The following is a 57,671-nucleotide window of genomic DNA, read 5'->3' as shown; positions in this document are numbered from 1 at the left end:
ATTCAGACAACGACGGAATGCCCGATGATTGGGAAATCAAAAATAATCTTGATCCGAAAACGGCCAATGCCAACGGAAAAGATTTAGATAAAAACTATGATAATATTGAGGTGTATATGAATGACCTCGTGAAAAAAATAACCGAAAATCAACGGTAGTCACTGAACTTTCAGACTTTAAGGTTATCTAAAATAAAAAATATGTCAGTACAGATAAAATCAAACCTATTCAAAATACTATTAGGAGGAGCAATTTTCGCTGGCGGTTCATCGTTCGCACAGAAAAATGTGATTGAGAAAATCCGCAAAAGCCCGAAAGCTCCTTTTTCCTACGCAGAATTATCAATAAAAGACGGCGGAAAATGGCAGGGCAACGAGTACATCGGCGGAGCCTTTAAAAACATCAACGAACTGCAACTTCCAACCGAACATACCGACCATTCTTACTACATAAGATACGAAGGAATCGGTTTAGAAAACAATCAGATCGGTTACAGATTATACCTTGACTGGAGAAATGCCACAGATATTTTCGGAAAAAAAGTGAATACTCTGGTGTTGCCGGAAGTCGGACAGGACGGCTTTGAAACCTATCATCACGACGCACCTTGGGGACAGGATATTTTGAAATCAGGCCGTACCATCGGAGTCGGTTCTTACGGTAGATATGATGATCAGAATGATTTTGTCGAAACTTTTAAAACGGTAAAAACCACCACTGCAAAAGCTGTTAACGAAAGCGATAAATCCTTCGCAACCATAGATTACAAAGGCTGGAAAACATGGGGAAAAGCAGTTGACCTTCAGTCGAAGCTGACAATTTTCAACAGAGACCGTTTTGTGAAGGTTGATTTAAATTTAAATGAAACAATTTCAGGATTATGTACCGGAATTGTCGCTTTTAAAGATATTCCCATGAAAGAGGCGGTCAGTAAAAACAAAAAATGGGGCTACATTGCAACATACGGAACGCAGACTTTGGCTAAAAAAGAAGATAATCTGGGAATGGTGATCTTCTACCCTATCGGAAATTTAGATAAAATTGTAAAAACGAAATCGACCCACGTGGTGGTTTTCAAAAAGAACAAAAATGTTTCGTATTACTTTATGGGAGCCTGGTCTCAGGAACCAAACGGAATAAAAACGGAAGAAGAATTCTACAGAGATTTAGATAAAAAATTAGAAATTTTAGATAATAACAATCAACTTTAAAATTGACTTACAATGAGTTTTATTAATCAAAAATTAAAAATATACGCTGTTGCGGTTTTAGGTTCGGGAATGTTCCTTGCCTGTGCACAGACAAAAACGGCTACGGCTGCAAAAGCGACAACTCAAACTGCAAAATCAGGAAAAGTAGTTCCTACCAACCTGAAATGGTCTGAAAGAATGATGCTTTCTGAAATGCAGAGATTCCCTGAAGCTTGGATGCTCGATTTCAGCAAAAGCCCGAAATGGACGTATCCATCAGCAATTGTGTTGGATGGAGCTGAGCAGCTTTACATCAAAACAGGTAAAAAAGAATACTACGACTACATCAGCGGTTTCGGCGAAACTTTGATCAAGGACGACGGTACCATCGTAACCTACGACCTTGACAAGTACAACATCGACATGCTGAACAGTGGAAACGTATTGCTTTATCTTTACGAAAAAGAGAAAAAAGACAAATACCTGAAAGCGCTTCAAACCCTTCGTTTACAAATCGACGGACAGCCAAGAACAAATGAAGGTTCTTTCTGGCACAAAAAAATCTATCCTTATCAGGTTTGGTTAGATGGTTTGTACATGGGAATGCCTTTCTACACGCATTATACGAAAGATTTCACAAAAGGTGCAGATGCAGCAAAAGCATATGATGATATCGTAATGCAGTTCGACTCTGTTCAGAAAAATCTTTTAGACAAAAAAACTGGATTGCTGTATCACGCCTGGGATGAAAGTAAAGAACAGGCATGGGCAGACAAACAAACCGGACTTTCACCAAATTTCTGGGGAAGAGCAATGGGTTGGTACGGAATGGCAATGGTAGACGTTTTAGATTATTTACCGAAAGACCATCCGGGAAGAGAGAGAATTATTTCTTACATCAAATCTTATTCTGACGCTGTTATCAAATATCAGGATAAAAAATCCGGACTTTGGTATCAGGTTTTAGATAAGCCATTGGCAAACAAAAATTATGAAGAAGCGACTGCTTCAGCGATGTTTGTCTACACAATGATTAAATCTGTGAACAAAGGATACCTGCCAAAATCATACAAAGCTGCCGCTAAAAAAGGCTACGACGGAATTATCAAAAATCTGATTACAGTTGATGAAAATGGTGTTGTAAATTTAAATAAATGTTGTGCCGTTGCCGGTCTGGGAGGAAAACCTTACAGAGACGGTTCTTACGAATATTACGTCAATGAAGAGATCCGTTCAAATGACGGAAAAGGAACGGGACCATTTATTTTGGCGAGTTTGGAATTTGAAAAATAATTTTTAAAACCATTAAACCATTAAGGAGATTTAAGAAGTTAAGATTTATTAAGGCTTAAATCTGAGATTTTATTAAGCTACTTGCTTAAAGCGAAGCTCAGCTTAATTTTTCTAAACTTCTTAATAAAAACTTAATGGTTAAAATATTATTTTAAAAACATAAAGCCTTTGCTAAGCAGAACGCTTTTGCGAACTAAAAGTATGCAGAGCAACTTTAAAAAAATCTTTGTCCCAAAATTTCGGGATTAAAAATCTAAACAGATCAAAAATCTGATTTTATGACAAACAAAATTTTAAATATACTTTCAGTCACCGCATTTTCCATTGCATCAACATACTTAAATGCACAGGAAAAACCCTACGTTTCAGAAGTCTGGACTGCCGATCAGGGAAAAAATTTCAGAAACCCGATCTTATACGCAGATTATTCAGATCCAGACGTTACGCGCGTTGGCGATGATTATTATATGACCGCTTCAAGTTTCAACGAAGCTCCGGGATTGCCTATTCTTCATTCAAAAGATATGGTCAACTGGAAATTGGTGAACTATGCAATTCAGGATGTTTTACCGAAAGAACATTTCGCTGTTCCGAGAAGAGGTGATGCGGTTTGGGCACCAAGTATCCGTTTCCACAAAGGGGAATTCTACATTTACTGGGGCGACCCGGATTTCGGAATTTATATGGTAAAAACCAAAGATCCTCTTGGAAAATGGGACGAACCCGTTTTGGTCATGGAAGGAAAAGGTTTAATCGATTCCTGCCCGTTCTGGGATGAAGACGGACAGGCCTATTTGGTTCATGGTTGGGCAGGAAGCCGAGCCGGTGTAAAAAGTATTTTGTCTTTAAACAAAATGAATCCTGAAGGAACAAAAGTTTTGGATAAAGGCGTTCATATTTTCGACGGTCACGACGCTCATCCAACGGTTGAAGGTCCAAAAATGTATAAAAGAAACGGCTATTACTACGTTTTCGCTCCGGCGGGTGGTGTGGCTACAGGTTGGCAGTTGGTTTTAAGATCAAAAAATATATACGGCCCCTACGAAGAGAAAATTGTTCTCGAACAGGGCAAAACAAAAATAAACGGTCCGCATCAGGGAGCTTGGGTGGATACCCCTTCAGGTGAAGACTGGTTCTACCATTTTCAGGATGTCGATGCGGGAGGAAGAATAGTGCATTTGCAGCCGATGAAATGGGAAAAAGACTGGCCTGTAATTGGAATCGACAACGATAAAAACGGAATCGGTGAACCGGTTTTAACATATAAAAAACCAAACGTCGGGAAAACTTATCCTGTCGTAACTCCAGCGGAAACGGATGAGTTTGATGGTGAAAAATTAGGTCTGCAGTGGCAATGGAGCGCGAACGAAAACATCGTTTGGTCATCCAAACTGCCCGGACAGAAATTCCTGAGACTATTCTCCATGAAAATGGGCGAAAACGATAAAAACCTTTGGAATGTTCCGAATCTTTTAACTCAAAAATTTCCGGCTCCGAATTTTGTAGCGTCAACTAAAGTTAAGTTGACTCCCGAAGATGCCAAGGAAGGAAAAACTGCGGGACTTTTGGTCATGGGAATGGATCACGCATCGCTTGTAATCACCAATAAAACCGATGGATATTATGTTCAGTTGAGAAAAGCTGAAAAGGCTGAAAAAGGTGGCGAGGAAAAAGTTTTATTTGAAACCAAATTAAAAGGAAACGAAGCGTATTTCAAAGTATACGTCAGCGAACCAAACGGAATTTGCACCTTCAGTTACAGCGAAAACGGAAAGAATTTCATTAAAGTGGGCGAACCGTTTCAGGCAAAACCAGGAAAATGGATTGGTGCCAAAGTCGGGTTATATTCTGTAAGTACGCAGAAAGCAAACCGCGGTGGATACGCAGATTTTGAATATTTTAGAATTACAAAAGATTAAATTTCCCACAGATTTCAAGGATTTTAACAGATGAATATTAAAGAAAAATCTGTCTGATTTGCTGAGTCTGCAGAGAAAAAAAGGCTACTAAACCTAACGGGTTTTCAAAACCCGTTAGGTTTATGAAATCAAAAGTTTAGAAAATTCGTGCTTGATAATTTCAATAATGAACAAAACATTTAATCATATCATTTTATTTTTAGTTGCCGCATTTCTTCTGTCGTCATGTCAGTCGCGAAATGCCGTTGCTAAAACTAAATCTGATAAAAAAGTCACCCATATTTTCCTCATTGGCGATTCTACAATGGCTGATTACACAGGAAATTATGAGCCTGGCAAAGATTATATGAAGGTTCGTTATCCCGTTACAGGATGGGGACAGGTTTTTCAGCCGTTTTTTGTGAAAGACAGTTTGAAAGGTTTGATGTCATTAAAAGATTCGGTAAAAATCATTGATAGAGCGCACGGCGGAAGAAGCACAAGAACATTTTTTCAGGAAGGAAGATGGAGATATGTGTATGAAAATTTAAAACCCGGCGATTACGTGATGATGCAGTTCGGTCACAACGACGGTTCAGAAAAACATACAGAACGCTACGTAAATATCGAAGGGTACAAAGAATTTTTAAGATTATTCGTAACCCAAACCATTCAGAAAGGCGGCAAACCCATTATCATCACTCCGGTTGCAAGAAACTTCCCATGGAAAGATGGGAAACTGGAAAATGTACATGGTGAATATTGGCAGGCTCCAATCGATATTGCTAAGGAAATGAATGTTCCGCATATCGATTTAAACAAAATATCTATGGATTTTTTCACCAAAAAAGGTCAGGATTATGTGAGCAGTCATTACTTTATGAATCTTCCGGAAGGCGTTTATGAAGCATATCCGAAAGGCAATAAAGACAACACCCATTTTCAGCCGGAAGGAGCAAAAGTGGTGGCACAGATGGTGTTCACAGAATTTAAAAATATAATTAAAACTAAATAATAAAGAAATAATGAAGAAGTCATTCAAAATAATAGGTCTTGTCGCGGCAATGATGTTTTCGGGACAGTTCTACGCTCAGAATACAGATATTTATAAAGGAATTGAGTTTAAAATGCCTAAAGTGGCAGAAACATCTTTCTCAGCAAATACCGTATCGATCAAAGATTTCGGTGGTGTTGCAGGGGGAAGTGTGAAAAATACAGAAGCTTTCAAAAAGGCAATCGACGCTTTGGTGAAAAAAGGTGGCGGTAAACTGGTGGTTCCAAGAGGACTTTGGTTAACAGGACCCATCGTTTTGCAAAGCAACATCAATCTTCATATCGAAGACGGTGCATTTATTACGTTCAGCAAAGATAAAAGTGATTATCCTTTGGTTGATGTGAGTTTTGAAGGTCTGAATACCATCCGTTGCCAATCTCCAATTTCTGCAAGAAATGCTACAAATATTGCGATTACAGGAAAAGGCGTAATCGACGGAAATGGTGATGCATGGAGAGCTGTAAAAAAAGGAAAACTGTCTGAAACTGAATGGAAAAAATTTGTTTCTTCAGGTGGAATTGTTTCTGCTGATGGTAAAACATGGTATCCTTCAGAAAGTTATAAAAAAGGATTTGAAAGCAGCTCAAGTTTTAATGTTCCCGATAAAATCAACAAATCTGAACTGGAATCTGTAAAAGATTTCCTTCGTCCGGTAATGGTAAGTATCGTAGGTTGCGATAAAGTTCTTTTGGATGGACCAACCTTCCAGAACTCTCCAGCGTGGAACCTTCACCCATTGATGTCTTCAAATATTATCCTTAAAAATCTTACGGTTAGAAATCCTTGGTATTCTCAGAACGGTGACGGCGTAGATTTAGAATCATGTAAAAATGTTTTGATCTACGACAATACTTTTGACGTAGGTGATGACGCAATCTGTATTAAATCAGGTAAAGATGAAGATGGTAGAAAAAGAAACATGCCAACTGAAAATGTGATCATTAAAAACAATGTTGTATATCATGGTCACGGAGGTTTCGTTATTGGAAGTGAAATGTCGGGAGGTGCGAGAAATATTCACGTTTCAGACTGTACTTTTATTGGAACCGATATTGGTCTCCGTTTCAAAACAACCCGTGGAAGAGGTGGTGTTGTTGAAAATATTTATGTCAAAAACATTGATATGATCAACATTCCGACTCAAACTATTGGGTTTAATATGTTCTATGAAGGGGCTTCTCCGGTTTTGGAAGACGGGCAAAATGCAGAAGGAAATAAGGTTCCTGAAAAAGTATTTCCTGTAACAGAAAAAACGCCGATTTTCAGAAATATTTATTTTAAAAACATCAATGCGGTTAATTCTTATGAAGCAGTTGCCATCAATGGTTTAGCTGAAATGAATATTAAAAACATCGTGATTGAAGATTCTCAGTTTGACACCAAAAAAGCATTAACCATCGTAGATGCAGACGGAATTGTTTTGAAAAACGTAAAATTGAAATACAGCGAAGGAACAGGAGCAATTGTTTACAACAGTAAAAACGTAGACCTATCTACTCTTCAGTTGGAAGCTTCTCAAAAACCGACAATTAAAGTTTTAGGAAGCAAAACTTCAGCTGTTAAATTACCAAAAAATGTAACTGGAGAGCAATTGCAGGTTTCGAAAGAGATTGCAAAAAATGCAGTAAAGTAAATTTAGATATGAGTTTTGGATATAAGGTAAAAGAAAAATCTCTGATTTTTAAACTTATGTGTTCTTCATATTTTCAAACTTGTAGACTTAAAATTTTCTAATGTGTTAAAACTTTTGTGCCTTTTGTGGTCAAATTTTAAGTTTTAAAGTTAATTAGACACCAAATATTATTTTAAAAATGAGTTTTCACAAACTATATTTTCTTTTTGTTTTTTTTGTAGGAGTTACATCAGTATTCGGTCAGACAAAACCGAATACTGGTACTCCTTATACAAATGAAGCAACGTATGAAAAACTAAAAAAGAAACATCCGTTCATCACGCCTTTGAACAGACCGGTTCCTGTAAATATAGGAATTGATAAGGATGTAGAATATGCCAACATCAACGGACTTTCCCTGAAAGCAGACATCTACTACCCTCTCGACAAATCCACAAAACATCCGGGAATCGCTTTGATTCACGGTGGCGGCTGGATTTCGGGAAGCAAGGAAAATGAAAAATATATGGCTCAGGAATTGGCAGCCAAAGGTTATGTTGCCATTGCAGTTGGTTACCGTCTGAGCGAAGTCGCAAAATATCCCGCGGCGATTGATGATGTGAATAATGCTATTGAATATTTGAAGAAAAACAAAAAAAAGTATTATTTAAACACAAAAAAAATCGGAATTTTGGGAGAATCAGCCGGAGCACAGATTGCAACATTGGTTGGCGTAAAATCTAAAGGTAAAATAAAAACCATCGTTAATATTGACGGTGTTGTGTCATTTATTCATGAAGAATCCGGAAAAGAAGGAACTTACGACGCTTTTTGGCTTGGTTATGCTCAAAAAGACAATCCTGAAATCTGGAAAGATGCTTCACCTTTAGAATTTGTTGATAAAAATACACCTCCGACAATTTTCATCAACAGTTCTCAGCCTCGTTTTCATGCGGGAAGAGACGATATGATGAAAAAACTGAAAAGTTTTAATACTCCAACAGAGGTTCATGAAATTAAAGATACACCACATTCCTTTTGGTCTGCAGAACCTTGGTTTACAGAAACTTTGGATTTGACGCTTCAGTTTTTAGATAAATATTTGAAGTAAGTTTTAGGTTTAGGTTTAGGTTTAAGTTTAAGTTTAAGTTTAAGTTTAGGCAAAATTAAAACGCAAAGATTTAATTTGATTGAAAACGTTTAAAGAGCAAAGAATAATCAATAAATTGATTTTAAGCTCACGATTATTTTCAGGCTTAAGCGACTTTGTTCGCATCCTCTGCTCCTTAAAATATATAGCAAAAAAAAATCTTTGCGTTAAAAAATTAAGAATTAATAATGTTTAAACTTCAAGCAACTTGTTCAAATTCTTTAAGTATAAGATTTAAATATAACCTTTGCATTTAAAAAATTAAGAATCAATCATAAAATGTATTTATGAAAAAAATATTTTTGATACTTCTCTTTTCAGTAACCAATTCTGTACTTGCACAAAGCAATCCATACATTACTATTACGGTAGCACAAGACGGAAGCGGACAATTCACTTCTATTCAAAAAGCAATTACATCGATTCGAGATCTCGGTCCGGGTGAAGCTTTGGTTAAAATAAAAGCTGGAACGTACAATGAGAAGATCGTCATTCCATCTTCAAAACATAAAATCACTTTACAGGGCGACAGTAAGGAAAATACGATCATTTCCAACGATGATTATTCAGGAAAACTGGATGCTTTGAATGAAAAAATGACGACTTTCAATTCGTACACACTTTTAGTAATGTCGGATGATATTAAAATTTTAAATCTTACCATTCAGAATGCATCCTGCAACCAAGGACAGGCAGTTGCACTTCATGTAGAAGGTGACCGTTTTATCATCAAAGATTCTAAAATTTTAGGTTGTCAGGACACGGTTTATACAGGCGGAAATCACAGCAGACAATATTATGAAAACTGCTATATTGAAGGAACAACTGATTTTCTATTCGGTTCTGCAACGGTTATTTTTAAAAACTGTACGATAAAAAGTTTAGCCAATTCTTACATCACAGCGGCATCAACGGATCAGTCAAAAAGTTTTGGCTATGTTTTCTTCGACTGCAAATTGATTGCAAAAGAAGGAATCACAAAAGTTTTCCTCGGAAGACCTTGGAGATCTTATGCAAGAACCGTTTTCATCAATACCGAAATGGGCAACCACATCCTTCCTGAAGGCTGGAACCCTTGGAAAGGCGACAAAATGTTCCCGGACAAAGACAAAACCGCATACTACGCAGAATACAAAAGTAAAGGCGAAGGCGGAAAAACCGAAAACCGTGTACCATGGTCGCATCAACTGACAAAAAAAGAATCAAAAAAATACACCATCAAAAACATTTTCGGAGACTGGAATCCGGATATGCTTAATAAGTAATTGGTAATGAGCAATCTCAAAGCCATTTAAATATAACAGTTAGTATTAGCGATGTCATGCTGAGCCTGTCGAAGCATTTCACAATAATAAAACCATACAATGAAAAGATATTTTACCGCAAAAGAAACAAAAGACGGTCGAGAATGATAGATCATCAAAAGTTTGCAAAATGAAACTTTTACATTTTGCAAACTTTTGACAGTCTTATTTTTAATCATTTCTTTTGATTCTTTTGCGGTTTAAAATTTTACACATTAAATAAAAATTAAAATGAAAAAAATACTTTTAATTCTAAGCATCGTAATTTCAGTAATCACATTTGCACAGAAAAAACCAACCTTATTTTTAATCGGCGACTCAACCATGTCAAACAAAGACAATCCCGATAAAAATCCGGAACACGGATGGGGACAGGTTTTGCCACAATTTTTGACAACAGGAATTGAATTACAAAACCACGCAATGAACGGACGAAGCTCAAAAAGTTTCCGAAGTGAAGGAAGATGGGATAAAGTGGAAAAACAATTGAAAAAAGGAGATTTTGTAGTGATTCAGTTCGGCCATAATGATCAGAAACTGAAAGATTCTACCAAATTTACCAATCCTCATACGCAGTACAGAGCGAATCTTGAAAGATATGTGAACGAGACTCGTGCTAAAGGTGCTACACCAATTTTGATGACTTCTATAACCAGAAGAAATTTTAACGAAAACGGTGTTTTAATCGACACGCACACGGATTATCCTTTGGTGGTAAGAATGGTTGCTGATGACATGAAAGTTGCTTTTGTAGACATGCAATTGCTAACCGAACAAATGGAAATTGCTGCAGGTCCTGAAAAATCAAAACTATTGCATTTATACTTTAAAGCAGGTGAAAATGCCTATTATGAAAAAGATAAAGCCGATGACACGCATCTCTCAAAATTGGGTGCAGAAACGGTTGCAAAACTGGCTACAAAGTCTTTAAAGAACTTAAAGACAGGTTTGGAAAAATATATTAAATAATGTCCCACAGATCGCACAGATTTTAACAGATTTAATACAAAAATGATCTGTTCAGTCTGGAAAATCTGCGAGAGAAAATCAACACTTAGTTTGTCATTCCACAGGAATCTAAACTTTGAATCTTGATTTTAGTTAGTCGAGATTCCTACGGAATGACAAAGTGTGTATATAAGTTTAATTAAAGCTAAATTAAAACAAAAAATGAATTTCAAAAAAGAACCATTTTTCGACGGCAATTCCGACTGGGAAGATTTAGGAAACGGTGTTTCAAGGCAATTCGTGGGATACAATTCTCAGGTCATGATGGTCATCGTTAAATTTGAGAAAGATGCGATCGGATCTTTGCATAAGCATTTTCATTCTCAAATTACATACGTTGCTTCAGGACAGTTTGAAGTTACGGTTGACGGTAAGACAAAAATTTTGAAACAAGGTGACGGATTTTTTGCCCAACCGAATATTTTTCACGGCGTAAAATGTTTGGAAGCAGGTCAGCTTATTGATTCTTTCACACCTTTCAGAGAAGATTTTTTACAATAAATTAAATACATTATTTCATTTTTCACTGATACCAAATCGCAAATAAAATGAAAAATCTCATCCTGATTTCCTTTCTCTTTTTTTTCAGTATTAGCCTTTCCGCTCAGGAAAAAATCGTGGTTTGGCCAAAAGGACAAATGCCAAATTCCAAAGGCTTAAAATTAAATATTGAAGAGAAAAAAGAAGGAACAATCACCCAGAATCCTGAAACTGAACTTTTTGCTTTTCTACCTCCGAAAGCAGACAGAAAAAAAATGGCTGTCATCATAATTCCCGGTGGCGGATATTACAAACTGACTTACAATGAAGGCGGTTTTCAGATTGCAAAATGGTTGAATACACTTGGGATTTCTGCTTTTGTTTTAAATTACCGACTTCCAACTTCTCCAGATCTTATCCGAAGAGAAATTGCTCCGTTACAGGATATTCAGGCTTCCATAAAATATATCAGAAAAAATGCTGAACAATATGGAATTTCACCCGATCAGGTGGGCGTTGTGGGAACCTCAGCAGGCGGACATCTGGCGACAATGGCGAGCAATATTTCTAAAGATTACACAGAATTAAAAGGCGATTGGTCAACGATTTCGAGCATTCCAAACTTTGCCATTCTTTTTTGTCCGGTCATTGATCTGGGCGAATATGCTCACAAAGGAAGCCGCAACAGTTTGCTGGGCGAAAACGCTTCTCCGGAAAAAATTAAGGAATTTTCCATGCAGAATCTGGTGACCGATAAAACACCTCCAACAATTTTGTTTCACAATCAGGATGATACAGCCGTTCCGCCGATGAACAGCATTTTGTATTTCAAGGCGATGACGAAAAACAAGGTGAAAGGTGCAATGTTTATTTTCCCGAAAGGTGGCCACCGTTTTTTTGTCACTGATAAAGATCCAATGAACGAAAACTGGAAAAAACTGTGTGCAGATTGGCTTTTTAGTATTGGTAATGAGTAATGTATAATAAGTAATTTTAAAATGCTTAAAAAATTTTCATGCATAATTTATACATTGTCACACTGAGCGTGTCGAAGTGTTGCGCTTTGCAATTAACCGACACAAACAAAATTGATAACAATGAAAAACATCATCCTTATACTCAGCATTTTTATTGGAATTCAAATTTCTGCCCAGCAAAAAATAACCGTCTGGCCGAAAGGTGAAATGCCCAATTCCAAAGGCTTAAAATTAAACATCATTGAAGAAAAAGAAGGCCGGATTACCCAAATTCAGGAAGCTGAACTGTTCGCTTTTCTTCCCGCCAAAGAGGAAAGAAAAAAAATGGCTGTTATCATTATTCCCGGCGGTGGTTACAGACATTTGACCTATGACCTGGGTGGATATTCCTACGCAAAATGGCTCAACACTTTAGGCATTTCAGCATTTGTTTTAAACTACCGCTTACCGACGTCTCCGGATTTAAAACAGAGAGAAACCGGTCCGTTGCAGGATATTCAGGCCGCAATAAAACTAATCAGAAAGAATGCAGCTCAATATGGAATTTCACCTGATCAAATCGGAGTTTTAGGAACTTCAGCGGGAGGACATCTTGCAGCAATGGTAAGCAATATCTCAACCGATTATACTGAATTGAAAGGAGATTGGACAAGCATTCCAACCGTTCCCAATTTTGCAATCTTGGTGTCTCCAGTAATTGATCTGGGCGAATTTGCTCATAAAGGAAGCCGTGTAAATCTTTTAGGAGAAAATGCTTCCGATGAAAAGATCAAAGAATATTCTATGCAGAATAGTGTGACCGAAAAAACTCCACCAACCATTTTATTTCATGCCCAAAATGATAATGCTGTCCCCGTTATCAACTCAATTTTATACTACGAAGCGATGATTAAAAATAAAGTAAAAGGAGCCATGTTCATCTTCCCGGAAGGTGAGCATAATATCGGAATTTCCAATAAAACTGAACTGACGGATAACTGGAAGAAAATTTGCGCGGACTGGCTGGGCAATATGAATAATAAGTGATGGGTAATGGGTAATATCTAAACGTAAATTTTTTAATAAAAGTGAAACGTTTTAAGGAGCAAAGGTTACGATAAATCGCTGATGAAGCTTGAAACATATTAGTATCATTCGCTCTACTCAAAATTATATGTTCGTCAGATTTTAACAGCGCGTTTGTCATTCCGTAGGAATCTCAACATGCAGGAATAAAACAGTTTAGATTCCTACGGAATGACAAAGTAACCGCTGAGTATTTAACTACTGAGAAAAACATCTGCATTTAAATTTTAAAATTTATTTCACTAAAACATCTTTAAAATGCTAAAACTGATTCAACATAAAATAATCTTATTAGCTTGCGGAACGTTGATCTCTGTCTCAACTTTTGCTCAGCAAAATTTAAAATTAACTTACAGTAAACCCGCAGAAAACTGGAACGAAGCTTTACCCATCGGAAACGGAAGGTTAGGCGCAATGGTTTTCGGTGGCGCAGTGCAGGAGCATCTTCAGTTGAATGAAGAAACCATCTGGGCAGGAGAACCTGGAAATAATGTTCCGAAAAATACATTCGACAGCATTCAGAAAGTCCGTCGTTTGATCAATGAAAGTCAGTTTGAAAAAGCACAGGATTTAACCAACAAAACCTATCCGAGACAGGCTCCTAAAGATTTGAACTATGGAATGCCGTACCAGACGATGGGCGATTTGTTTCTGGATTTTAAAGGCCATGAGAATTTTACGAATTACCAACGGACTTTAGATATTGAAAAAGCGGTTAGCACCGTTTCTTACGAAGTAAACGGCATAACTTTTAAGCGTGAAGTCTTCTCTTCTTTTGCCGATAACGTGATTATGATTAAACTGACCTCGAGCAAAAAAGGAAGTTTAAATTTCAAGATCAATGCCTCCACTCCACACAAAATCAATTCTATTTTTACAGAAAAAAATCAACTGGTTATCAATGGAACGAGCGGTTCGGTAGACAATAAGATCGGGAAAGTTAATTTTAAAACCGTCGCATTTCCTGTTTTAAAAGGCGGAAAACTGACCTCAACAAAAGATCAGCTGCATATCTCAGGAGCCGATGAAGTGGTGATTTATGTTTCAATTGCAACCAATTTTAAAAAATACAATGATCTTTCCGGAAATCCTGATGTGAGAGTTTCAGAATATTTAAGTAAAGCTCTAAGTAAAAAATATGATACTGAGTTAAAGGCTCATATCGCCAACTATCAAAAATATTTTAAGCGGATAAGTTTAGATTTAGGAAAAACGGAACATTCAAATAAAACAACGGACATCAGAATTAAAGAATTTGGAAATTCACAGGATCCGGATTTGGTAGCTTTGTACTTTCAGTTTGGCCGTTACCTCTTAATCTCCTCATCACAACAGGGAACGCAGCCTGCAAACCTGCAGGGAATCTGGAATTATCAGCTGAATCCTGCCTGGGACAGCAAATACACTGTGAACATCAATACAGAAATGAATTACTGGCCGGCAGAAAATACCAACCTCAGCGAAATGCACGAACCTTTGTTTGATATGATTCAGGATCTGTCGGTTACCGGACAGGAATCTGCTAAAGAAATGTACAAAGCAAGAGGCTGGAATATGCATCACAACACCGATTTGTGGCGAATCACAGGAATCGTTGACGGCGGTTTCTACGGAATGTGGCCTATGGGCGGAGCATGGCTGACGCAACACGTTTGGACTCATTATTTATACACCGGAGACAAAGAATTTCTAAAGAAAAATTATGAAGCTTTAAAAGGTTGTGCTCTGTTTTACTTGGACGTCCTCCAACAGGATCCTTCAAAAAAATATCTGGTGGTTTCCCCATCGATGTCGCCGGAAAATAAATATTTTAAAAATGTCAGTATCACAGCGGGAACCACGATGGATAATCAGTTGGTTTTTGATGTGTTTAATAATTTTATCAATGCTTCAAAAATTTTAAATCAGGATCAAAGCCTTTCTAAAGAAGTGAAATTGGCTTTGTCTAAACTTCCGCCCATGCAGATCGGGCAACACAGTCAGTTGCAGGAATGGCTGACTGATATGGACAGAACAGATGATAAACACAGACATATTTCTCATTTGTACGGATTATTTCCTTCGGGACAAATTTCGCCTTTCAGAAATCCTGATTTAACGGAAGCCGCAAAAAATTCGATGATCTACCGTGGCGACAAATCCACTGGCTGGTCGATGGGCTGGAAAGTAAACTGGTGGGCAAGATTACTGGACGGAAACCGTGCTTTTAAATTGATTTCAGATCAGTTAACTCCTGCTCCTATGGAAAATAAAGGCCAATCCGGAGGAACCTATCCGAATCTATTGGATGCACATCCGCCATTTCAAATCGATGGTAATTTTGGCTGCACTTCGGGAATTGCAGAAATGCTGTTGCAAAGTTATGATGGATACATTTATCTGTTGCCTGCACTCCCCGATGCTTTGCCAAACGGCTCTGTGAAAGGCTTAAAAGCAAGAGGTGGTTTTGAAATTGATATCGACTGGAAAAATTCTAAGCTAACGAAATTAGTTGTAAAATCCAGTTTAGGCGGAAATGCAAGAATCAGAGTGGCGAAAAATCTAAATTTAAAATCCAAAACCACTTTCTCTTCCGCAAAAGGAACAAATACTAACGAATATTATCAGGTGGATGTAATTAAAACGCCCTTAAAATCAGCTAAAGCTGAACCGAAAGGTTTTGCAGTTCCGGAAACGGATATGTATGATTTTAAAACTGAAAAAGGTAGGGTTTACACTTTTGATGTGAAGTAGACTCCCATTTTAACAGATATTTACGCAAAAAATCTGTGAAAATCTGTAGGATCAGTGAGAGATTCGAATAATATTTCTTACAACTAAAATTTAATTTCAGTTATGAAAAAAGCTATTTACTTTTTAATGATAATTTTTGGCATCACAAGCTTAAAAGCTCAAAAATCTTCGGATTTAAAACCAAGAATCCTGATCAGCACAGACATTGGCGGAACGGATCCCGATGACAATCAGTCGATGATCCATTTGCTGATGTATGCGGATAAATTTAATATTGAAGGGTTGGTTTCTTCACCGTCTTTCGGAAACGGAAGTAAAGATGAAATTTTAAAAATGATTGGTCTGTACGAGAAAGATCTTCCAAAACTAAAAAAACACAGTTCAGGTTTTCCTACTCCAAAATATCTGCGCTCCGTTTCTAAACAGGGATTGCGTGGAAATGCGCCTTACGAAGGATATTCCAAACCTACCGAAGGTTCAGAATGGATTATTAAATCTGCCAGAAAAAAATCAGCTCAGCCGCTTTGGGTTTTGGTTTGGGGCGGATTGGAAGATGTTGCTCAGGCTTTGCACGATGCTCCGGATATTCAGAATAAGATTAAAATCTACTGGATTGGCGGCCCCAACAAAAAATGGAGTGCCAACTCTTATTCATATATCGCAAAAAACTTTCCTGATCTTTGGTTTATTGAAGCCAATTCGACCTATTATGCTTTCTTCTCAAAAAATGATGATCCTAAGATTCTGAAAAGCACTGAATATTATGACCAATACATCAAAGGCTATGGAGCGATGGGGAAAGATTTCAAAAATTATTATAAAGGCGAGATCAAAATGGGCGACAGTCCTACCCTGTTTTATCTGATGCATGGCAACGCCAATGATCCCACTGAAGAAAGTTGGGGCGGAAGTTTTGAAAAGATCAACCGAAGTGCGCAGGTTATTGTTGACGGAGCCAAAGGAAGTTCTGAAGAAATTGCTTTTTGTTCGTTAATTGAATTTCATTTTAAAGGTCCTGTTTTAAAGGAAAATCCTGTCTCTACACCTTTTCACATGGAAACGATGCACAAAAAAGATGTTCAGAAATGGGCGGGTTCTTATCTTGGTGACGGAAATTATGCTTTGAAATATGTCCCGAAAGGTGCAGAAGTTTTGACTTACAAATTTGTATCAGAAATTCCTGAACTTAACGGTCATGAAGGGAAATTAAATATTGTCAATCTTTGGCCAGGAAAGGAAAATCCTACCGATATTCCATTAGGAAATACGTGGTTTTCTGATCAGTCTGATCCGAAATTGTATGAAGGAAAATTTCAGGGTGGAAAAACAATCTCAAAATGGAAAAATGACATTCTTCTGGATTGGGCAAAACGTTGGGAGTGGTTAAAGTAGTTTTTTGCCACGAATACATGAATTTTATTTTTTTTGGTTAATCGCAAAGGCGCAATGAAAATTGCATTGAGTCTGTTTTAAGGCGCAAGGATTTCATCTCCGATAAAATTTCGACTATAATCTTGATGAAAATCTTTTATTACTTTCAACTTGCTGAAAATCTTTAATTTTCTTGCGCCTTAAAAACTGTTTAAATTTAATCTTTACATCTTTGCGCTTAACCAAAATTCACATAAAAAATCCTGATGCAAAAAACATCAGGATTTTAATTTTATTGAGAAATTTTATTTTTCTTGAGCCACTTTGGAAAGTCACCTTCAATTAATTTTGTTCCGGCCTCATTGTACCAACTGTAGCCCATTCTTCGCTCTTCAGAAACTTCTTCGTAATTGAATTTCACACTTCCGTCACGGTCTCCAAAAACAGGTTTATTGGTTGGAATATCGTAAAATCTCGCCCAAACTGCTGAACCTTCTTTTTTGCTTAAAGTACGGATTGCTTTTTCGCTATCTCTGGAAACGTTGTATGTATAACCGTCAATTTTGCTTTCTTTAAACCATTGAATGGCAGATTTAATTGATTTTTCAATCTCCGGAGTTAAAGGTTGCATCATTAGAAATTTCACAATATTTACCGATTCTCCGGTTGCCAATGACATCGGCTCAAAAGCTCTGGCTTTTTCCGGTTTTAAAGTGACTTCATTGTACTGATCTGCCCAGATTGACAATTTCCCGTTTTGTGTAATCTGAGTTTTCAAAATACAGTCAATTCCTTTTTGTAAAGCGACTTTCGACTTATCTTTCAATTGAGAATTTACAGCATCAAAACCTTCTTTTCCTTCAGATATATTGTACAAAATTGTCAATACATTGATCATTGCATTATCGTTAAAAGTCACTTGCTTTCTGTAGATTGCAGAATTGGGAAAATATTGTGGAAAACCACCATTTCCATACTGCATCGAAAGCACATACTGAATTCCTTTCTCTGCAGATTTTAAGTAAGCGGGATTTTTTGTTGTGCTATAAGCTTTTATCAACCCATTGATTTCTTTTGACGTTGCATTGTTGTCGATTGTTGCAAGATCATTGTCGTTCGCTTTGATTATTTTTAAAAGTTTCGGATCTATCTTTTTTGTATAATCAACATTTTTTTTGTCGCTGTTATGTTTTCCCCAACCGCCGTTCGGAAGTTGATATATCATCATTTTTTCCGCTAAAGTATCTTTTACCTGAGCCGAAATTGCTGTTGTTATTAAGCAAAATGATGCTATTGTGATTTTTAAATTAATCATTTAAAATGTAGTTATTTAATAGTAATTATTAAAGGATTGGCAATAATCTGCGCCTGCTTTTGAAGCATCTTTTCCCAATCATTTTGAGTTTGTATCTGTCCGCTTTTCTGCCATGCAAATCCTGCGTAATAGGTTAGTTTTTTCTGAGGTTTCGTTACAACCAGTAAGTTACTTTGGTCTGGAATCTCAGATTTGAAAGCTATGGATTTTTCGACAATTTTCGGATTTACAACAATTCCTTCGCCGACAAAAGCATCGTCTATTTTCTCCCAATGCAGATAGTAACCATTTTTATCGTTGAGTTTGCTTTCACCTTCATTTTTATGCAAAGTAATTCCCACCGTATAATTGGGAACTTGTTTATCAGTTTCAAAAGTTGATTCAAACTTAGAAAAATTCGAACCTAAATCGAGAGAAATTCTTTTGGTTTCCTTCACTCCAAATTCACTCCAAGGATTATATGTCAATTCGAAAACCGTTCTCAACGGACCCTCAGCAATTGTTTTCGACGTTACAAAGTTTTGGGAAACCTGAAGTTTCTCATCTTTCCAGATTCCGATTCCACCTGTTCCGCGACTGTCTCCCACGTGATACGGATCGTAACCTTCACCTCTCGTGTCTTTGTGATAATACATCGGATCAGTCAGATAACCTTTATACCATTCGTTGATGACCGATTTTTCAGTTCTTTTAAGCCAGATATCGACACCACTTGAAAGTGTGCTTCCTTTTACTTTTGCCAAAGCCTCTTCCTGACCTTTCGGACCGTAAACTCTAAACGCAATTTTGTCATTTTCCCAGGTATAGTCATCTGCTCTTTCAGGAACCAATCTTGAATATGTAGTCAGTTTACTTTCAGGTACAGGAGTTTTTAAATCTGCAACAATCGTGTAAGAATTTGTTTTTTTAGCATCGATATTTACCTGAAAAAGCAATTCATCATTATTTCCATCACCATCGTAATCAATCCATTGAATTGGAAGAAATTGGTTTTGAGCGTCTTTAATTCTTAAATCTTCCGCTTTATTTTTCCCTAAAAAAGCCTTCAACTGACTAATTGAAACAGAAACGATTTCATTTCTTGCAAAATCCTGAGTGTTTTTTACCTGAACTGAAGTCTGGGCATTCGTCACATTCGCAGTCATGCAAACGATTGCACAACTAAATCCTCTGACTGTAATTTTATCTATTAACATGAAATGTCATTTTATCAAAAATAGAAATATTCTGCAAATTTTTAGTTTTTTTAACCTTAAATCTTTCTTAAAAAGAAAATAATTAATTTTCTTTCCAAATTTCTTTATTTTTAATTTTTCAATTAAATTTTTATGAATGAGAATTATACATTTTATGAAAAGCAAAGTTTCAGACAATGGTGGATTTGGGCTTTGCTGATATTTGTTTTGGCATATTCGATTTATAATTCGTTTGAGAATCATGATTATTTTTCAGCTTCAGAACTTATCTTTTCAATCGCTGTTCCTATTTTAATCATGATCTTAATTTTTGTAATTAAATTGGAAACTAAAATTGACATTTTAGGAATCAGAGTTCGACTTTTCCCATTCCATTTTCAGTTTAAATATTTCCCCTGGAAAAACATTCAAAAAGTCTACATCAGAGAATATTCTCCCATCACTGAATATGGAGGATGGGGTTTAAGATTTGGAATGTTCGGTAAAGGAAAAGCTTATAATATTTCGGGCAATCTAGGTATTCAAATTGTTTTTAAAGATCAGAAAAAACTATTGATTGGAACGCAGAAATCCGTGGAAATGAAGCAGTTTTTGGAAGAATTGGAAAAGGTTTGAAACTTTATTTATTACTTTAAATCATTCAGGTAATTATAATTGAAATACATAAAAAAATATTTTTCAGTATGGTGGATTCCAATAATAGGCTACGCAATTCCTTATGCTGTTTTCAATTTGGGAACTTTACTAAAGAAAGATGATTTGATAGATCTTTCCATTATTCTTTTTTATATTAATATTCTAGGAAATCTTATTTCTTCAATTGTTCAGATTCTCATCAAAAAGTGGTATCTAATTTCTCCTCAAGTCATTATAACTGCATTTTTGTTTTTTTCCGTTTCAGTGTACATGACATTTTCTCCACCCGATTTTTATGGAGCCAATAAAACAATTCCTAAAAATATAAAATTTGAAATTCCAATTGAAAAGGAATTGACAGAAAGTGATTTAAGACAAAACGATTTTAAACTAGCTTCGATTTCTCAACCCGGAATTTATAATTTTTACACTAGACACCAACCTAAAGAAACAGGATATTTCTTCATAAAAGCATATGAGATCACTTCAAATGACAGATTATCAGAGGATAGAATAAATGAAAGAATGAAAACTGTAGAAAAACCAATCGAAAATTTCTACACAGGGGAATTTACAATTTATGAAGGTTCATGGGGAGATCAATACGGTGCGAGAATTGAACTTTGGTATCATCAGGATAATAACTTGGAATATAAAATAAATCAAAAAAATTATATTATCGAAGGATGGATGCGTTAAAAGCTTTACTAAAAAATTTAGCCTAAAATTTATTATTAAAAATAAATAATACTATCTCAAATCCTTTTTTATCACCAAATATTTTAAATCTGTATCTCCGGCATTGCTAATGCCATGCTCTGAATTTGGAGGACAATATAAACTCGTATTCGGACCAACTTCGACAGTTTTACCGTCAAGATAAAACGAAGCCTTTCCTTCCAAAATATAAAAAAATTCTTCTTCAGGATGACGATGTGGTGCGTGTGTAGATTTTCCCGGTTCTACAATACTCATTTTTAACGTGTTTTCTTCAGTAAACTTTTTGTCGGCAAACCAATACTGATAACCCGATTTTGTTTTTATAGCCTTACTCAAATCAAATTCATTAACACAGTTTTCTATGTTGTGTTTGATCGGTTCTTGCGTCGCAGAAACTTTTTGAGCAAATCCCATTTGCTGACACAGAATACTGAAAACGGTGGCCGTTATAAATTTGGTTAATCTTTTCATTCTTTGACAATTATATGAAAAAAAATCGAATGTAGAAATCTTAAATATACCAACTCATTCTTAAACCGTTTTGTCAATATCTGTTTTATTTCTAAATTGCATTATCTCCCGAAAAAGAGATTGCCCCTCACAAAAAACAAATATGAATCAGATTATTCCTTTCGACCTACAGATACAGCATAATTCATACATCAACTATACATTTGTTTTAAATAAATACAATTTCCTTGAAAAAATATCTTTCCGGGAAGTGACTGAAGATCTGGAGAATTTAAACCTACAAATTTCATCCTCACTCGGAATATTTGAAACTTACAATATTTATATCGACCAGCTGAAAAAAGATTCTCTGTACAAAATTTCTTTATTCAGTTTTGTTTTTGATAATGCCTTGCTCAAAAGTCTTTCGGAAAAAGATTTAGATACGATCACGGTTGAAGTTTTTCAAAACAACGAGTCAATTTTCAGGCAAAATTTTTCAATTGAAGTTCTTCCTGTTGATTATTTCGGTGGTTTGCAGATATTTCCACAATTGCTGGCTTCATATATTACTCCCAATAATTCACTGATTTATAAAATTAAAACAGATGCAATAAAAATTCTTGAGCAGAATAATTTGAATCCATCTTTTGAGGGGTATCAGGCGAAAGATAAGGAACGTGTTTTACAGATGATTTCGGCTATTTATAAGTCGATTCAGAATTTAGAATTGATTTACAGCTCAATGCCGCCAAGTTTCGAGGAAACCGGACAAAGAATTCGATTAGTAGATCAGGTTTTGGAAACAAAGTTCGGAAACTGCATCGACATTTCGCTTTTATTTGCAGCTTGTCTCGAAGCGATTAGCCTCAATCCTATTCTCCTGATTACAAAAGGTCACGCCTTCGTCGGTGTGTGGCTCGATGATCAGAGATTTGATGTGATGGTCAATTTTGATCAGGCCGCTATTTCAAAAAGAATTGCAAGCGGAATTAAAGAAATCGCTTTGATTGAATCTACCCATCTCTGCAAAGGAAGCAGTCTTTCATTTAAACAAGCCATGAACAGCGCCGAAACACAGATCATGGATTCTCATAATTTCATCTTGTCAATTGATATAAAAAATGCGAGATCAAATGGTGTTTCTCCTCTCCCATTATTGAAAACTGAAAATACATTTACTGAGGATTTAAAAACAAATTCTCAATTAGATAATGATGATCTGGATGACGATTTTGAAATGGGAACTTTGTATTCTGATCTTGAACTGACCGACACTTCCAAACTCACCAAACAGAAAATCTGGGAGAGAAAACTGCTCGATCTTTCACTAAGAAATAATCTTCTCAACCTGCGTTTTACCAAAAGTATGCTGCAGCTGGTCGATTATAAAGTTAATTTGCTCGAAGACAGTTTAGCAGATGGAAAAGCGTTCACGATTCATCCCAATAACAATCAGCCTGTTCTGAGAAAATATAATTTGTATCACGAACCGCTTCATTCATCGCAATCACTTTTTCAGTTGGCAAATGATGAATTTAAATACAATAAAATCCTTACTTATTATCATCAGGACGATCTTGATACAATCTTGACTCATCTTTTCAGAAGTTCAAAATTGGCTGAAGAAGAAAACGGAAAAAGCACTTTGTACTTGGGAATCGGACTTTTAAAATGGTACGAACCAAAAAATAAAGACGTTCCGAGGTTTGCTCCAATTCTTTTGATTCCTGTTGAGCTTTCACGAAAATCTGTGAATTCTAAATTTATGCTTCGAAGCCGTGAGGAGGAAACCATGATCAACATTACGCTTCTGGAATATCTGAAACAGGAATTTAAATTTAATTTAAACAGTTTAGAAACTTTACCGACCGATGATTTTGGAGTTGACGTACCTAAAGTTCTGGCGATTATCAGAAATGCCATTCTGAATCTTGAAGGTTGGGATGTTCTGGAACAAATGGTTCTCGGAACTTTCTCTTTCAATAAACTGATTCTTTGGCAGGATATTTCAAAATATTCGGAGGAAATTCAGAAAAGTTCGATTGTTAAAAGTCTGATCGACGGTAAACTCAGTGAAACTCTGGAATCGGTAGAAATGGACGCAGAAAGTCTTGAAAATATGTCGGCTTCGGAACTTATGCTGCCTATTTCCACGGATAATTCTCAGCTGAATGCGGTAAAAAATGCCCATCAAAATAAAACGTTTATTCTTCACGGTCCTCCTGGAACCGGAAAGTCACAAACTATTACCAACATCATTGCAGATGCTTTAGCAAATGATAAAAAAGTATTGTTTGTTGCTGCCAAAAAAGCCGCTCTCGATGTCGTTCACAGCAGATTGGAGAATATCGGTTTGGGAGCTTTCTGTCTCGAACTTCATTCCAACAAATCGAAGAAATCTGATGTCCTGAAACAATTTGAGAGAACGCTTGAAGTTCCTAAATATCAAATCAATGCAGATTTTGCGGAAGAAGCGAAACGATTGGATAACCGTAAACTGGAATTGGGAAAATACATCAATCAGCTTCATAAGAAATTTAAAATCGGCTGGAGCCTTTTTGATACTATTTCTTACCTCGAAATGCATCAGATCAAAATGGATGATCGTTTTGTGATTGATATTCAGACAGAAAACATCGACGTTACCACCTGGAATAACTGGAAAGACTGGCTGATTCCGTTTGCGTCGATCGTGCAGAAGATCGGACAGCCGTCTTCACATCCTCTACAACTCATCAAAACTGAAAGTCATCAGTACGAAAATAAAAATCTGATTCTCAATGCAATCAATCAGTATCTTGAAAAAGAAAATGCTGCATTAAAAATCAAAGAGAATCTTCAGCTGCAACAATCTGATAACAATTCGTTGGTTGATTTATTGGAGTTTCTGCACACAAATTCCGTTAAAACCCATCTTGTTGACCTCAGTTTTGACGAAACACAATCTAATTTATTTAAAAACTGGCTTACTCAGCAAGATCTTCTTCAGAAAATTGAAAGTCAGGTTTTGGTACAATTTAATTCAGGGATTTTCAATCTTGACATTCAGCCTTTACATATAATGTGGAATCAGGCGAAACATACCTGGTTTATCCCAAAATGGTTGAAGCAGAGAAAAGTAAAGCAGCAATTGAACGGTTACAGCAAATCGGGAATCGAATCTGATGTGCAGATTGATGAATTATTTGCGAAGCTTGAAGAATTTAAACAAATCAAAAATCAGCTTTCGAATCAGAATTTCGCATCAATAACCAATTCTGCAACTCCTTATTTTAATGGGAATTCTTATGATATTTTAAGCATAGAAAAAGATTTTAATATCATTCAGATTGCAAAAGATTTGGGTCAGAAAACAGGAAGTAAGAATTTCCCGATCTGGCTGAAAGAATTATTAACGAAAACTGAAACGCAGCAAAACTTATCAACATTCATTAATGAAATTAAAACTTTTCAGGAAAGCAGAATTGATCTTCTACATTATGTTTCTGAAATTCCTGAAAATGCTGAACTTCAAAATATCATTCAGAATATTGATCAGCTAGACCATTGGGTCAATTATAATGTCTTGAAAGCAAAGGCAAAAGATCTTGACCTCGATTGGTTTATACAATTTTTGGAACAAGATTTACTTAACACCAATGCGATCGAACAGGAATTTGAGAAAATCATTCATCTGAATTTATTTATTAAAACGATTTATAAATTTCAGACACTGAATAGTTTTGATGCAGATATTTACGAATCTAAGATTCAGCAATATAAAGATCTGCATAAAGAATTTACGCAGCTTACTAAAAATCAACTGATTTTAAAACTGAGTGACAGAATCCCGAATTTCGTACAGGAAGCCGCTCAAAGTTCAGAAATCGGAATTTTACAGAAAGCCATCCGAAACAAAGGTCGAGGATTATCAATCAGAAAATTGTTTGATCAGATTCCTACATTGATTCCAAGGTTGAAACCATGTATGTTGATGAGTCCGATTTCTGTAGCTCAGTATTTTGATGTGGATCAGGAACATTTTGACATTGTAATTTTTGATGAAGCTTCACAATTGCCTACTTCAGAAGCGATCAGTGCTTTGGCAAGAGCTAAACAAGCGATTATTGTGGGTGACCCAAAACAAATGCCACCGACGAGTTTTTTCTCTTCCTCAAAAATTGACGAAGACAATATGGAACTGGAAGATCTTGAAAGCATTCTGGACGATTGTTTGGCGCTTTCTATACCTTCAAATTACTTATTGAGACATTACCGAAGCAAACATGAAAGTCTGATCTCGTTCAGCAATGCTCACTTTTATGACAACAAATTGCTCACTTTCCCTTCTCCGGATGATCTCAACCGAAAAGTGACCTTCGAGTTTGTGGACGGATTTTACGACAAAGGAAAAACGAGAACCAATGTGAATGAAGCACAAGCGATTATCCATTACATTAAAAATCATTTTCAAAATAAGTATACAAAGTCTCTTGGTGTGGTCACTTTTAGCCAGACTCAGCAGAATCTGATTGAAGATCTGCTGCAGAAATTATTTCAGGAATATCCTCATCTGGAAGAGTTTTCGATGAATAGTGAAGAACCAATTTTCATTAAAAATCTTGAAAATGTGCAGGGTGATGAAAGAGATATTATTTTGTTTTCTGTGGGTTACGGACCGGATGAAGAAGGAAAAGTTTCGATGAATTTCGGACCGCTGAATCGTGACGGAGGATGGCGAAGACTGAACGTTGCGGTAACGAGGGCACGATACGAGATGAAAGTTTTTTCTTCTTTGAAAGGTGATCAGATTGACCTCAACCGAACGAATGCAGAAGGTGTAAAAGGTTTGAAAAACTTCCTGAATTTCTCTGAAAAAGGTTTGATGAATCAAAATCTGACCGTTCAGAATCAGAATGAAAAATCTATCGTCAGTTCGATCGCTCGATTTTTGGAAAGTCATGATCTGAAAGTGAAAACCAACATTGGAACATCCGACTACAAAGTCGATATCGGAATTATTGATCCTGAAAATGAAAGCGAATATCTTCTTGCCATCTTAGTGGACAGCGAAAATTATTTTAAAATCAGCACAACCAATGACCGTGAACTACTTGCTCCGAACGTTTTAAAAGGTCTCGGTTGGAACGTTTTCAGAATCTGGACATTGGACTGGATTAAAAATAAAGAAAAAATCGTTGTTGAAATCAAAATGCAGCTAGAACAAATTAAAAATAATTTAATCATCAAAGAAGCGGAAAATTCAGTAATTGAAGTTCCGACCAACCATCTTCTAAGTGAAATTAAGCAGGGAGAAATGATTTCCTCTTCAAAACCATATGTTTCAGCAGAAATTTCTCCTTCACAAGATGCTAATTCTGAATCCATTTATTTTCCGGAAAACAGGAATTCATTGAAAAATCAGATTACTGAAATTATTGAAACTGAAGCTCCGATCAGTCAGAATATGCTTTTAAAAAAAGTATTGAAACTTTGGAATACTTCGAGAGCCGGAACAAAACTTGGTGCTTATCTTGACGAAATTCTCAATTCTATTCCGAATATAATGACCACGGAAACCTATCAGAAATTTTATTGGACAGAACACATCAAGCCTGAAAATATTAGTTATTATCGAGATAATTCCATTGAAAAGAGAGCGATTGATGATATTGCTGCAGAAGAAATTTCTGTTGTGCTGATGGAAATTATGAAGTCAAATCTAAGTGTTAATCAAGATGAATTAATAAAGGTAACTGGCAAACAATTTGGATTTTTGAAAGTGGGTTCGCAGATTGAGGCGGTGATGAAATTTTGTATTGATGATTTGGTTAGGAAGAATTTGTTGGTTGAGAATGATGGGAGGATTTTATTCAAATAATATGCAGAAAATTATATATTCAATTACCAATTATATGATGAGAAAAAAGTCTCTCATTTTTTCTATTTTATTATTCATATTCTCCAACACGATTAAAGCGCAACTTAATTCTACAATAGTGAAAGATCATGAAACAAAAGCTAATCACTATGAAAGTAAGCATGATTACATCAGTGCGATCAATCTTCATTATTTTATCTTAGAAAATGATACATTAGAAAGTGGAAAAAAAGCTGAAGCAGCAATAGAAAATTTACTTCCAAAATGTCGTGAACTGGTTTTTAAACAACTTCAGGGGAAATGGGAACTCAAGAAAAAGCTTGATTTTGATTATTATTCAAATATTAAATACACAAAATTCATTGAAATTGAAAATGATAAAATCATTTTCTACGATATTCCCGGAAAAATTGTCTCAGAAATCAATCTTAAAACTAATCCATTTAGTTATCATCAATTCGGAGGATTTCCATCTTTAAAGTTGGAGCAGGAGATATGGACATTCTCAACAAGAATTGTACATCGTGAAAAAAGATTGCGTTTAAGAAAACACATTGATAAAAATGGTAATCTTGTAGGTAATACAGATGACAGAGCCGCTATAGTTGATAGCTTAGAAAGAGAAAAAGCATTACAAAAGGAAATTGATACTTATTATATTAAGAGGTAATAATAAATTTCAGATAAGAACGAAAAAAAGACGCAAACAAATCCTAAACAAATCACAAGAAAAAGCGCGTATTGATTTGATGTAAGCCTTCCCGTCGATTTTGAAGTATCTAATTACATGAGAGAAAATTTTGAATAATAAAATGCAAAAAATCACAAAAGAGAGATCAATAAAAGTAATTTTTCATACCTTAGTTTTCACAAATAATCATCGATGAAATTACTTATACAATTTATTGTTCTGTTCTGCGGTCAATTTATTTTTGGGCAAAACTCTGAATATACCTCTGAACAAAAATTAAAACAAGATTCGACCCATCTTCGCTCCTATCATTCAGAAAAAAACCTTTTAGACTCTACTTTTGTGGCGAACAAAACAAAGGAAATTGAAAATAAAAAAACTTTTCCCAATATAAAAAAAGATAATAAGCAATCTATTTCGACTCAAAACATTGATATTGTTCAGGAGATCAATGCGGTATTGAATTATAAGATTAACCGAATCTGGCGACAGGATTTGTACTGTCTGGTTTGTGAAAACTTTGATCCCGGACTTGCTGCGTAGCATATTCCTTACTATTAATTCAAAATCTATCATTTACCGAAACAATGCTATATGAAAGTTTGCCTCTTGTTGTTATTTTTTACTGTAATTAGCTGTAGCAAAAAGGATTTTCAGCGTATCCGTTTTCGTAACTTTGATATTGCAGTTCCTACTAGGTGGAAAAAAATTGAATTATCAGGTATTGACAGCAATGTGGGAGGCTTACTTACTGAAAATAATGACACTATTGTTTTCGATTATGGTCCTCATTCAAATTCTCTAGAAGAAACCCCTAATATTTATGACAGAAAATTTTTGAATGAGATTTTAAAAGCACATCCGGATATTGATACTACAGAAATGATTATCGTCAATGATATCAGTAAAATCGAACCTGAAAATTATAAAATTAATTATTCTTATACTGAAAGATTATCTGGATATCAAGCTAAAATAGTTTACCCGAAAAAAGCAGGTAAAGGAATAACCGGCATTTACATTGACAGCATAGGACATTCCTCATTAGGAAAGATTGAATTTAACTTATATGCGGAAAATTTAAATATTGAAGATCAGAAAGCATTATTAAAAGCTATTAAGACCATTCATTTTAAGAAATAAATTATTTCAATTTCAAAATTTCACCTTTCTTAAAATCAATTTTCAAATGTTCTGCATCAAATTGTAAAACTTCTATAAAATAATTTTGAGACTCAGAATCTCCTACGTTTGCACCTTTCTCAAACATTTTTTCAGTAATGATAAAACCTTAAGTGGTGATCATATCACCCTTTACTTCTAATCTTCCACTTCTAAAAATTTCGTCGTTTTTAACAGTATCATATTCCCAAACCACAAACTGAACATGCTTTCCAATCATATTACTTGTATGGATACAAACTCTTACCCAATCTCCAACTACGGCTTTTGCTAATCTCTGCCCATTGTTGTTCACAAAATACGCATCCGTTATCTGATTGGTTATTTTTGCCTGTAGTAGGTTTATTATTTGGAAGTGGCTTTTTGTAGGTATCTTGTCTCGGTTGTGGTTTCTGAGGTTGTGGGGTTGTCTTTTTTTGCTCTGGTTTCTTCGCAGAAGCTTTTGGCTGTGATTTTTGAGAATCTTTCTTATAATCAGGATTAGCGACATCTACGTTTACCTTACTTGCTTTTTGTATTTTGCCATGATAACTTGCTGTTACATAATATTCATGATTTTCACCTTCGCTTTTGTCTCCTTTTATCAGATTTTCATCAATCTATATTTTTTTGCTGCTTTAATTCTTTTTTCAGTTTATCAATTTCTTTATATATATTTTTTCTTTCTTTCCAAGGTAGAAAATACATATACAAAGCAATATGATATCTTGGCGTACTTGCGATATGTTGCCACGAATCTCCATATTCTGTATTTTTATAAAGTGTTAATATTTTTTTAGCAAAATTTAATTTATTATAAGGATATCTCCAATCGCTTTCCAATTCATTTTTGTCAGCAACGTCTTCAAAATTTAATTTTTCAAAACAGAGATTCCAAATTTTATTTTGTTCGAGTGTAATGTTATAATTACTTATTTTAGATGACTCTCTTTTATAAAATTTTTCTGTGCCGTAATCTTCCATCATAGTGTAATTCCCAATTACACTTTCAATAATATTTTTACTTTTTTGAGAAACTATATTCTTTGCATTAATTTTTTCTTTTAAAAAATTACACAAAAAAATATCTTTTTTATATGTTGCTATTGCGATTGTTTGTTTTTTTTCATCATCACATTTTTCGTTTACTTTTTTATATTTTTTACTAATTGAGGTAGCATAAAAATTGACACCATTACGGCAAGATAATCAGCTTTTCCATCTGCATCGTTCCAGTAATGTTTTGTCGTTATTTCAAAGAGCGCTTATTTGCAATTATCAGATTATTTTATAAGAATAGTTTCGGAACCAAATTCTGCAAAAGTTACTTTACCTAAGTCTTTTCAGAATATTCGGATTTTACCTCGTTTTCATCTCCAGAATCTCTACCGAAAGCTTATAATTCTGTTAAATCTTTTTAATTTCGGCATTTTTTCAAAACAATTTCTTTATACTTACTCTCTTGGTTAAACTCAGAGTCTGTCATTTCTCTTTTATTTGTCTTATTATTATAAAAGCCATACCAATAAAATTTAAGGGTATTCTCGTCAACTATTTTTATGTAAGCAATTGGCTGATTATTCAAATACTCTTTCCATGGTAATTTTGTGCCAAAACCGCCACTATCTTCGGGGACATTTTTAAGTTTATATGCGATTCCTTTTTCAAAACTATATCTTTCTGTTTCAGCTAATTCTATATAAATTTGATTAGATAAAACAATCAGAGAGGCTTCCTTATCTTTAATTGTGATACTGGCTACTCCATCTCCGCAATTTATTCGCCATTCACCATTAGCAGAGTATTCAGTATTAACATTTTCACTTCTACCATCATTTTCTTCCACATCGTCTGAATAACTTATGACACTACTTATATTGTTGACTTTAATATCATAAATTTTGTATCCAGTGTCGGATTTTTCCACTTTTAAAAATGTGCAATTTTTTGAATTATCAAAACCGTTTACTGTGCAAACCTCATATAAATTCCTTTCTTTCACATATTTAATACTAAGCGTTTTTTTCCAATTTGGATCAATGTCTTGACCATTTATAATGGGGTCATAGTCTAAATCTATATTTTTTAATTTTTTATATAATTCAGGAGTCATATATTTTTGCCGAAGTAAATCAAGATTTTTTTCACTTGATTTATTCGTATGTTCCATCTCGGAAAAATACTTAATATAAAAAAACTTTAGTTCTTTTTTTATCTCATCATTATTTTGAGATATTATAGCTTTTGCGTTTGGCTTACTAGTTGGTGTTTGACTGCATGCTTGCAGTGAAAAAGCAATTAGAAGAAAAATGACTAATTTTTTAACATTCATTTTATTTAATTTTTATTTCCATCTATATATATTATATCTTGGGGGATTTTTTCTATATCCAGAACCAGGCCACATGTCTCTTTGCTTAAAATCTGACAACCATTGACTTCCATTGTACATACAAATGTGTCCATGAACATGACCGGGAATGCTTTGGATAACTGAAATATCACCTTTTATAGGAGTATAGCCTATTGTACTAACTTCTGTAAATCCTAATGTTGGTAAAAATTTATCGTAATTTTTTGCCGATATTGGTCTTCCTTCCGTAGATAAACCACCAGCTTCAATTGCTATCCTTACATATTTAGCACATTTTGAAAGTGATTTGGATTCTACATTTTCATTTAACTTTACAACTGCTTTATTTATGTCATAGCCACTTTTTGAAGATTTTGGAGCAGTTTCTATTCGTTTTGGAACAGTTGCTTTTCCTGTACAACAATCGTAATCAAATTCTTTTAAAAAACCTTTCTTCAAATGCAAATTGCTAATTCCTGCTAATTCATCTTTCAAAAACTGATTGTAATGTTCAATGCATGTTTTTAGCGGTGTGGCTGGCTGTAATTTTCCATTTAATTTATAATGGCTTTTGTCATTGGTTTCTGGTAAACTTGCCCATATAAAACATCCATCTTCTTTTATAGCTGCTTCAATATGATCATTAATTATCTTACCTATTAATTTGGGTCTTTGACGCTCCATAAGTATAAGACATATTTTATCTTGTGATTCCGGATAATAATCGGAAATATTATGTCTTTTTAAAAGATTTCTCTTTTCATTGTATTTTCCTGTTTTTTTCTTCTTTGCTACTTCAAATCCAGCTAGTTCCCACCATACATATCTCATTACTTGATAAGCTCCTGCTGCTGAAGATTCTTCATTGTAAACCTTTTGAGGATGTGTACTAAGATCTGTAATTTTATTATTTCCATATGCTGTAGTATAACCTTTTTGAAAATCATTCGTTACATAGATTATATCATTTTTCTTTGTAACTTTAGGAACAGTTTCCATAGTTGCCCTATGACCAAAATATATATCAACTTTATAGACTCTTTCGAAATATCTGCAAATGCAATCTCTGCGAATAGCTCCTGATGGTCTGTCCTTTCCATTGTATATTCCCCGCTGTCTGGATCTTTGGAATCATTTCCAATTTCACCAATCTGCTGACGATCTTTGGTTAATGCAAATATAACAGGTTGTTTGTCATTTGTAATCTTATGGGTTCCTTCATACAAAAGATCATGTTCTCCGATAGTATCATCTTCCCATACTCGTAAGTAGTAATGCTTCCCAATAACATTTTTAGTATGGATTTCAACGATGATGGTTTCTCCAAATTTTGGAGTGGTTGTTTATTAGCAATGTTTTTCAGTATGCTTTCGAAGAACTTCTTAATAATAAAGACTATATTTTTCCATTTCAGCATCTAAAGATTCATCCAAATAATGTAGAGAATCTATTCTAATATGTCCATCAGAAGTGATACTGCTTTCAGTATAGGAGATAATACCCACCGAATTTCCCCTTAATGGATTTAAAGGAAAATATTGTATCTGCCATATTTTGTTTGTTTTGGGATTGAAGTAAGACATACAATTGTACATTCCAAACCCATTTCCTGAAATGTTTCTATAAAATTGAACTGAGTCTATCTTTTTATTACCTACAACGGTAAAAAGATTTATTTTTATGTTGTCCTTATGTGTTAGTTTTTCTTTTTCAAATATAATCGAAAGGCTATTTTGTGAAATATAGAAATTTTTTTCATCTTTCAATTCGGAATATTTGTCAAAATATTCTTTATTTTGTTTTTTTAATATTATATCCCCTTCCTTACCAACTATTAAATTGAAATAATTTTCTTTGGCCAAAATGGAATTTCCCAAAATAGAGTCTATATTTTGTTCTTTAGCTTTTGAGGAAGGAGACATATTCTGTTTACAATAAAAGCTTAATAAAATTATCAAGAATATTATTGACAGTAAAAACTTTTTTTTCATCATTCTATTTTTTTTATGGGTAGATAAGAATCTTTATCTATAAGAACTGAAGTCATGTTACCAGATTATTCTCTGGTAATCACTTCAATATTATCTGCTAAACACCTTTGCTGTATTTTTCAAATAATATGTGAGCTATATTGAGCTCGTATTTTATCTCCAAATACATTATTTTTTTTACATGAAATATTATTAAAAATTATGCATACTATTACAGAAAATATTTTTTCACTTATATGGATTTAATTTTTCAATCAATATTATTTTTCCTGTTTTGATATCTATTTTATATTTATTCCAATTATCTATGCCTAAAGCTAATTCGGACTGATTAGTATAAGTTTTTAAATTCCATAAAGTTAAATCATCTTGTAAGTAAGATAAACTCTCAAATCTTTGCCCTACATAAAGTGCTTTTTTATCTATTTGGTATTTATAAAACAAAATAGAATCATTCTTTACTCCTTTAATTTTAGTGTAAAGCATAATGTGAATATTCTTTTCTTTATCTTCTTTATTATATTTTTCTCTCATTAACTCTAAAGACAAATAACTATTTATAGACAAAACTTTGCTATCTTTAAGGTATTCCCATTTAATAAATTTTTCATTCATCCTATGTAAAATATTCTCATACTGATGAAAATACTTGAAATTATCTCCGCCATTTTCAATATTCAGAAGAAATTTTTTACTCGAGATTAAATGATCTCCAATGAACAAACTATCTATAATTTTAATATTATTACTATTATTTTTTTTTGATTCTTTGGTAAATTTACCTTGAGACTTTACTTTTTCTTGACCTTCATATTTACAAGAAACAAGTATAATTACTGAAATTATCATTAATCCTAATCTATTCATAATATCATCCTTTTTTTATTTTCACTTGAGATTCATCAAACCCAGAGTGTAAATGATCATTATGATCTCCTTGATGTGCTGTTCCTGGATAAGTATGTGTTGTATCATTTCCTGTTATCTGTTTATTGAAATGAAATTTTGACATAGCTTTAACAAATTTTTCTTCTCTCGCCCTATTTATGTATTTAGTATCAATACTTTGACCATTAACATGTTTTACACTTGGAAAACATGTAGCATATTTAAAACAACTTCCCGTTGTTAAAATATCTGTAAAACCGCATTCTGCTAATGCTCCTATGAAACCTGCCAATGCTCCAGGACATGTATATCTTCTTTGTGTATCAGAAAAGTTATATTTTATTCTTGAATTGGGTATAGCTATATCAAGACTATCGGGCATTCTAACCAATTCTATTTTTTTTCCTTCAGATTTATATAGATTCCAAAATGTTTTTCCTTTATTGGAACCATGCTCAGCTACATCACCATTCTCATATATTACTCTTCTTTCTGTTTGTCCTTCATTTACAATTTTATCATATATAATTTTACTGTGTGTAGGCTTAACGTTTCCTTGATTTACACCTGTTTTTTTTCCGTCAGTTTTATTCCACTCAACAGTACACACTATATACTCTTTATCAGATGTATCATGGTAAACATATTTATATTTTTTTTCAAAACCAGATTTTATAACTTTTGGTATGTGTTTCTCTATATCGCCACCAGAATAAATATGATATGTAACAATATCTTTTGTATTTACAGGTTCTTCTTTTTTACCTCCATGAAACCAATCATATTTGAAAATAAAATTCCTTAAATACTCATACGCTGTTTTTCTTTCTTCCCAGCCATTTGGCATATCAGTCTTATCATTTCTTCCATTTAGTAATGCCGAAATTAGTTCTAAATACTTATCTCCATATAATGCCAATTGATTTAGAGATTTTCCTGCTGTTACCTTGCCCCATCTTTTTACAGCTTTAGATTCTACATCGGAAGGCATTTTTTTAAATTCACTCCATGTCCAACATCCAGAATCAACTGTTAAATGTAAATTTTCTGCTATTTTTTCAGGTTTTGCTACTAAGTTTTTATTTTCCTTAGCATTATATTTTTCATAAGCAACTTCTTTTGTTAGTTGCAATAATCCATGACCTCTCCACGGATCATAACTTAAATCTGTTCCACCTTCTCTAGCTTTTGAAAAGGCTCCAGTCTCTATACAAGCATGAGCTAAAAAGTGCATTTTCTGAGAACAAGTTTTAATATTATAATGATTGAAGTTTGCATTAAGCTCTTTAACAAAGCCTGCTAAGCTTTTATCATCCATTTTGGGAGTTGTCTGCTTATACCATAGATTCACAGTATCTTTATGCCCAGTTAAAATTCTAAGTTGCTTAATTATATTTGCAACCTCTTTATCTTCAAATTTTCTATTATAAAAACATTCACCTTTTTTCGGTTCCTGCTTTGGCAACTTCTTCACTTTCGCCGTACTCTTATATTCAGGCGATTTGTACTCTTCCAGAACTTCTATCGTCAGCCTTGTAGACTCTTTCGAAATATCTGCAAATGCAATCTCTGCGAATAGTTCCTGATGGTCTGTCCACTCAGCTCTGTATTCCCCGCTGTCCGGATCTTTGGGATCATTTCCAATTTCACCAATCTGCTGACGATCTTTGGTTAATGCAAACGTAACCAGTTGTTTGTCATTTGTAATCTTATGGGTTCCTTCATACAAAAGATCATGTTCTCCGATAGTATCATCTTCCCATACTCGTAAATAGTAATGCTTCCCAATCACATTTTTAGTCTGGATTTCAACGATGATGGTTTCTCCAAATTTTGGAGTGGTTGTAAATTTTTCACCTGCTCTGTTCTTGAAACTGACATCGATAATTCTACCGTCTTTATCTGATTGGTTATTTTTGCCTGTGGTAGGTTTATTATTTGGAAGTGGCTTTTTGTAGGTATCTTGTCTCGGTTGTGGTTTCTGAGGTTGTGGGGTTGTCTTTTTTTGCTCTGGTTTCTTCGCAGAAGCTTTTGGCTGTGATTTTTGAGAATCTTTCTTATAATCAGGATTAGCGACATCTACGTTTACCTTACTTGCTTTTTGTATTTTGCCATGATAACTTGCTGTTACATAATATTCATGATTTTTACCTTCGCTTTTGTCTCCCTTCATCAGATATCTATTGGCAATCTGTTTTAGGATTCTTTCATCAGAACTTAATGGAATTTTTGCCTCTGCAATTCCTTTTTCGTTTATTTTTGCAGGAAACGGAACAGTGTATTTGTGGCATTATATCGCTACTAATTTTTGGATCTTCCCAAACATCAGCAATCAAATCACAATAATATCCTTTTATTTCATCATTATCCATTTATTAATTTTTTCTCTACTTTTTGCTATTTTCAGGTAAAATTGAGAACCTTCTTTTTTAATATAAAATTTGGGATCTATAGAAATACACGATAATTCGTCTCCAAAATAATATAATTCTAACAGGTTGTTTTTTTCTATTGCAAAATATTTCCCATCGCAGATCGGTGGTTCAAGGTAGGTTATCAAAGATAAATTACTATTGTTATTATCAATTGTAAACTCATACCTACTTATAGCTATTTCAGCTGATGGAATACTTGTTTGTACATTAAATTTATAAAGACCATTATATTTTTTTGTTGATACTTTATTATTTTTAAATAACTCTTTTTGTATTATACTAGTTTCAAACTTTAATATATTATCTATAGGAATTGTATTAGTATTTATTTTATGAATTAATTTCCAGTTATTGTCGACATATAGATAAAAATATGTTAATGCATTTGGCTTTAAATCAAATTCACCATCTGCATTACCGCTATACGAAATATATTTGCTAGGAATATATGACGCCAAAACATAATAATCTTTAAAATTAATCGACTTTTTGATTTCTTCCGATAAATGAGATGCTTCCTCAGGGGTTTTAAATTTAGAAAAGTATCCTTTCTTATTGTAAACATCCCAAAAGTTTTGTATTTCAGTTGTTTTCCCTATATAATCTACATTAAATGCGCCGATTTTATCATCAGAATAATTGTATGACGGATAGGATGGAGCATTGTCAGCGATATAAATTCCGTCTGCTTGATATTTTTTATCAAGAAAATTAATGTTTATACTATCACTTTTTTTAAATATACTTTTTTCTATATTACTTTTTGTAGTATCAATTTCAGATAATTTAATTTGGTCAACTTCTTTATTTTCTTTACAACTTATTGTCACATAAAAAATAATAAAAAACAGTAAAAAAAAATGTTTATTTTTCATAATAAATTAATTGCTTATAGGATTACCTTGAAGAGTTTCATCAAATTTGGTTTTCATAAATTGTTCTGGATCAATACGAGTTTGCCCTCCCTTAAAAACCCCATCAGTTGAGGCTTCGATATGAACATGGTAATGCTGAGGTAATACGTCTACTGCGTTTCCTGTATTTCCTGATTTACCCATTTTTTTTCCATGTTTTATAGTTTGTCCTTTTGTAACAGAGATTGAATTTAAATGACAATATCTTATCCAAACATAATTGCCGTTTCTATCTTTAGATTTAATTGTAACAATTTTACCCAAATCTCCTCCTGTATCATAAGCTTCAAGAATTTCTCCACACAATAATGATTTTAATTCTGTATCTAATGATGCTAATACATCCACTCCGGTATGGTAGTATCCTCGAGGGTGGGAATTATTATATCTTTTTACCCTATGAAATCGGTTTTTATTAACATTGTTACTTTGATTATTCAATCTTGGATTTGCAACTACATCGGCATAGTCAAAACATTGAGAACAATCATCAGGACATATACCATTACTTTCTTCTTGCTGTTGACATTGACAAGTAATGTTAAATTCTTTTAAAAAACCTGGCTTAATATGTAAATGGCTTTTGCCAGATAATTCTTCTTTTAAAAACTCATCGTAGTAATCTAGTGTTTCTTGCATTTTTGCAGTAGGCTGTCCCGCTGTTGCTCCAGGAAGACTTACCCATGTACCACTTGATTTTGAAATTGCACCCTTAATATCGTTTTTGAGTAAAGCCTCAATTGTTCCAAGAGCCTCTAAAATAATAACACACAATTTATCTTGTGATACTTGAGAAAATCCTTTTGCATTGTACTTTTTAGCTTTATCCGTATTTTCAGTATATACTTTTGGGACTTTTGTTTGATAATAATCATCTTTAAAAATTATTTCGTATCCATTAAGTTCATCAAATTTCCAACTCATAATTTGATATGCTCCAGCTGCTGACGACCTTAGGGTATTTGTACTATTACTATTTATTTTTCGAGGGTGATCGTCTGATAATGTAAAATTATTTCCCGCACCACTAAACCACGTTGTATAACCTAACTGTGGATTTCTTGCTTCTTTTGTTCCTTTTCTGTATTCGCCTGTTCCTTCAGCAACTCTTATTACGCGCATAAATGCTCTAATTCTTGCTTCACATTCACATTTCTTACCAATCGTAAAATATGCACCTTCTTTTCTTAAGAACTCTCCTTCATGTTTTTTCTCGCCAGTACATTCAGCTTTTAACCACCATTGCTCGGTTATACTTTTATATACATCAAAGGTTATTTGTTCGTCTTTACCGTAAGATGTCTTGTTTGGTATTTTGTTTAAAGCGGTTACAATATCTTCTGCCTTAGCAAACTTATTACTACTTGCAAGCTGTTGCTTTACTTTGCCTACTATCACTTGGGCTACACTTTTCTTTTTGGCTTCGTTAGAAGTATCATTATTCCCACCGAAAGTGTAGGTATGAGTGCCGTCTTTTACGACTTGTATTTTTTCTTTCCACTTTTTTAAATCTTCATCAGATTTTGGACGCAGTTTTACTTTTACTTTAGCTATACCATCTTGTACCATGGCTTTAAGTTCGGTTACTTCATTTCCATTCTCTTTAGCTTCTAAAACAGAAACATTATTAGAATCTCCTACCAATAAAGCTTCTTTCTCTTTGATTTTTACTGTTACTTGTTTCCCATCCAACTTCATTGTCTGAGCCACAACAAAAACATCGTCTTCTAATGGTGAATTAGTTATTTTCTTATATGCTACTCCTAATTTATAGATCGCAAAAGAGATAGTAGAATCTTTAACATATGATGAAGACAAAGCATTTTTAATATCATTTAACTTAACATATTTTTTTTCAGCTCTCAAACTACCTTCTATTTTTCCTTTAATGATTCCTGCTATCTCATCTTTATTTACTCTAGCATTATCTTTTAAAAATTTATAAGTATAATTACCAGCACTTTCGTTGGTTTCTTTGGTAAATTCTTCTTTGGCAAAATAAGCATCTAACAATGCTTCTACAATAGTATTTTTTACTGATGCAGTACCTACGCCTTCAGGAGTAGAAATCGTTGGTAACTGATCTCTTATTGCTTTTCCTAAAATTTCTGCTGAATCCCATAATTCTCCTAAATGCTCAGTAACAACATCTTTAATTCCATGTTCTTCTTTTTTACTTGGTGCTTTTTGTTCAGCTGGTGATCCTTCTACTTTAGGAACAGGTAACGGTTCGGAACTTCTAGTTGGTGGATATGGGTTTGATGGATCTTGTGGAGAAGGTGTTGATACTTGAGGGCGAGACGGTATTTGCGGAGCGCGGGGCTCTGCAGGAAAAGGATTGTTTATATTAATATTATTTGTTGAATGCTTTTTATGCACATAATATTCCACAGTAATATAAAACTCTAATTGCTTTACATCTGATTCTCCTTGCATTGCTTTTCGCATCAAGGCATCGATAAGTGTAAATTCGACAACGGCCGTTCCGTTTTTGTCTACTTTTTTTGTTTTTGTAGCAATAGGTTTATTATTCTTATTATGACCTGAGTTTTTAGCATCATCTTCCCAAAGTGTAAATATTAATTCCCTATTAAACATTGCGGTACAAAATGCTTGTGCAAGGAGAATATCCCTATAATTTGCCTTATTGACATCTTTCGAACCTCCATTAAGTAAAATAACTTTATCTATTTGAGCTGTTTTGCTACTGCTTGGCACGAGATCTAATTTTGCGATCTGTTTTTTTGTAGGTGCAGTTCCTACAAATGACCCCGATTTTGTTTCAAAAACACGTAATTCGAATTCATTTCCCAAAACCGGCTCGTGGAAAGTATAGGTGACAGCCCTTCCCATTTTGGGTTTATCTGTAATGTCTCGCCAACTTCCGTTTTTTTGCTTCTTGAAAAGGTACCATCCATATTTTGTGCTATCACCGAAAATAGACAACGAACCAGAGGATATCTCATAGGTAAAGGCTTTACCTACTACTGGATTTTGACTTCCTATAATATATGCAAACATAATTAACTATAATATAATTGATCTGTATCGTTGGTTTCTTCTTTAAATTCCTCAAAATCAATTATCGGATTATAAATATGCTGTTCCCTTGCATCAGCTTTCTTCACTTGACTTTTCCCGGCCTCACTCTGTTGACCATGCTTGAAAATCGTAATCTTTCCTCCCGTACTGCACGTCAACTCAGAAACTTCTGTAACACAGCTTTTGTCCATAGCCTTTAGTTTGTCATAGGTTTTTGCTAAACGTGAACTTTATTGAACACCAATTATTAAAGTAGAAAAACTGCCCGAGTTGAACAGTTCACTTTACTTTAAAATTATATACTTGTAACATTTTTTTTAATTATTGAGTTTTTGTTAACATAATATCTACATTATATTTCCACTCTTTATCTGCGACAATAGGGCTTTTAATAAAAAAATTATTATTCTCAAATTTTATTGTTCCTAAAACATCTAGGATTGAGTGGTCTGAAAAACCATCTCCGTCAGTAGATTTTATATATTTTAAAACCAATGTATTGCCTTTTTCTTCTATTTTACATAAATCTGTAAAATATGTTTTGTAGCCTATCCCTGAAAAAGTACATTTATCATTATTAATTTCTATGTCATAATCAATTGCCATTTCAGAATTTTCATCTAATTTTCCATAATCTAATTTTAAACTGTATGTACCATTCCATTTATTAGTTTGTTTTGAATTATTTGCAGATGGAGATGTAAAATATCTTGGCAAATTAGTTACAAAAAAATCTGAATCTAGATAAGGAGGTAATGTTACTGAGTTCATTTCTTTTTTTAATTCCCAATCATCATTACTAGCATTATAATAATATATTTGAGCAACTGTATTCTTTTTCGCATAAACGCTTTCAACTGTACAATTTCCATTTGCATCTAAATATTCTTTTTTTATTTGATATGAAAAAATACTATATTCATTGGTATGGTTTTTTATAATATCACTAATCTTTGCATCGTCTTTTTTTAAATCAATATTATCAAAATCATATTCTCTCAAAAAGGTTTTTTTCCAAAAATATCTTAATTCTTCGGTCTTAGGCACAAAATGGAGGGTAAAATACCCTTCTTCTTTACAATCTAAATGAGATTTTATTGGATGGTCAGAAATATTTGACTCATCAACAACTAATGAGTACAGACTATTCTCATATTTTTTGTCGAAAAAATTTAACTCTTTTTTTATTTCTTTTTTTACTTCTATCTTATTATTATGAGCTTCTCCTTTACAAGAAATTAATAATAAATAGGTTAGCAATAACAACATTTTATTTAATCGGATTTCCATTTTTGTCGAATTTTGTTTTCATATAATCTTCTGCTTTCACTCTATAACTACCTAAGCTGTAAAAGTTATTATATCCTTCTCCTTTTGTAGCTGCTTCAATGTGACAATGCCAATTTGCTTTATCTATTCCGTGTCCTCTTACACCATTAGGTAATCCTGAATAAGAAGCGTTTCCAGTAGAGCCAGATAAAGCTACTTTTTGTCCGTGTTTAATTTTATCTCCTTTTTTTACATAAATTTTATCTAAGTGACAATAAAGTATGAAAACAATTTCTCCATCTTTTGTTTTAGATTTTATCATTAAAGTATTTCCTAAACTGGAACTTCGATACTCATTCGTTTTAAAAGAATTTACTAGTGATACAACCTCTCCACACATAATTGAATGTACTTCTTTATAAGTTGGTCCCGACAAAATATCAATTCCTTTATGACCTCTGCTTGAATTATATCCAAATCTGTTATTATTCTTACCTCCATTATCATTGCTTATTACTGGGTTTTCCCAAACATCTGCATAATCAAGACATTGCGAGCAATCTTCAGGGCATTTAGATACTTCTGATGTAGTGTTTTTTTGCAGATTTTGTCCACACTCAAAATTATTTTCCTTATTAGCAAAACCTTCTGTTATGTATACTTGTACTTTTGTTTTAATTTCTGATTTCCATACTTTACCATCATTATTATTATCTAGTCCTTTATTTTGTGAATAAGCATTTACTCTTAAGTTTCTGAGTTTATCCGATTCTGAAGTTCTTGTGGTCAATTTATCTAATGACGAAGCAAAAACAATATGATCTTCCTTTTGTGAGGAGGCGGGAAATAAGACTTGAAGATAAAAATCAACAAACTCAACAGACTTACCTCTTAATGGTTCAAAATATTTTTTAACATAGTCTAATTGATCAACAGCAGTCATATCTGCGAATTCTTTCACTCGTTTTAAATACCAATCTTCTTTTTGTTTTGTTTTTTTATTATATTTTTTTCCAAAATAGTTCTTAACAATTTCTATCGTAATTTCCTTACCAAGTAAACTTTTTGCGGTACTTGGCATGAATTGTATTAGACCTGTTCCTCCTGAGTTAGCTTGGTTAGGAACATCTGGTTTGAAAGTTCCTCCACTTTCCCATCGGAACACAGCCATAAGATTATTTGCCATTTTTATTTTATTTTCTTCTCCCCAAAGATCTAAGCAAATTTCGACCACTTTCTTTCTAAAAGCACAGTCTACGTTTGGATGTCCTCCCCAAATCAAATCATATTTTTCACAAACACAAGTGTCATCTTTTTTCTCTGGATTCTGTTCCTTCACAATAGCAGGGCTTTTCCCTTCAGGCTTCTGTACAGTTGGTGTTTTTTCTTTGGTGGCAGTTCCTTTGCTTTCCCACCAATCCCAAAGTTCACCTATTTTTTCTCCTAAAATTTCGCCTATTCCTTTTTCTTCTTTTTTGCTTGGTGGTTTCTGTTCTGCAGGAGAACCTTTGGCTTTGGGTTTCGCAGGTGTTGATTTGGTTTGTGGCTTTGGAGTTTGCGGAAAAGGATTATTGATTTCTACGTTTTCCGTTGCATACTTTTTTTTAACATAATATTCTACCGTCACATAGAGCTCCAACTGCTTAGGATCGGCTTCTCCCTGCATTGCTTTTTGCATCAAGGCTTTGGTAAGAACAAATTCTCCAACTGCAACACCATTTTTATCTATCTTCTTGGGTGGTAAAGTTTCTATGGGTTTGTTTGTAGTATTGTGTCCACTTCCTTTCGCATCGTCTTCCCAAAGTGTAAAAACCAATTCTTTATTAAACATATTAGTACAATATGCTTTAGTTCTTAATTTTTCTCTAAAGCTAAAAGTGCTGCCTATGGTGTCATCAACATAGAGCAAATCTACTTTGTCAATAGTTGGAATATTGTTTCTGATTGGAGTCACTATAATTGCAGAAAGTGCTTTTTTTCAGTATTGTAAATATAAGCTTCAATTAGCATTTTTCTACCTATCCACTTTTCAGGGAGCAAGTAAGGTACTTTTTTTCCTGTTTTTTTTGGACCTTTTAATTCTCGCCAACTTCCATTACCTTCTTGAACAAAAAGTTTCCATTTAATCTCATTTTCATTCTCTATATGAGTTCCTTGGTAGAATGAAGTAACTTCGTAGAAATTAGTTTCTCCTACTTTTGGAGAAGCATTTCCTTTTATTGATTTTACGCCTTTTGCCATTGTTTGTATCTTTATTGATATTCATAATCATTATTAGCACTATCCTGAAACTCCTCAAAATCAATTATCGGATTATAGATATGCTGTTCTCTTGCATCAGCTTTCTTCACTTGACTTTTCCCGGCCTCACTCTGCTGACCATGCTTGAAAATCGTAATCTTTCCTCCTGTACTGCACATCAACTCAGAAACTTCTGTAACACAGCTTTTGTCCATAACCTTTACTTTATCATAGGTTTTTGTCCATTTCCCTACCGGTGCAAAAGCACAAGGAAGGTATCCTCCTGATGAAGGTTTAAGTTTGCATTGCCCGAAAGGTTGTGCAGGAGGATCTAACTGAGTATCGTCTTCCGTTACGGCAAGATAATCAGCTTTTCCATCTGCATCGTTCCAGTAATGTTTTTGGTGGCTGGTTACTTTAAATTTGGGAAATTTAAAACCTTGATTGCATTGGCACATCCCTTTCTGAACAACGAAATATTTTCCGTCATGTTCACTGGAACCACTTTCAGATTGTTGCTCCTTTTTCTTGTCCTCTTTTTTTTCTTCTTCTTGAGATTCTTCTTCCTGATTCTCTTCAAAAGATTCTTCTATTTCTTCGGCTTCATCGTCATAACCGTTCATAGGATCGGTTACTTCATCGTCTTCTTTAAGGTATTTAGAGTCTTCAGGAATCAAAAGCTCTTTACCGGGAACTACCTCATGTCCCAACAGATCATCCAATGGGCAATAGATATTATGATATGAACGGAGGGTTTGCCCGTCTTTCACACCGAATTGCTGTGCAACGGAGGTTAAAGAATCTCCTTTTTGTACGGTATATTTTTTCATCAGAATGTGTTTTATTCTTCTACTAAAGTACTGAATTTTTTAAATTCTTTCTCTTTCTTTTTTTCTACAAATGTCAATATATGTTTACTGTATATTTCGTCTTCGTACCATAAAGTGACTTCGGCATCTGCACCCAAAAGCTGTTTGGTTATCTTATCTGTAGTGTACTTGATCTGAATTTTTCCTGATACCTTTTCTTCCCTCATTTCTTCAAATCTATAACCTTTAATGAGCTCCTGAAGGCTGCAATCATCAATACTATTTCCATGAATGATTGTTTCAACTACATCCGGATTATCGTGATTATATTCAATCTCAAATTTACACTTTAGAGGAAATGAGTTTGAGATAAAATAAAAATTCTCTTTCCATTCTTTTTTTCTGCGAAACCAATCCATTTCCGGGAATAAGACCTGATATAATAAGGTGGCAGAAAATCTTTTTAATAAAAATGTTTCATTTGTAAGGGAGGCATGAAATTTATTAAAATAAGATGTAGCCACTTCTCCAACAAAAAAGTCTTCCAAATCAGTTCTCTTGCTTTCAAATTTTTTGATTATTGATTTATGATCATAAAATCCTTTTATTTTTCCCTGTGCAGGAATTAAAAACGAAATAGGGAATATGCTCTCCATACAGGCAAGCGAGAGCAAACTTATTTTATCATCAGAATCTTGATTATTTTTCCTGAAACCGGAGTTTTTTAACTCTGCTACAAATCCTTTGTCCATATTTTCACGAAGCTGAACAGAAATTGAGTAGTTAACTTCAAAATTTTCTCTGTCATCTTGTTCAAATCGTTCAGTAACTTCATAGTTTGAAGCATAGAATTTTGTAGTCAGGTAAACTGAGGGGAGATTTTGGGTTTGTGATAATTCTTTTTGGCTTTCTTTGATCTCCGCAATTTTTTCGGCAGGAGGAATTAAAATTTCGTGAATCCCATTAAGATTATGCCCAATGAGATTTTTTAAATCGCAATACGTATTGTGATAACGTTTCAATGCTTCCGCAGAAATGCCTAATTTCTCTGAAACAGATTCAAGGGTATCTCCTTTTTTTACCTGATATGTGGATATGCTGATATTCATATTTTCTTTGCTCTTCTACTTCTCACTAATTTTTTTCTGATCTTAACTTTAGATTCTATAAACTCTATTTTTTTTCTTTACAAGAAATTAAAAAAAACACATTATGAGCAGAACTATTATTTTTTTCATTTGTTAAAATTTAGGACTTATCCAAATATCAATTTGTATTTGTTCATTTAATTCTCTTGCTTTTTCTTTTTACTCTTTTTCACGTTCTGCATCTAACTCTGTCATTCCCTTTTGTAGATTTCCCTTAAACTCTCTTGTAAAGGTAATTTTGTTTATATCCCCGCAAATGCTGTAAAATAAACCAACATACAAAAACTTCTCCTACACTTGGAATGATATTAAATTTTTTCTCCATATCGGGTAAATCTAATCCGAAATGATCCACTTCTATTTACATCCGTTTATAATTGTATCTGGCTTAGAATATGTTTTATAAAAACTAAAAACTCCCACTCTTTTTGTGGAATCTTTTTTGCATTTTGAGGTATAAAATCCTGCAATATAGTCCTCCTCATACATTGAAATTTCTTCACTGCTAAATCCTCCTGGATCTTCGTCATGGTTAATAAAATATTTTGTATCAGATGTATATTTATATAAAAATATATTGTAATCGTTCTTATAGACATCATTAAAATTCTTTAATAAGAAATTCTTAATATCTGATTTTAGTAAAGAGTCCCTTTGAGATGAAAACTTGATCAAAAACAGATTAGATCTAACTTTGGATTGTATAAATTCGGTTTTTTTTTCTTTACAAGAAATTAGAAAAAAACACATTATGAGCAAAACTATTATTTTTTTCATTTGTTAAAATTTAGGACTTGTCCAAATATCAATCTGTATTTGTTCATTTAATTCTCTTGCTTTTTCTTTTCTCTCTTTTTCACGTTCTGCATCTAACTCTGTCATCCCCTTTTGTAGATTTCCCATAAACTCTCTTGTAAAGGTAATTTTGGTAATAAAAGGTTTATAACCTCTCAGATGCTGCAAAATGAACCAACATACAAACACTTCTCCTATACTTGGAATGATATTAAATTTTTTCTCCATATCAGGTAAATCTAATCCAAAATGATCCCAAAGTGTCACCTCATATTTTCCTGTATAATCATCCCCGCTAAATTTTACTTCTTTCAAAATAACTTCTGCCGACCAAATATCATTAGTGGCTATGGTTAAACCTTTTGTAGCTTCTATTGGATTTCCATAAGAATACATTGGTTTGGTAAATTTTTTTCTTTTGGCTTCCCTTTTTCCTTTTGAATTAGAAAAAAAACTTTCTTTTCCTTCTTTCTTTTCAAAATATGGATCATTATCTTCAACCTCTTCTAATTTTGCCAATTTTGTTTTTAATTGTTCCGCAATATAATCTTCCACTTGTTGGCAATACGCAATAGTTTCGGGATGATCTTTTATGTTTCGTGTAAGGACTTCATCTTCATATATTCCCCCCTTGATTTCTCTTAAATTTAGCAATCATTCTTTCCAAATTTTCTTGCAATTCTCCTCTTGCAAAATAGAACTCTGCAGTATTTTCAAAATCCCAAAACAATTTTTCATTAGAAAGGTTATCAAAAATCCTTACATCTAACCCTGTAGAAATAATCCCATACTTTGTACTATAGCATTGTTCTTTAGTATAAATAGCTTTCACATTTTTGTTTCTCACTTTTCTTAATCCATTTCTTTCTTCTGTCGGAGTGGGAAATTGAGGTCTGTAGACAACTGTATTATCTGCTTCTAATTTGTAATCTTCCTGTTTTTTATTAATTATTACTACTTCCTCTATTTCCTCAGGTTCCATGAGAATGTCATCTTCTGCATCTGCAAAAAGGGCGTGTTTAGAAAAATCAAAACCAAAAGTACTATACTCTTCTTTATATTTTGACAATCTATCTGCCGAATATATGAGCTTTTTATGAGGATGACCTGTTCCATAGGTCATATCATCTGCAATGTCCGACCCGTCCGGCTTCAATCCTGGCATTTTGAAACGGTCTATTACAATAGAACCTAAATTCAGATAATCATGAAAATTGTATGGGAGCTCTACATGCTCGATTGCTCCTTTGTTTACATAAGAACAGCGAAAATAAAGTTCAAAAATTTTGTCCTGATCTAACCACTGAGTCCATCTTTCAAGAGTTTCATCAGTAGAAAAATGAATGATTACTTTATTCTCATTATTTACTTTTTCCCAAGTGTAGGGCTTTTTGGTAGTTGAGTGGATTAGGGGAATTGGGTCATCTGCTTTTACTACATCATTTCCAAAAGTATGCATATCACTGTCAAACATAGCAAAGTAAACTACCTCCTGGTTTTGCATACATCTTATCCATTTCTATATGAAAGCGTAATAGCTGACCATATACAGCTCTTTTAATTGGTTCATCTTTATGATTCGTCCACCATCCTTTCACGAAATATTTTCCTGCTTTGGGTTCTTTTTTAGGGTTTCCGTGATTAGTGGTTTTTGCTTTAAACCCATTATTATCACCTGCAGTCATCGTGAGTCCTTTGTAAAATCCGTCAAAATTACCATCAACATCTGTTTCAGATTTTTTAATAGCTATTCTCGTAATTTTTCCTCCTGCCATAATTAGTGAGATTTAGAATTTTGTCCACTATTATTGTTAAATTCACCTTGGGTATGCCAGTTGTTATTTCCTTGCACTGAAACTTCTTCACTTTCTGCGCTCTCACTCATTTCTTTTGCTTTAGACTTCCTCTCCCCCTGCGCCACTTCCATAATGTTAGCCGCCATCAAAGAATAATCTGCAACCGCATTCTGCATCATCATTGCTCCTGCAAAACTACTGTGGTTCATTCCTGCAGTTTCAGAAATATTCATTCCTGCAGAAGCAGAGATATTCATTCCCGCTATTATTATGACATTCTCCCCCGCCGTAAAAGTCATATTCTTCGGCGCGTTCACATTAATATTCCCATTCCCATCCATCAGATACGTATTCCCGCTCGGATCTTCTATAAAAACACTTCCCTCGGCATCGTTCAGAATAATCTTTGTTCCGCTTCTCGTGTGAATCACCTTCTTGTCATTCCCGTTCGTGTGGTACGAACTCGTCTCACTCCCGTTATACTGCGTTCCCACCACAAAAGGCTTTTCAGCATTTCCGCTTTCAAAATCTACCAACACTTCCTCGCCGATCTCAGGAATAAAATGAAAACCCTTTCCACTTCCCGAATGAGGCTGTATCAGTCTGATCCAGGGCGACTTCTCACCCTTCTTTTCCTGCCACGGAAACTGTACCCGCACTCTTCCCATTCCCGAGGGATCATTATTATCCAAAACTCTTGCAGATTGCTTTCTCCTAAAGGAACTGCTTCTTTATCCTGATAAGGTGCATTAAATAAATCCGGAATACCCACAAATTCATTATAATAGGTATTGCCATCATGGTAATTTGATATTGCTGTTAATTTTTAATCCTTTTTCAAAAAGTTGGCTTCGCTTATTTACTTTTATTGTAACAAAAACCTCTTTAACTGTGAAGTTTCTTCTCTAATGTTCCCAAATTGGAAATGGCTTCGAATTGCAGTGTATGTATTTTTATCAATGTCAAAAGTTATCACATTATTATTCTCAAATCGACTTTCTACATTACTATAAATTTTGTATTTGTATTCTCCTTTTTTTTGGAATAATAATCTTTTTTCATAGCTTATTTCTTTATCGATTGATTTTTTTATTACATACATTAATGCCCCATTTTTATTATATTTATATCCCACATTCCATATATCTTGGATATCAGATTGTGTTCTTGTTGTATATATTTTTGCGCTCAAAATTTTTAATTTTTTATTTTTATATTTTCTTTGTGAAGTAATTTTTAATAAATAATTAAATTGATAAGGATAATCTCCTAAGTCATCATCCAAAAGGTCAATTAAATCTAAAATGTTGTTGTTAATTAAAATCGTCTTTTTTAATTGATTATAATACAAAGAGTTTAAAAAATAAGCATCCTTATTGACAGTTATTGACTTGGAACTATCAGAAAATGAAATATGTAATGTCTCTAAAATTCTATTATCATTTATCAATAAAAGTAAAGTATTTTCGTTTTGTTCTTTCTTTAGTGCAAAAATGATCGGTGAAATCTTATTTATTGGCTCGTCAGATATATCATAATATAATATAGAGTCATTTTTTGAACTGATATTATAAATATAAGTGAACGTTTTTTTTGTTTTATCACTTTTCACTAATTTATCATTTTCATAAGTTTTTAAGGGAACATATTCTTCTTTTACTTTTATCGTTTTATGATTTTGAGTAAAACAATAACTGTAAATTAAAATTAAAAAAATGTGTAAAGCTTTCATATTTTCTACTTAATTTCCTTCCAAAATATCGAATATCCAGCAACTTGTGTAGCAATTATACCAGTTGCTTGTTTTGTCTTATTCTTATAATAGAATTCTCCTGTAGTCCAATATTCTTTTCTACTAAAATCACTCGCTGGTATTGTATATATTGCTCTTGGACCTCTTTTCGTTTCTTTATGTATGTGAGTGCCTTTATCAGTTTTTGGATTGTGTGAAGATTTATAAGGCGAGCCATTCGGATATTTTTGTTTTATTTTTGTGACAAATTCATCATAAAAACTTTTCTTAATTTTAATATAATCATATTCATCAAATTTGTTATGCCCAGTTTTTGAACTACTATCCGCCTTTAGTTCTGTATCTATTCCCCAAGCTAAAAAATCAACCCCATCCCAAAATCTTGCTCCATCTGTAGGGTCAGCTTTTGAAGTATCAATATCTCTTAATAATGCATCAATAACTGCTTTTCGAGAATATTTACTTAAGGTATCTATTGCGGTATCAGATAATTCAGTCTTTTTATCTTGAATATCAACCGAAGAATACCCAGTCATTAATCTTGCAAGCATTGTTGTTCCTTTATCTCTTCCTTCATTATAATTGGCATGAGCTATAAATAAATATTCATTTTCCTCGTTTGATAACCCTTCGTGCTTAACAATATTACATACTCTTTGGAAATCATTATGTGTAATCTTTAACTTTTTAGCATTTATAAAAGTATCTTTCTCTATGCCTTTTTCATTACAAGCATAAACATCGGATTCGTTACCATTTTTCTGTCCAGTAACTTTTCCCTCAAAATTACCATTATAATTATAGTAATATCCATTATACTTATCGTCTGATCCATTATCAGGCATATAAAAAATGGGCTGGTAAATGCTACCTTCAACTTCTTCTGAAAAACTTTGTGCAGATTTTATTATAGATATTTTACCACCAACAGAACATTGGCAACTTGAATCATCTAACAATTCCTTTTTGCCATCTATCTCAAAAACAGAGGTATTTTGCCATTTTATTGGAGCAGGACTGCAAGACATTTTTGTAATACTGCAAACGCCAAATGGTTTGATATTTATGTTTGGCTTTTTGTCTTCTTCTGTTGCTTGAAATTTGCCTTCTATTTGCATAAAGGTTTGGCTGGTAACGGACAGAAGAGAGGGTATTGTTCCTTTGTCGCATTTTAATTGGGTGGTGTCTGTTATGTGTTTTGGCATTTTATTTATTTTAATTATCCAAATAAGTTATCCCAAAAGCCTTTTTTATTTCTTTTCTCATTGTATATTTTATATTGTTCTTCTTCAAAGATTTTCCATTCTTCAGAGGTGTAAGATTTCCCTTCAAAGGTTTTGTAAATTTCTTTTTCTTTTTCGTGTAGTAAGGTATTGTATCTGCTATTTGAATTTTTTTCTTCAGTTGATTCTGTTTTATTGTCAGAATACTTATTTTTGTTATAATCATCCTCATTGCTGAAAAAATTCCTGTACCATCTTTCGTTTTCGAATCGTACTTTTTTAACTAATTCGTGGTCTATTAGTTCATCATTTTTATAGACACCTTCCATAGTTTGGTATTTTATAATATAAATATTGTATATAGTATTAGTAGTATCAATTATTTTTAATAAATATGTGTCCTCATCGAAAGTATGGTAATATGTAGTAAATATATACGGTCTTAATTTTATTTCGTCGACGGTAATTGTTTGTATTTCGTCTAAAGTTTTTTTTGAAATCGCAGGATAACTTTTTTTGATAAACTCATATAAATTTTCTTTTATCCAAAGCAATTCTTTATATTTAAAAGTCATTGGGTTAGGATTAATAAGAAAATTTTCATTAATGAATTTATAACCGTCTTCAGTAATTTTATCTGTAATATCGTAATATCCTCGGAAAGTATTCATCAAGTAGTTCGTAATTATTTATTTAAAGACAATAGGAAAATTATTGATGTAATAATAACCACTAAAATAATTACAGAAGAATACACCTGTAGTTTTTTATTCTGCAGTATTTTAACAGGTAATAAATTTAAAAGCACAATATTTATGAAAGACAAACACATAAATAAATACCAGCAAAAAATAGAAGATATTTCTTTTTCAGGTGGTTCATAACCATTGTTTGTCCATTCTATAACAGGAAGAAAATTAATTTTCTGATTTAAATACTCCATATTTTCAAAAGAGTACATATAAATAATGAAAAATAGAATAATAAGCAAAATGGTATTTGTTATACGAAATAGAATACCGAGTGTTTTTGTTAATGAAAACAATTTGAAAAATAAATTTAATACTAAAAAATAAAAAATCATTTTAGCAAATTCGAAGATAGCCAGATTATCTTCAAAATAATTCCCATTGTTATTATTATCTTTATGTACCAGCATTTCTCCAAAAAATAATATGAAAGTAGAAATAAAACCCATTAATATGGCCCAAAACACTAAATTTTGTTCGGCAAAATTTTTTATTTTTTTATCCATTTTATTGATTATTAAGTTTTTATATGTTTTTGGAAATCGTCTTCTAAAGTTTTATATCCTCTTTTATCTTATGGAAATAATCTATTAATTATTTTAATATATATTAATTAAACCTATATAAATAACTTCTATTGTTTTTATTTTCAGGAGTCAAAATTATTTTATCTTTCATTAAAATTTTGAATCTTTTAATAGTATCTTGATTATCAATAATGTAATTATGACTTCTATCTATTTTAATTTCATTATACTGTTTCGGATTTTCAATTGGTAATGTTCCCTTTTCATTATTTCTTGAATGAGCAATAAATCCTTCACTTCCAGCCGTTGACAAATGTAAAATTCCTGTATTGTCATAAGTTGCCTTTTCTTCAATAATGTATTTTGTACCACTTATAATTTCCACTTTAGATTCACTTGCTTCAATGTCATCTTTTTTGATCACAATGCTTTTTTCGTATATTTTATTTTTATTACTTAATGATTGCAAATTGTCATTATATTTATCACATCCAATAAAATTTAAAGAGATAATGATAGCATAAAAAATTATTTTCATTATTGATTTTTTAAGGTTCTTAATTGTTCAACAACATTTCTTTTTTCTACTACTACATGGATGTTTTTCCCACCTGCTTGTTTCACTATATAGTCAAGAGCTTTCTTATAAGCATCATTTGAAATTTCATAATCTTTATATGATTTACTAGTTCTAACTTTTTCAGCTCCCGATTTCGTTTTGTTGATTTGTGCATTTGGTGTGACACCAAAACAACCGTAAGAACCAGCTAATTTATTTTTTGAGCCATTACTGTACCATCCTCCTACGTGAATCATAACACCTGTTGCAATAGATAAATCAGCTCTTGGTTCATCTATAGGGTCTCCATTTACAAAAGTTTGCATCCTTGTTGTGTGCGGTACAGCATTTAGTTTTTCTGAATTATTTTGGCGTAAAGCTAATGCATCTACACCAGCTCCTGGTGGATATGCTGTTGGAGTTGTTGAGTATAAGTTAATGTTTCCATTAGCAGGTTCAAAACATCTATTAGATAATTCTATATCATCATTTACGCCCCAATTATCATTTATAACACCTCTGGAATACCATGAATCTCTTGTAACACTATAAGAAGCTATAACTTTTCCACCTTTTTCAACATTTAGTTTGTAAGTTGGAACAACAATTGATTCATAATCCAAATCATCATGACTCCCATATATATATTGACAAGTATAGCCTGTGATTTCAGTACTTATTATCAGTTTTAAATTACTTATTTTTAGTTTTGTTTGATTGTCTGTATCTCCATTTACACTTCTTACTCTTAAATTTCTGTTTGTATTACCCATTGTGTATTTATTTTATCCCAAAAATCCTCTTTTGTTTTTCTTTTCCATATAAATTTTATATTGTTCATCTTCAAAGATTTTCCATTCAGATTTTGTATACCCTTTGCCTTCGTACGATTTATAAATTGAGTTTTCATCTTCATGAGTTGAGCTTTCTCCTTGAGAAGAATGATTTTGTTTATCTTCTTCCTTTAGTTTTTCAATTTCTACTTTTTCTTTTAGTTCGGCAAACCCTTCTTTGTTGACAGTTCCGGTTAAGGTCAACTCTTTCTCTCCATCTCTCACATCTTTACCATTTTCATCATCAATAATCACGGTAATGGCTTCACCTTCTTCATAATTTCTCGTTTGTACTAAAAGACTTACTTTCTCTCCTATGTTTGCATTCTCAATATTTTCTTTCATTTCAGCATCCATCCATTGTACGCTCAAAATTTGTTTTTCCTTATCATGTTTAAACTTTCCACTTTCAGCAAGTTTATTCATTTGAGGAGCTTTGTACTCGATCTTATCTTTCGCTGTAATAAGAGAACTTGCACCATAAATGTGCATCTGTTCCTTAGCTCCAAATTCGGTTTTACCATCTGTAAAACCTATCAGATTTTTCTTCCCGTACAAATCCAAATCTTTCTTAGAAGAGATTTCTGTATTATCGCCACTTGCGATAATTGTTTTCTTTCCGCTGTTTTGGCTTATTTCTTCTTTTGCTATGATTTTTATGTTTTTCCCAATCATATTTTCTTGGTTATGCCCTACCGTAGTTTTCATATTTTCCTCCACTTTAATATTAAGATTCTTACAGATAATATCAATTGTTTCTGGTGCTTTTATCGTGATGCTTTTCTTAACAGTATCAAGATAAATAGTATTACCAGAAATATCTAAAATAGTAATACTCATTTTATCTTCGCTGTCATCCATAATAATAGTGTGACCGCTTCGTGTTTTTGTAACCTTTAAATCATTCCCGCTTGTATGATACGAACTCGTTTCACTTCCATTATACTGCGTTCCCACTACAAAAGGTTTCTCTGCATTTCCGCTTTCAAAATCTACCAACACTTCCTCGCCGATCTCCGGAATAAAATGAAAACCCTTTCCACTTCCCGAATGAGGCTGTATCACTCTGATCCAGGGCGATTTCTCACCCTTCTTTTCCTGCCACGGAAACTGTACCCGCACTCTTCCCATTCCCGAAGGATCATCATTATCCAAAACTCTTGCAGACTGCTTTTCTCCTAAAGGAACTGCTTCTTCATCCTGGTAAGGTGCATTAAATAAATCCGGAATACCCACAAATTCATTATAATAAGTATTGCCGTCGTGGTAATGTTTGATTTCTATGATACGGTAGGTTTCCATCGCTTTACCATTGATGTCGATCAGTTTTGCCCTGCCGCCAATTTTAAGTTCGGGATCTTTACTTTTTCCTTTTACCGTCACCAAATTCTCCCTGTTTTCTTTTTCTCTTCTTACCGCTTCTTTCAGTTCCCGGTCGGTGCTATCTGAGATTCCCGTATGGTTGAAAAGCATTTCGGGTTTCTTTTTGTACACACTTTTGGAGGCTGTAATCGCAATTGCCTGAAAAGGATTTTCTTTATAATGAACCTGCGCCGAAGAAGAATCTTTATCGCTCTTACTTCCGCCCTGTACATCAAATACAGAGTAATTGAAGTCCTGCGGTTTGATATTCATCTCAACCTCGACTTCGATAAGGTCAATATTTTCTTCCAGATTTACGATCGGCTGTACTTTATTGCCAAAAACCATATTTTGGCCGTTGTAATAAAAATATTCTCCGAAGCGTGTTGCCAGTCTTTTAATGAATTGATAATCAGATTCTTTATATTGTACAGTATATGGTAAAGCATATTTCGTGTTCGGACTTTCCACCAAAACTTTACAATTTTCGGGATAGTCCGAAGTGGCTGATTTGATGATCTGCTCAAGCGTTTTATCCTCAAAACTCTGGCAGTCTTTTCCGTTTTCAAGCAGAATACTTGGAGCATAACCGCTGATGTAGAGTTTTCCGTAACCGTTTTCTTTCTTATTTTTTACATTCGCAACAACGCCGTTGAAAACCTGTCTCACATCTCCAAAACGATGAAGATTGATCGTAATATTTTTGCCCAGAATATTCTTGGAATTTTCCATGACATATCCCTGAAAACTGTCTAAAGCATCATCAGGAACTACAATGGTAAAGTTGTCGTGATCATTCGTATGCTGATTCAGATTGATCGAAAAACCCGATTTATCAAGGAATGGTTTTCCGTCTAAACTTAATGTGCAATACACCAAAGGACTGGCTTTATCGGCCAGAAAATCTTTGAACGTTTTGGAAGAAAAATATTTTTTGAGATCATCCGGATGATTCAACCGCATATTGTTCCCTGAATTTACGTTGCCGAAACTTTTTTCATCATCTAAATAGGACATAATTTTCTATTTTATTTTGGATTTGTGTTTTTAAAATAAGCTTCAAATGATTTTATTTAAATCTAAAAACTTTTGGAAAGTATATTATTTCCATGTTTTTTCGTGAACTGCTCCGTTGACATCAAATTTTTTGGCAATAAGATGCATCTCGATCTGCAAAGGTTCTGCATTCACAGAATTAAAATGTTCGGTGAATTTCACGCAGTATGCTTTTTCAAAATCAAGCTCCTGAAGTTTGCTCATTGCATCTCTTCTGAAAAAAGTGATCTTGCCGTTTTTGGTTTGATTGTGATCGAGCATCCAGCCCAGAAGTTCAGGATTTCCGGTGCTTTCAATTCGAATGAAAATTTCTCCGCCTTGAGGCATCCCCTGAGGTTTTCCCGTGCCGTCAGTGGCTTGTGTAAAGCTGTACTTACACTCTAAAATATTATACGTGTTACCGTCTAATTCTAATTTCGATAAAAAAGACATATCAGTTTAGGTTGTTAATTGGTGGTGATTGAAAGGTTGCCAGTTATTCAGTTAAAATTATTTAGTAAACAATGATCAGTGGTCAGTTATTGAGTGACAATTCTTGATTTCTGAGTAGCAGTTTAATATTCATTGATCCACATAAAATAGAATCTGATCCTAAATACTGATCATTACATCTGGTAAAAAAATAACTTTTTTATTCTGAAAAACTAAAAAATGGGCAATGCTTTATTGCCCATCCATATTAATTTAAAGTGAACCAGGCCACTCATTTTCATAAGCACCACTTCCCATTTCGATTTTTCTTGCAGAGATCGTGAAGGTTT

General features: G+C 33.6%; 51 protein-coding genes and 1 pseudogene (1 of these 52 running past the window's edge). 20 read left to right on the top strand and 32 right to left on the bottom strand.

What is annotated here, in order from left to right; all coding sequences use genetic code 11:
* From NZ698_RS16530 to NZ698_RS16465, 14 genes are all read left to right on the top strand, one after another.
* Positions 1 to 158: the final stretch of a pectate lyase family protein gene (locus NZ698_RS16530; protein ID WP_263004325.1), read on the top strand. It extends 1,291 nt beyond the left edge of the window; the window shows 158 of its 1,449 coding nt (coding positions 1,292-1,449); its start codon lies beyond the left edge, outside the window; its stop codon occupies positions 156 to 158.
* 42 nt (positions 159 to 200) lie between these two features.
* Positions 201 to 1,211 carry a DUF4861 family protein gene (locus NZ698_RS16525; RefSeq protein WP_263004324.1) on the top strand — a complete coding sequence of 337 codons (1,011 nt, stop codon included), beginning with the start codon at positions 201 to 203 and terminating at the stop codon, positions 1,209 to 1,211.
* A 12-nt stretch (positions 1,212 to 1,223) separates the two neighbouring features.
* Positions 1,224 to 2,483 carry a glycoside hydrolase family 88/105 protein gene (locus NZ698_RS16520; protein WP_263004323.1) on the top strand — a complete coding sequence of 420 codons (1,260 nt, stop codon included), beginning with the start codon at positions 1,224 to 1,226 and terminating at the stop codon, positions 2,481 to 2,483.
* Positions 2,484 to 2,761: 278 nt separating this feature from the next.
* Positions 2,762 to 4,402 carry a glycoside hydrolase family 43 protein gene (locus tag NZ698_RS16515; protein WP_263004322.1) on the top strand — a complete coding sequence of 547 codons (1,641 nt, stop codon included), beginning with the start codon at positions 2,762 to 2,764 and terminating at the stop codon, positions 4,400 to 4,402.
* 166 nt (positions 4,403 to 4,568) lie between these two features.
* Positions 4,569 to 5,396, top strand: a complete 828-nt coding sequence (locus tag NZ698_RS16510) for a rhamnogalacturonan acetylesterase (RefSeq protein WP_263004321.1) — start codon at positions 4,569 to 4,571, stop codon at positions 5,394 to 5,396.
* A 10-nt stretch (positions 5,397 to 5,406) separates the two neighbouring features.
* Complete coding sequence (locus tag NZ698_RS16505) at positions 5,407 to 7,068, top strand: glycoside hydrolase family 28 protein (RefSeq protein WP_263004320.1); 1,662 nt, start codon at positions 5,407 to 5,409, stop codon at positions 7,066 to 7,068.
* Positions 7,069 to 7,246: 178 nt separating this feature from the next.
* Positions 7,247 to 8,158: an alpha/beta hydrolase gene (locus tag NZ698_RS16500; RefSeq protein ID WP_263004318.1), complete on the top strand. Its 912-nt coding sequence runs from the start codon at positions 7,247 to 7,249 to the stop codon at positions 8,156 to 8,158.
* A gap of 326 nt (positions 8,159 to 8,484) precedes the next feature.
* Positions 8,485 to 9,462: a pectinesterase family protein gene (locus NZ698_RS16495; protein ID WP_263004317.1), complete on the top strand. Its 978-nt coding sequence runs from the start codon at positions 8,485 to 8,487 to the stop codon at positions 9,460 to 9,462.
* Positions 9,463 to 9,732: 270 nt separating this feature from the next.
* Complete coding sequence (locus NZ698_RS16490; RefSeq protein ID WP_263004316.1) at positions 9,733 to 10,470, top strand: rhamnogalacturonan acetylesterase; 738 nt, start codon at positions 9,733 to 9,735, stop codon at positions 10,468 to 10,470.
* 201 nt (positions 10,471 to 10,671) lie between these two features.
* Positions 10,672 to 11,010 (top strand): cupin domain-containing protein, encoded by a 339-nt coding sequence (locus tag NZ698_RS16485; protein WP_263004314.1) that lies wholly within the window; start codon positions 10,672 to 10,674, stop codon positions 11,008 to 11,010.
* Positions 11,011 to 11,057: 47 nt separating this feature from the next.
* Positions 11,058 to 11,966 carry an alpha/beta hydrolase gene (locus NZ698_RS16480; protein WP_263004313.1) on the top strand — a complete coding sequence of 303 codons (909 nt, stop codon included), beginning with the start codon at positions 11,058 to 11,060 and terminating at the stop codon, positions 11,964 to 11,966.
* Positions 11,967 to 12,086: 120 nt separating this feature from the next.
* Positions 12,087 to 12,992, top strand: a complete 906-nt coding sequence (locus NZ698_RS16475) for an alpha/beta hydrolase (RefSeq protein WP_263004312.1) — start codon at positions 12,087 to 12,089, stop codon at positions 12,990 to 12,992.
* 297 nt (positions 12,993 to 13,289) lie between these two features.
* On the top strand, positions 13,290 to 15,764 hold the full coding sequence (locus NZ698_RS16470; protein ID WP_263004311.1) for a glycoside hydrolase family 95 protein: 2,475 nt from the start codon (positions 13,290 to 13,292) through the stop codon (positions 15,762 to 15,764).
* 102 nt (positions 15,765 to 15,866) lie between these two features.
* Positions 15,867 to 17,156, top strand: coding sequence for a nucleoside hydrolase-like domain-containing protein (locus tag NZ698_RS16465; protein WP_263004310.1), 1,290 nt, complete (start codon positions 15,867 to 15,869; stop codon positions 17,154 to 17,156).
* Positions 17,157 to 17,427: 271 nt separating this feature from the next.
* On the opposite strand, the gene pelA is transcribed toward NZ698_RS16465, so the two are convergent.
* Positions 17,428 to 18,450 (bottom strand): pectate lyase, encoded by a 1,023-nt coding sequence (gene pelA, locus NZ698_RS16460; protein ID WP_263004309.1) that lies wholly within the window; start codon positions 18,448 to 18,450, stop codon positions 17,428 to 17,430.
* Between the two features lie 11 nt (positions 18,451 to 18,461).
* Entirely contained in the window at positions 18,462 to 19,646 is a 1,185-nt protein-coding gene (locus tag NZ698_RS16455) for a BT3233 family polysaccharide utilization protein (protein WP_263004308.1), read from the bottom strand.
* Positions 19,647 to 19,778: 132 nt separating this feature from the next.
* Between NZ698_RS16455 and NZ698_RS16450 the strand changes: the two genes are divergently transcribed.
* Together NZ698_RS16450 and NZ698_RS16445 are read left to right on the top strand one after the other, a co-directional pair.
* The gene (locus NZ698_RS16450) at positions 19,779 to 20,261 is read left to right on the top strand and encodes a hypothetical protein (RefSeq protein WP_263004307.1); all 483 of its coding nucleotides are present in this window, start codon (positions 19,779 to 19,781) and stop codon (positions 20,259 to 20,261) included.
* Positions 20,262 to 20,300: 39 nt separating this feature from the next.
* Positions 20,301 to 20,981, top strand: a complete 681-nt coding sequence (locus NZ698_RS16445) for a hypothetical protein (RefSeq protein WP_263004306.1) — start codon at positions 20,301 to 20,303, stop codon at positions 20,979 to 20,981.
* Positions 20,982 to 21,032: 51 nt separating this feature from the next.
* On the opposite strand, the gene NZ698_RS16440 is transcribed toward NZ698_RS16445, so the two are convergent.
* Positions 21,033 to 21,473 (bottom strand): cupin domain-containing protein, encoded by a 441-nt coding sequence (locus tag NZ698_RS16440; protein ID WP_263004305.1) that lies wholly within the window; start codon positions 21,471 to 21,473, stop codon positions 21,033 to 21,035.
* Between the two features lie 142 nt (positions 21,474 to 21,615).
* Here NZ698_RS16440 and proA point away from each other — a divergent pair, with 142 nt between their 5' ends.
* The 4 genes from proA to NZ698_RS16420 all read left to right on the top strand — a co-directional run bounded on the left by proA (position 21,616) and on the right by NZ698_RS16420 (position 29,149).
* Positions 21,616 to 27,315 carry an anti-phage protein ProA gene (proA, locus tag NZ698_RS16435; RefSeq protein WP_263004304.1) on the top strand — a complete coding sequence of 1,900 codons (5,700 nt, stop codon included), beginning with the start codon at positions 21,616 to 21,618 and terminating at the stop codon, positions 27,313 to 27,315.
* Positions 27,257 to 27,985 (top strand): hypothetical protein, encoded by a 729-nt coding sequence (locus tag NZ698_RS16430; RefSeq protein ID WP_263004303.1) that lies wholly within the window; start codon positions 27,257 to 27,259, stop codon positions 27,983 to 27,985. Before proA ends, NZ698_RS16430 begins: the two co-directional genes overlap by 59 nt.
* Before the next feature lie 213 nt (positions 27,986 to 28,198).
* Positions 28,199 to 28,549: a hypothetical protein gene (locus tag NZ698_RS16425; RefSeq protein ID WP_263004302.1), complete on the top strand. Its 351-nt coding sequence runs from the start codon at positions 28,199 to 28,201 to the stop codon at positions 28,547 to 28,549.
* 66 nt (positions 28,550 to 28,615) lie between these two features.
* Positions 28,616 to 29,149, top strand: coding sequence for a hypothetical protein (locus NZ698_RS16420; RefSeq protein WP_263004301.1), 534 nt, complete (start codon positions 28,616 to 28,618; stop codon positions 29,147 to 29,149).
* A gap of 1 nt (position 29,150) precedes the next feature.
* Here NZ698_RS16420 and NZ698_RS16415 read toward each other — a convergent pair whose 3' ends face one another.
* The 29 genes and pseudogenes from NZ698_RS16415 to tssD all read right to left on the bottom strand — a co-directional run bounded on the left by NZ698_RS16415 (position 29,151) and on the right by tssD (position 57,342).
* Positions 29,151 to 29,276, bottom strand: a complete 126-nt coding sequence (locus tag NZ698_RS16415; RefSeq protein ID WP_263004300.1) for a hypothetical protein — start codon at positions 29,274 to 29,276, stop codon at positions 29,151 to 29,153.
* Positions 29,277 to 29,297: 21 nt separating this feature from the next.
* On the bottom strand, positions 29,298 to 29,678 hold the full coding sequence (locus tag NZ698_RS16410; protein WP_263004298.1) for a hypothetical protein: 381 nt from the start codon (positions 29,676 to 29,678) through the stop codon (positions 29,298 to 29,300).
* 104 nt (positions 29,679 to 29,782) lie between these two features.
* Complete coding sequence (locus NZ698_RS16405) at positions 29,783 to 30,247, bottom strand: hypothetical protein (RefSeq protein ID WP_263004297.1); 465 nt, start codon at positions 30,245 to 30,247, stop codon at positions 29,783 to 29,785.
* A gap of 337 nt (positions 30,248 to 30,584) precedes the next feature.
* Positions 30,585 to 31,499, bottom strand: coding sequence for a YqhG/Tai3 family protein (locus NZ698_RS16400; protein ID WP_263004296.1), 915 nt, complete (start codon positions 31,497 to 31,499; stop codon positions 30,585 to 30,587).
* A gap of 12 nt (positions 31,500 to 31,511) precedes the next feature.
* The gene (locus NZ698_RS16395) at positions 31,512 to 32,519 is read right to left on the bottom strand and encodes a lysozyme family protein (protein ID WP_263004295.1); all 1,008 of its coding nucleotides are present in this window, start codon (positions 32,517 to 32,519) and stop codon (positions 31,512 to 31,514) included.
* Between the two features lie 383 nt (positions 32,520 to 32,902).
* Positions 32,903 to 33,514, bottom strand: a complete 612-nt coding sequence (locus tag NZ698_RS16390) for a hypothetical protein (protein ID WP_263004294.1) — start codon at positions 33,512 to 33,514, stop codon at positions 32,903 to 32,905.
* 225 nt (positions 33,515 to 33,739) lie between these two features.
* The gene (locus NZ698_RS16385) at positions 33,740 to 34,378 is read right to left on the bottom strand and encodes a hypothetical protein (RefSeq protein ID WP_263004293.1); all 639 of its coding nucleotides are present in this window, start codon (positions 34,376 to 34,378) and stop codon (positions 33,740 to 33,742) included.
* 4 nt (positions 34,379 to 34,382) lie between these two features.
* Positions 34,383 to 36,572 carry a hypothetical protein gene (locus NZ698_RS16380; RefSeq protein ID WP_263004292.1) on the bottom strand — a complete coding sequence of 730 codons (2,190 nt, stop codon included), beginning with the start codon at positions 36,570 to 36,572 and terminating at the stop codon, positions 34,383 to 34,385.
* 180 nt (positions 36,573 to 36,752) lie between these two features.
* Entirely contained in the window at positions 36,753 to 37,709 is a 957-nt protein-coding gene (locus NZ698_RS16375; protein ID WP_263004291.1) for a hypothetical protein, read from the bottom strand.
* 6 nt (positions 37,710 to 37,715) lie between these two features.
* Positions 37,716 to 40,769, bottom strand: coding sequence for a peptidoglycan DD-metalloendopeptidase family protein (locus tag NZ698_RS16370; protein WP_263004290.1), 3,054 nt, complete (start codon positions 40,767 to 40,769; stop codon positions 37,716 to 37,718).
* A gap of 2 nt (positions 40,770 to 40,771) precedes the next feature.
* A pseudogene (locus NZ698_RS16365) lies at positions 40,772 to 40,996 on the bottom strand (DUF4280 domain-containing protein); the annotation flags it as partial.
* Positions 40,997 to 41,111: 115 nt separating this feature from the next.
* On the bottom strand, positions 41,112 to 42,080 hold the full coding sequence (locus NZ698_RS16360; RefSeq protein ID WP_263004287.1) for a DUF5991 domain-containing protein: 969 nt from the start codon (positions 42,078 to 42,080) through the stop codon (positions 41,112 to 41,114).
* Complete coding sequence (locus tag NZ698_RS19535; RefSeq protein ID WP_263004286.1) at positions 42,061 to 44,013, bottom strand: peptidoglycan DD-metalloendopeptidase family protein; 1,953 nt, start codon at positions 44,011 to 44,013, stop codon at positions 42,061 to 42,063. The genes NZ698_RS16360 and NZ698_RS19535 overlap by 20 nt, the downstream gene beginning before the upstream one ends.
* Positions 44,013 to 44,300 (bottom strand): hypothetical protein, encoded by a 288-nt coding sequence (locus NZ698_RS16350; protein ID WP_263004285.1) that lies wholly within the window; start codon positions 44,298 to 44,300, stop codon positions 44,013 to 44,015. The genes NZ698_RS19535 and NZ698_RS16350 overlap by 1 nt, the downstream gene beginning before the upstream one ends.
* 11 nt (positions 44,301 to 44,311) lie before the next feature.
* Positions 44,312 to 45,130: a DUF4280 and LysM peptidoglycan-binding domain-containing protein gene (locus NZ698_RS16345; protein ID WP_263004284.1), complete on the bottom strand. Its 819-nt coding sequence runs from the start codon at positions 45,128 to 45,130 to the stop codon at positions 44,312 to 44,314.
* Between the two features lie 11 nt (positions 45,131 to 45,141).
* On the bottom strand, positions 45,142 to 46,218 hold the full coding sequence (locus tag NZ698_RS16340) for a LysM peptidoglycan-binding domain-containing protein (RefSeq protein ID WP_263004283.1): 1,077 nt from the start codon (positions 46,216 to 46,218) through the stop codon (positions 45,142 to 45,144).
* 396 nt (positions 46,219 to 46,614) lie between these two features.
* Complete coding sequence (locus tag NZ698_RS16335; protein ID WP_263004282.1) at positions 46,615 to 47,034, bottom strand: hypothetical protein; 420 nt, start codon at positions 47,032 to 47,034, stop codon at positions 46,615 to 46,617.
* Positions 47,035 to 47,037: 3 nt separating this feature from the next.
* Positions 47,038 to 47,706, bottom strand: coding sequence for a DUF3289 family protein (locus NZ698_RS16330; protein WP_263004280.1), 669 nt, complete (start codon positions 47,704 to 47,706; stop codon positions 47,038 to 47,040).
* Positions 47,669 to 48,556, bottom strand: coding sequence for a hypothetical protein (locus NZ698_RS16325; RefSeq protein WP_263004278.1), 888 nt, complete (start codon positions 48,554 to 48,556; stop codon positions 47,669 to 47,671). The genes NZ698_RS16330 and NZ698_RS16325 overlap by 38 nt, the downstream gene beginning before the upstream one ends.
* A complete protein-coding gene (locus NZ698_RS16320; protein WP_263004276.1) occupies positions 48,519 to 48,827 on the bottom strand; it encodes a hypothetical protein in 309 nt (102 codons plus the stop codon). Before NZ698_RS16320 ends, NZ698_RS16325 begins: the two co-directional genes overlap by 38 nt.
* Before the next feature lie 2 nt (positions 48,828 to 48,829).
* Entirely contained in the window at positions 48,830 to 49,540 is a 711-nt protein-coding gene (locus NZ698_RS16315) for a phage baseplate assembly protein V (protein ID WP_368407664.1), read from the bottom strand.
* A 173-nt stretch (positions 49,541 to 49,713) separates the two neighbouring features.
* Complete coding sequence (locus tag NZ698_RS16310) at positions 49,714 to 50,580, bottom strand: hypothetical protein (protein WP_263004274.1); 867 nt, start codon at positions 50,578 to 50,580, stop codon at positions 49,714 to 49,716.
* A 5-nt stretch (positions 50,581 to 50,585) separates the two neighbouring features.
* The gene (locus NZ698_RS16305) at positions 50,586 to 51,806 is read right to left on the bottom strand and encodes a DUF4280 domain-containing protein (RefSeq protein WP_263004272.1); all 1,221 of its coding nucleotides are present in this window, start codon (positions 51,804 to 51,806) and stop codon (positions 50,586 to 50,588) included.
* 14 nt (positions 51,807 to 51,820) lie between these two features.
* Positions 51,821 to 52,495, bottom strand: coding sequence for a hypothetical protein (locus NZ698_RS16300; RefSeq protein ID WP_263004271.1), 675 nt, complete (start codon positions 52,493 to 52,495; stop codon positions 51,821 to 51,823).
* Positions 52,496 to 52,509: 14 nt separating this feature from the next.
* Entirely contained in the window at positions 52,510 to 53,079 is a 570-nt protein-coding gene (locus NZ698_RS16295) for a hypothetical protein (protein WP_263004270.1), read from the bottom strand.
* A gap of 103 nt (positions 53,080 to 53,182) precedes the next feature.
* A complete protein-coding gene (locus NZ698_RS16290) occupies positions 53,183 to 53,638 on the bottom strand; it encodes a hypothetical protein (RefSeq protein ID WP_263004269.1) in 456 nt (151 codons plus the stop codon).
* A complete protein-coding gene (locus tag NZ698_RS16285) occupies positions 53,638 to 54,432 on the bottom strand; it encodes a hypothetical protein (RefSeq protein ID WP_263004268.1) in 795 nt (264 codons plus the stop codon). Before NZ698_RS16285 ends, NZ698_RS16290 begins: the two co-directional genes overlap by 1 nt.
* 12 nt (positions 54,433 to 54,444) lie before the next feature.
* A complete protein-coding gene (locus NZ698_RS16280; RefSeq protein ID WP_263004267.1) occupies positions 54,445 to 56,871 on the bottom strand; it encodes a type VI secretion system Vgr family protein in 2,427 nt (808 codons plus the stop codon).
* A gap of 84 nt (positions 56,872 to 56,955) precedes the next feature.
* Positions 56,956 to 57,342, bottom strand: coding sequence for a type VI secretion system tube protein TssD (gene tssD, locus NZ698_RS16275; protein ID WP_263004266.1), 387 nt, complete (start codon positions 57,340 to 57,342; stop codon positions 56,956 to 56,958).
* Positions 57,343 to 57,671: the final 329 nt, after the last annotated feature.

Source organism: Chryseobacterium edaphi, from assembly GCF_025628985.1.
Lineage (GTDB): Bacteria > Bacteroidota > Bacteroidia > Flavobacteriales > Weeksellaceae > Chryseobacterium > Chryseobacterium edaphi.
The sequence above is the reverse complement of the archived record's forward strand: the minus strand, read 5'-3'. Positions and strand labels throughout refer to the sequence as shown.

Excerpts from the sequence above, each read along its gene's own strand:
- NZ698_RS16525 (WP_263004324.1), top strand. The coding sequence starts at position 201 with ATGTCAGTACAGATAAAATCAAACCTATTCAAAATACTATTAGGAGGA.
- NZ698_RS16520 (WP_263004323.1), top strand. The coding sequence starts at position 1,224 with ATGAGTTTTATTAATCAAAAATTAAAAATATACGCTGTTGCGGTTTTA.
- NZ698_RS16515 (WP_263004322.1), top strand. The coding sequence starts at position 2,762 with ATGACAAACAAAATTTTAAATATACTTTCAGTCACCGCATTTTCCATT.
- NZ698_RS16510 (WP_263004321.1), top strand. The coding sequence starts at position 4,569 with ATGAACAAAACATTTAATCATATCATTTTATTTTTAGTTGCCGCATTT.
- NZ698_RS16505 (WP_263004320.1), top strand. The coding sequence starts at position 5,407 with ATGAAGAAGTCATTCAAAATAATAGGTCTTGTCGCGGCAATGATGTTT.
- NZ698_RS16500 (WP_263004318.1), top strand. The coding sequence starts at position 7,247 with ATGAGTTTTCACAAACTATATTTTCTTTTTGTTTTTTTTGTAGGAGTT.
- NZ698_RS16495 (WP_263004317.1), top strand. The coding sequence starts at position 8,485 with ATGAAAAAAATATTTTTGATACTTCTCTTTTCAGTAACCAATTCTGTA.
- NZ698_RS16490 (WP_263004316.1), top strand. The coding sequence starts at position 9,733 with ATGAAAAAAATACTTTTAATTCTAAGCATCGTAATTTCAGTAATCACA.
- NZ698_RS16485 (WP_263004314.1), top strand. The coding sequence starts at position 10,672 with ATGAATTTCAAAAAAGAACCATTTTTCGACGGCAATTCCGACTGGGAA.
- NZ698_RS16480 (WP_263004313.1), top strand. The coding sequence starts at position 11,058 with ATGAAAAATCTCATCCTGATTTCCTTTCTCTTTTTTTTCAGTATTAGC.
- NZ698_RS16475 (WP_263004312.1), top strand. The coding sequence starts at position 12,087 with ATGAAAAACATCATCCTTATACTCAGCATTTTTATTGGAATTCAAATT.
- NZ698_RS16470 (WP_263004311.1), top strand. The coding sequence starts at position 13,290 with ATGCTAAAACTGATTCAACATAAAATAATCTTATTAGCTTGCGGAACG.
- NZ698_RS16465 (WP_263004310.1), top strand. The coding sequence starts at position 15,867 with ATGAAAAAAGCTATTTACTTTTTAATGATAATTTTTGGCATCACAAGC.
- pelA (WP_263004309.1), bottom strand. The coding sequence starts at position 18,450 with ATGATTAATTTAAAAATCACAATAGCATCATTTTGCTTAATAACAACA.
- NZ698_RS16455 (WP_263004308.1), bottom strand. The coding sequence starts at position 19,646 with ATGTTAATAGATAAAATTACAGTCAGAGGATTTAGTTGTGCAATCGTT.
- NZ698_RS16450 (WP_263004307.1), top strand. The coding sequence starts at position 19,779 with ATGAATGAGAATTATACATTTTATGAAAAGCAAAGTTTCAGACAATGG.
- NZ698_RS16440 (WP_263004305.1), bottom strand. The coding sequence starts at position 21,473 with ATGAAAAGATTAACCAAATTTATAACGGCCACCGTTTTCAGTATTCTG.
- proA (WP_263004304.1), top strand. The coding sequence starts at position 21,616 with ATGAATCAGATTATTCCTTTCGACCTACAGATACAGCATAATTCATAC.
- NZ698_RS16430 (WP_263004303.1), top strand. The coding sequence starts at position 27,257 with ATGATTTGGTTAGGAAGAATTTGTTGGTTGAGAATGATGGGAGGATTT.
- NZ698_RS16425 (WP_263004302.1), top strand. The coding sequence starts at position 28,199 with ATGAAATTACTTATACAATTTATTGTTCTGTTCTGCGGTCAATTTATT.
- NZ698_RS16415 (WP_263004300.1), bottom strand. The coding sequence starts at position 29,276 with ATGTTTGAGAAAGGTGCAAACGTAGGAGATTCTGAGTCTCAAAATTAT.
- NZ698_RS16410 (WP_263004298.1), bottom strand. The coding sequence starts at position 29,678 with ATGTCGCTAATCCTGATTATAAGAAAGATTCTCAAAAATCACAGCCAA.
- NZ698_RS16400 (WP_263004296.1), bottom strand. The coding sequence starts at position 31,499 with ATGAATGTTAAAAAATTAGTCATTTTTCTTCTAATTGCTTTTTCACTG.
- NZ698_RS16395 (WP_263004295.1), bottom strand. The coding sequence starts at position 32,519 with ATGGAAACTGTTCCTAAAGTTACAAAGAAAAATGATATAATCTATGTA.
- NZ698_RS16390 (WP_263004294.1), bottom strand. The coding sequence starts at position 33,514 with ATGATGAAAAAAAAGTTTTTACTGTCAATAATATTCTTGATAATTTTA.
- NZ698_RS16385 (WP_263004293.1), bottom strand. The coding sequence starts at position 34,378 with ATGAATAGATTAGGATTAATGATAATTTCAGTAATTATACTTGTTTCT.
- NZ698_RS16380 (WP_263004292.1), bottom strand. The coding sequence starts at position 36,572 with ATGAAGGGAGACAAAAGCGAAGGTAAAAATCATGAATATTATGTAACA.
- NZ698_RS16375 (WP_263004291.1), bottom strand. The coding sequence starts at position 37,709 with ATGAAAAATAAACATTTTTTTTTACTGTTTTTTATTATTTTTTATGTG.
- NZ698_RS16370 (WP_263004290.1), bottom strand. The coding sequence starts at position 40,769 with ATGTTTGCATATATTATAGGAAGTCAAAATCCAGTAGTAGGTAAAGCC.
- NZ698_RS16360 (WP_263004287.1), bottom strand. The coding sequence starts at position 42,080 with ATGGAAATCCGATTAAATAAAATGTTGTTATTGCTAACCTATTTATTA.
- NZ698_RS16350 (WP_263004285.1), bottom strand. The coding sequence starts at position 44,300 with ATGGCAAAAGGCGTAAAATCAATAAAAGGAAATGCTTCTCCAAAAGTA.
- NZ698_RS16345 (WP_263004284.1), bottom strand. The coding sequence starts at position 45,130 with ATGAAAAAATATACCGTACAAAAAGGAGATTCTTTAACCTCCGTTGCA.
- NZ698_RS16340 (WP_263004283.1), bottom strand. The coding sequence starts at position 46,218 with ATGAATATCAGCATATCCACATATCAGGTAAAAAAAGGAGATACCCTT.
- NZ698_RS16335 (WP_263004282.1), bottom strand. The coding sequence starts at position 47,034 with ATGAAAAAAATAATAGTTTTGCTCATAATGTGTTTTTTTCTAATTTCT.
- NZ698_RS16325 (WP_263004278.1), bottom strand. The coding sequence starts at position 48,556 with ATGCAAAACCAGGAGGTAGTTTACTTTGCTATGTTTGACAGTGATATG.
- NZ698_RS16320 (WP_263004276.1), bottom strand. The coding sequence starts at position 48,827 with ATGGCAGGAGGAAAAATTACGAGAATAGCTATTAAAAAATCTGAAACA.
- NZ698_RS16310 (WP_263004274.1), bottom strand. The coding sequence starts at position 50,580 with ATGAAAGCTTTACACATTTTTTTAATTTTAATTTACAGTTATTGTTTT.
- NZ698_RS16305 (WP_263004272.1), bottom strand. The coding sequence starts at position 51,806 with ATGCCAAAACACATAACAGACACCACCCAATTAAAATGCGACAAAGGA.
- NZ698_RS16300 (WP_263004271.1), bottom strand. The coding sequence starts at position 52,495 with ATGAATACTTTCCGAGGATATTACGATATTACAGATAAAATTACTGAA.
- NZ698_RS16295 (WP_263004270.1), bottom strand. The coding sequence starts at position 53,079 with ATGGATAAAAAAATAAAAAATTTTGCCGAACAAAATTTAGTGTTTTGG.
- NZ698_RS16290 (WP_263004269.1), bottom strand. The coding sequence starts at position 53,638 with ATGAAAATAATTTTTTATGCTATCATTATCTCTTTAAATTTTATTGGA.
- NZ698_RS16285 (WP_263004268.1), bottom strand. The coding sequence starts at position 54,432 with ATGGGTAATACAAACAGAAATTTAAGAGTAAGAAGTGTAAATGGAGAT.
- NZ698_RS16280 (WP_263004267.1), bottom strand. The coding sequence starts at position 56,871 with ATGTCCTATTTAGATGATGAAAAAAGTTTCGGCAACGTAAATTCAGGG.
- tssD (WP_263004266.1), bottom strand. The coding sequence starts at position 57,342 with ATGTCTTTTTTATCGAAATTAGAATTAGACGGTAACACGTATAATATT.